Source organism: Silvimonas sp. JCM 19000, assembly GCF_054652575.1.
The window spans coordinates 1-56,827 of record NZ_BAAIHC010000002.1 but is presented as its reverse complement, the minus strand read 5'-3'; the positions used below and the strand labels follow the sequence as shown (position 1 = coordinate 56,827).

General features: G+C 59.9%; 52 protein-coding genes and 3 tRNA genes (1 of these 55 cut by a window edge). 24 read left to right on the top strand and 31 right to left on the bottom strand.

Annotation, left to right across the window (positions count from 1 at the left end):
• On the bottom strand, positions 1-495 hold the 5' portion of the coding sequence (locus tag ACYQ1A_RS02580) for a LysR substrate-binding domain-containing protein (RefSeq protein WP_499359976.1). 411 nt of this gene lie to the left of the window's left edge; 495 of the gene's 906 nt are visible here — the first part of the coding sequence; its start codon is at positions 493-495; its stop codon lies beyond the left edge, outside the window.
• Positions 496-598: 103 nt separating this feature from the next.
• Between ACYQ1A_RS02580 and ACYQ1A_RS02575 the strand changes: the two genes are divergently transcribed.
• The 4 genes from ACYQ1A_RS02575 to ACYQ1A_RS02560 all read left to right on the top strand — a co-directional run bounded on the left by ACYQ1A_RS02575 (position 599) and on the right by ACYQ1A_RS02560 (position 2,242).
• Positions 599-937, top strand: a complete 339-nt coding sequence (locus ACYQ1A_RS02575; protein ID WP_499359974.1) for a carboxymuconolactone decarboxylase family protein — start codon at positions 599-601, stop codon at positions 935-937.
• Between the two features lie 14 nt (positions 938-951).
• Positions 952-1,338, top strand: coding sequence for a tautomerase family protein (locus ACYQ1A_RS02570; protein WP_499359973.1), 387 nt, complete (start codon positions 952-954; stop codon positions 1,336-1,338).
• A gap of 2 nt (positions 1,339-1,340) precedes the next feature.
• Positions 1,341-1,946 (top strand): DUF4865 family protein, encoded by a 606-nt coding sequence (locus ACYQ1A_RS02565; protein ID WP_499359971.1) that lies wholly within the window; start codon positions 1,341-1,343, stop codon positions 1,944-1,946.
• A gap of 116 nt (positions 1,947-2,062) precedes the next feature.
• Positions 2,063-2,242 carry a hypothetical protein gene (locus tag ACYQ1A_RS02560; protein ID WP_499359969.1) on the top strand — a complete coding sequence of 60 codons (180 nt, stop codon included), beginning with the start codon at positions 2,063-2,065 and terminating at the stop codon, positions 2,240-2,242.
• Between the two features lie 71 nt (positions 2,243-2,313).
• On the opposite strand, the gene ACYQ1A_RS02555 is transcribed toward ACYQ1A_RS02560, so the two are convergent.
• Together ACYQ1A_RS02555 and aptA are read right to left on the bottom strand one after the other, a co-directional pair.
• On the bottom strand, positions 2,314-3,810 hold the full coding sequence (locus tag ACYQ1A_RS02555; protein WP_499360343.1) for a CoA-acylating methylmalonate-semialdehyde dehydrogenase: 1,497 nt from the start codon (positions 3,808-3,810) through the stop codon (positions 2,314-2,316).
• Between the two features lie 42 nt (positions 3,811-3,852).
• Positions 3,853-5,196, bottom strand: a complete 1,344-nt coding sequence (gene aptA, locus ACYQ1A_RS02550) for an omega-aminotransferase AptA (RefSeq protein WP_499359968.1) — start codon at positions 5,194-5,196, stop codon at positions 3,853-3,855.
• Positions 5,197-5,385: 189 nt separating this feature from the next.
• On the opposite strand from aptA, the gene ACYQ1A_RS02545 reads away from it, so the two are divergent.
• Entirely contained in the window at positions 5,386-6,783 is a 1,398-nt protein-coding gene (locus tag ACYQ1A_RS02545) for an aminotransferase-like domain-containing protein (protein ID WP_499359967.1), read from the top strand.
• 52 nt (positions 6,784-6,835) lie between these two features.
• On the opposite strand, the gene ACYQ1A_RS02540 is transcribed toward ACYQ1A_RS02545, so the two are convergent.
• Positions 6,836-7,174, bottom strand: a complete 339-nt coding sequence (locus ACYQ1A_RS02540) for a DUF2185 domain-containing protein (RefSeq protein WP_499359965.1) — start codon at positions 7,172-7,174, stop codon at positions 6,836-6,838.
• Between the two features lie 166 nt (positions 7,175-7,340).
• Here ACYQ1A_RS02540 and ACYQ1A_RS02535 point away from each other — a divergent pair, with 166 nt between their 5' ends.
• From ACYQ1A_RS02535 to ACYQ1A_RS02515, 5 genes are all read left to right on the top strand, one after another.
• Complete coding sequence (locus ACYQ1A_RS02535) at positions 7,341-8,111, top strand: substrate-binding periplasmic protein (RefSeq protein ID WP_499359963.1); 771 nt, start codon at positions 7,341-7,343, stop codon at positions 8,109-8,111.
• Positions 8,112-8,335: 224 nt separating this feature from the next.
• Positions 8,336-9,229: a 2-dehydro-3-deoxygalactonokinase gene (locus ACYQ1A_RS02530; RefSeq protein WP_499359962.1), complete on the top strand. Its 894-nt coding sequence runs from the start codon at positions 8,336-8,338 to the stop codon at positions 9,227-9,229.
• Entirely contained in the window at positions 9,219-9,836 is a 618-nt protein-coding gene (locus tag ACYQ1A_RS02525; RefSeq protein ID WP_499359960.1) for a 2-dehydro-3-deoxy-6-phosphogalactonate aldolase, read from the top strand. The genes ACYQ1A_RS02530 and ACYQ1A_RS02525 overlap by 11 nt, the downstream gene beginning before the upstream one ends.
• Positions 9,833-10,981 (top strand): galactonate dehydratase, encoded by a 1,149-nt coding sequence (gene dgoD / locus ACYQ1A_RS02520; RefSeq protein WP_499359958.1) that lies wholly within the window; start codon positions 9,833-9,835, stop codon positions 10,979-10,981. Before ACYQ1A_RS02525 ends, dgoD begins: the two co-directional genes overlap by 4 nt.
• A gap of 199 nt (positions 10,982-11,180) precedes the next feature.
• Positions 11,181-12,503, top strand: a complete 1,323-nt coding sequence (locus ACYQ1A_RS02515) for an MFS transporter (RefSeq protein WP_499359956.1) — start codon at positions 11,181-11,183, stop codon at positions 12,501-12,503.
• 2 nt (positions 12,504-12,505) lie between these two features.
• Here ACYQ1A_RS02515 and ACYQ1A_RS02510 read toward each other — a convergent pair whose 3' ends face one another.
• Positions 12,506-13,213, bottom strand: coding sequence for a PAS domain-containing protein (locus tag ACYQ1A_RS02510; protein WP_499359955.1), 708 nt, complete (start codon positions 13,211-13,213; stop codon positions 12,506-12,508).
• Positions 13,213-15,396, bottom strand: coding sequence for a glycogen debranching protein GlgX (gene glgX, locus ACYQ1A_RS02505; RefSeq protein WP_499359953.1), 2,184 nt, complete (start codon positions 15,394-15,396; stop codon positions 13,213-13,215). Before glgX ends, ACYQ1A_RS02510 begins: the two co-directional genes overlap by 1 nt.
• A 238-nt stretch (positions 15,397-15,634) precedes the next feature.
• Here glgX and ACYQ1A_RS02500 point away from each other — a divergent pair, with 238 nt between their 5' ends.
• From ACYQ1A_RS02500 to ACYQ1A_RS02485, 4 genes are all read left to right on the top strand, one after another.
• A complete protein-coding gene (locus tag ACYQ1A_RS02500; protein WP_499359950.1) occupies positions 15,635-16,189 on the top strand; it encodes a DUF4142 domain-containing protein in 555 nt (184 codons plus the stop codon).
• 32 nt (positions 16,190-16,221) lie between these two features.
• Positions 16,222-17,157 carry a UTP--glucose-1-phosphate uridylyltransferase GalU gene (gene galU / locus ACYQ1A_RS02495; RefSeq protein ID WP_499359948.1) on the top strand — a complete coding sequence of 312 codons (936 nt, stop codon included), beginning with the start codon at positions 16,222-16,224 and terminating at the stop codon, positions 17,155-17,157.
• Between the two features lie 242 nt (positions 17,158-17,399).
• Positions 17,400-17,564: a DUF1328 family protein gene (locus ACYQ1A_RS02490; protein ID WP_083458852.1), complete on the top strand. Its 165-nt coding sequence runs from the start codon at positions 17,400-17,402 to the stop codon at positions 17,562-17,564.
• Between the two features lie 135 nt (positions 17,565-17,699).
• Complete coding sequence (locus tag ACYQ1A_RS02485; RefSeq protein WP_053937138.1) at positions 17,700-18,347, top strand: response regulator; 648 nt, start codon at positions 17,700-17,702, stop codon at positions 18,345-18,347.
• Here ACYQ1A_RS02485 and ACYQ1A_RS02480 read toward each other — a convergent pair.
• The 4 genes from ACYQ1A_RS02480 to ACYQ1A_RS02465 all read right to left on the bottom strand — a co-directional run bounded on the left by ACYQ1A_RS02480 (position 18,340) and on the right by ACYQ1A_RS02465 (position 23,219).
• Positions 18,340-19,497 (bottom strand): cation diffusion facilitator family transporter, encoded by a 1,158-nt coding sequence (locus tag ACYQ1A_RS02480; protein ID WP_499359944.1) that lies wholly within the window; start codon positions 19,495-19,497, stop codon positions 18,340-18,342. The two genes, ACYQ1A_RS02485 and ACYQ1A_RS02480, sit on opposite strands and share 8 nt — an antisense overlap.
• A gap of 1 nt (position 19,498) precedes the next feature.
• Complete coding sequence (locus tag ACYQ1A_RS02475) at positions 19,499-20,818, bottom strand: ABC transporter ATP-binding protein (RefSeq protein WP_499359943.1); 1,320 nt, start codon at positions 20,816-20,818, stop codon at positions 19,499-19,501.
• A gap of 69 nt (positions 20,819-20,887) precedes the next feature.
• Positions 20,888-22,621, bottom strand: a complete 1,734-nt coding sequence (locus ACYQ1A_RS02470; RefSeq protein WP_499359941.1) for an ABC transporter permease — start codon at positions 22,619-22,621, stop codon at positions 20,888-20,890.
• Positions 22,622-22,664: 43 nt separating this feature from the next.
• Positions 22,665-23,219 (bottom strand): DUF4337 domain-containing protein, encoded by a 555-nt coding sequence (locus tag ACYQ1A_RS02465; RefSeq protein WP_062223224.1) that lies wholly within the window; start codon positions 23,217-23,219, stop codon positions 22,665-22,667.
• A gap of 356 nt (positions 23,220-23,575) precedes the next feature.
• On the opposite strand from ACYQ1A_RS02465, the gene ACYQ1A_RS02460 reads away from it, so the two are divergent.
• Entirely contained in the window at positions 23,576-24,067 is a 492-nt protein-coding gene (locus ACYQ1A_RS02460; protein ID WP_499359938.1) for a hypothetical protein, read from the top strand.
• Between the two features lie 35 nt (positions 24,068-24,102).
• Positions 24,103-24,549, top strand: coding sequence for a c-type cytochrome (locus ACYQ1A_RS02455; RefSeq protein ID WP_499359936.1), 447 nt, complete (start codon positions 24,103-24,105; stop codon positions 24,547-24,549).
• 477 nt (positions 24,550-25,026) lie between these two features.
• On the opposite strand, the gene ACYQ1A_RS02450 is transcribed toward ACYQ1A_RS02455, so the two are convergent.
• The 6 genes from ACYQ1A_RS02450 to ACYQ1A_RS02425 all read right to left on the bottom strand — a co-directional run bounded on the left by ACYQ1A_RS02450 (position 25,027) and on the right by ACYQ1A_RS02425 (position 28,900).
• Positions 25,027-25,102, bottom strand: a tRNA-Glu gene (locus ACYQ1A_RS02450).
• A 45-nt stretch (positions 25,103-25,147) separates the two neighbouring features.
• Positions 25,148-25,224, bottom strand: a tRNA-Arg gene (locus tag ACYQ1A_RS02445).
• A gap of 62 nt (positions 25,225-25,286) precedes the next feature.
• Positions 25,287-25,380, bottom strand: a tRNA-Ser gene (locus ACYQ1A_RS02440).
• A 303-nt stretch (positions 25,381-25,683) separates the two neighbouring features.
• Positions 25,684-26,910, bottom strand: coding sequence for an aspartate kinase (locus ACYQ1A_RS02435; protein ID WP_499359934.1), 1,227 nt, complete (start codon positions 26,908-26,910; stop codon positions 25,684-25,686).
• A gap of 183 nt (positions 26,911-27,093) precedes the next feature.
• On the bottom strand, positions 27,094-28,164 hold the full coding sequence (alr, locus tag ACYQ1A_RS02430; RefSeq protein WP_499359932.1) for an alanine racemase: 1,071 nt from the start codon (positions 28,162-28,164) through the stop codon (positions 27,094-27,096).
• Positions 28,165-28,222: 58 nt separating this feature from the next.
• Complete coding sequence (locus ACYQ1A_RS02425; protein WP_499359930.1) at positions 28,223-28,900, bottom strand: DedA family protein; 678 nt, start codon at positions 28,898-28,900, stop codon at positions 28,223-28,225.
• A gap of 402 nt (positions 28,901-29,302) precedes the next feature.
• Between ACYQ1A_RS02425 and lplT the strand changes: the two genes are divergently transcribed.
• From lplT to maeA, 5 genes are all read left to right on the top strand, one after another.
• Positions 29,303-30,595 carry a lysophospholipid transporter LplT gene (gene lplT / locus ACYQ1A_RS02420; protein WP_499359928.1) on the top strand — a complete coding sequence of 431 codons (1,293 nt, stop codon included), beginning with the start codon at positions 29,303-29,305 and terminating at the stop codon, positions 30,593-30,595.
• On the top strand, positions 30,588-31,730 hold the full coding sequence (locus ACYQ1A_RS02415; protein WP_499359926.1) for an efflux RND transporter periplasmic adaptor subunit: 1,143 nt from the start codon (positions 30,588-30,590) through the stop codon (positions 31,728-31,730). Before lplT ends, ACYQ1A_RS02415 begins: the two co-directional genes overlap by 8 nt.
• A gap of 58 nt (positions 31,731-31,788) precedes the next feature.
• Positions 31,789-34,905, top strand: a complete 3,117-nt coding sequence (locus ACYQ1A_RS02410) for an efflux RND transporter permease subunit (protein ID WP_499359925.1) — start codon at positions 31,789-31,791, stop codon at positions 34,903-34,905.
• 320 nt (positions 34,906-35,225) lie between these two features.
• A complete protein-coding gene (locus tag ACYQ1A_RS02405) occupies positions 35,226-35,825 on the top strand; it encodes a bactofilin family protein (protein WP_499359923.1) in 600 nt (199 codons plus the stop codon).
• A gap of 183 nt (positions 35,826-36,008) precedes the next feature.
• On the top strand, positions 36,009-37,703 hold the full coding sequence (gene maeA, locus ACYQ1A_RS02400; RefSeq protein WP_499359921.1) for an oxaloacetate-decarboxylating malate dehydrogenase: 1,695 nt from the start codon (positions 36,009-36,011) through the stop codon (positions 37,701-37,703).
• 144 nt (positions 37,704-37,847) lie between these two features.
• On the opposite strand, the gene malQ is transcribed toward maeA, so the two are convergent.
• The 4 genes from malQ to ACYQ1A_RS02380 form a co-directional block, all read right to left on the bottom strand.
• A complete protein-coding gene (gene malQ, locus ACYQ1A_RS02395; RefSeq protein WP_499359919.1) occupies positions 37,848-39,974 on the bottom strand; it encodes a 4-alpha-glucanotransferase in 2,127 nt (708 codons plus the stop codon).
• Positions 39,975-40,179: 205 nt separating this feature from the next.
• Positions 40,180-41,502, bottom strand: coding sequence for a cation:proton antiporter (locus ACYQ1A_RS02390; protein WP_499359917.1), 1,323 nt, complete (start codon positions 41,500-41,502; stop codon positions 40,180-40,182).
• A 23-nt stretch (positions 41,503-41,525) separates the two neighbouring features.
• A complete protein-coding gene (locus tag ACYQ1A_RS02385) occupies positions 41,526-42,524 on the bottom strand; it encodes a hypothetical protein (protein WP_499359916.1) in 999 nt (332 codons plus the stop codon).
• A 104-nt stretch (positions 42,525-42,628) separates the two neighbouring features.
• Positions 42,629-42,775 (bottom strand): hypothetical protein, encoded by a 147-nt coding sequence (locus tag ACYQ1A_RS02380; RefSeq protein ID WP_499359914.1) that lies wholly within the window; start codon positions 42,773-42,775, stop codon positions 42,629-42,631.
• A gap of 348 nt (positions 42,776-43,123) precedes the next feature.
• On the opposite strand from ACYQ1A_RS02380, the gene ACYQ1A_RS02375 reads away from it, so the two are divergent.
• On the top strand, positions 43,124-43,672 hold the full coding sequence (locus ACYQ1A_RS02375) for an NADPH-dependent FMN reductase (RefSeq protein WP_499359912.1): 549 nt from the start codon (positions 43,124-43,126) through the stop codon (positions 43,670-43,672).
• Between the two features lie 154 nt (positions 43,673-43,826).
• Here ACYQ1A_RS02375 and ACYQ1A_RS02370 read toward each other — a convergent pair whose 3' ends face one another.
• The 11 genes from ACYQ1A_RS02370 to ACYQ1A_RS02320 form a co-directional block, all read right to left on the bottom strand.
• Positions 43,827-44,933 carry a flagellar basal body P-ring protein FlgI gene (locus ACYQ1A_RS02370; RefSeq protein WP_499359911.1) on the bottom strand — a complete coding sequence of 369 codons (1,107 nt, stop codon included), beginning with the start codon at positions 44,931-44,933 and terminating at the stop codon, positions 43,827-43,829.
• A gap of 13 nt (positions 44,934-44,946) precedes the next feature.
• Positions 44,947-45,633, bottom strand: a complete 687-nt coding sequence (locus ACYQ1A_RS02365; protein WP_499359910.1) for a flagellar basal body L-ring protein FlgH — start codon at positions 45,631-45,633, stop codon at positions 44,947-44,949.
• A gap of 22 nt (positions 45,634-45,655) precedes the next feature.
• Positions 45,656-46,441, bottom strand: a complete 786-nt coding sequence (gene flgG, locus ACYQ1A_RS02360) for a flagellar basal-body rod protein FlgG (protein ID WP_499359909.1) — start codon at positions 46,439-46,441, stop codon at positions 45,656-45,658.
• Positions 46,442-46,501: 60 nt separating this feature from the next.
• On the bottom strand, positions 46,502-47,239 hold the full coding sequence (gene flgF, locus ACYQ1A_RS02355) for a flagellar basal-body rod protein FlgF (RefSeq protein WP_062223956.1): 738 nt from the start codon (positions 47,237-47,239) through the stop codon (positions 46,502-46,504).
• A gap of 43 nt (positions 47,240-47,282) precedes the next feature.
• Entirely contained in the window at positions 47,283-48,605 is a 1,323-nt protein-coding gene (gene flgE / locus ACYQ1A_RS02350; RefSeq protein WP_499359907.1) for a flagellar hook protein FlgE, read from the bottom strand.
• A 100-nt stretch (positions 48,606-48,705) separates the two neighbouring features.
• Positions 48,706-49,446, bottom strand: coding sequence for a flagellar hook assembly protein FlgD (locus ACYQ1A_RS02345; protein WP_499359906.1), 741 nt, complete (start codon positions 49,444-49,446; stop codon positions 48,706-48,708).
• Between the two features lie 23 nt (positions 49,447-49,469).
• The gene (flgC, locus tag ACYQ1A_RS02340; protein ID WP_062223945.1) at positions 49,470-49,883 is read right to left on the bottom strand and encodes a flagellar basal body rod protein FlgC; all 414 of its coding nucleotides are present in this window, start codon (positions 49,881-49,883) and stop codon (positions 49,470-49,472) included.
• A 13-nt stretch (positions 49,884-49,896) separates the two neighbouring features.
• On the bottom strand, positions 49,897-50,310 hold the full coding sequence (gene flgB, locus ACYQ1A_RS02335) for a flagellar basal body rod protein FlgB (RefSeq protein WP_062223943.1): 414 nt from the start codon (positions 50,308-50,310) through the stop codon (positions 49,897-49,899).
• A 655-nt stretch (positions 50,311-50,965) separates the two neighbouring features.
• Positions 50,966-52,018: an NAD(P)-dependent alcohol dehydrogenase gene (locus ACYQ1A_RS02330; RefSeq protein WP_499359905.1), complete on the bottom strand. Its 1,053-nt coding sequence runs from the start codon at positions 52,016-52,018 to the stop codon at positions 50,966-50,968.
• A 191-nt stretch (positions 52,019-52,209) separates the two neighbouring features.
• Complete coding sequence (locus ACYQ1A_RS02325; protein WP_499359904.1) at positions 52,210-53,880, bottom strand: methyl-accepting chemotaxis protein; 1,671 nt, start codon at positions 53,878-53,880, stop codon at positions 52,210-52,212.
• 167 nt (positions 53,881-54,047) lie between these two features.
• Positions 54,048-54,521, bottom strand: coding sequence for a WbuC family cupin fold metalloprotein (locus ACYQ1A_RS02320; RefSeq protein ID WP_499359903.1), 474 nt, complete (start codon positions 54,519-54,521; stop codon positions 54,048-54,050).
• A 230-nt stretch (positions 54,522-54,751) separates the two neighbouring features.
• On the opposite strand from ACYQ1A_RS02320, the gene ACYQ1A_RS02315 reads away from it, so the two are divergent.
• Together ACYQ1A_RS02315 and ACYQ1A_RS02310 are read left to right on the top strand one after the other, a co-directional pair.
• Positions 54,752-55,843: a hypothetical protein gene (locus ACYQ1A_RS02315; RefSeq protein WP_062224940.1), complete on the top strand. Its 1,092-nt coding sequence runs from the start codon at positions 54,752-54,754 to the stop codon at positions 55,841-55,843.
• Between the two features lie 14 nt (positions 55,844-55,857).
• Positions 55,858-56,175, top strand: a complete 318-nt coding sequence (locus ACYQ1A_RS02310) for a (2Fe-2S) ferredoxin domain-containing protein (protein WP_499359901.1) — start codon at positions 55,858-55,860, stop codon at positions 56,173-56,175.
• Positions 56,176-56,827: the final 652 nt, after the last annotated feature.

Genomic DNA, 56,827 nt, shown 5'->3' with positions numbered 1-56,827 from the left:
CCATTGCGCCAACTGATCCAGCCATGGCGACGAGATGCCGCCTTGCCACGCCAGGGCCAGGTCCAGTTGGCCGCCTTGCACCTGTTGCAGCAAGGTGGCGTTGCGCGCCACTTGCGCCTCAATCCGCACGGCGGGATGCGCCCGGGCAAAGCGCCCCAGCACTTCCGGCAACAACTGCTCACCAAAATCTTCCTGCAAACCAATCCGCACCACCCCTTCAACCTGCCCCGCCCGCAATGCAGCGACGGCCTCATCGTTAAGCGCCAGCAAGCGCCTGGCGTAGGCCAGTAACATTTCGCCCGCGTCAGTGGGCACCACATTGCGGCCCGATTTGCGCAACAGCGCCACGCCCGCCTGATCTTCCAGCTTCTTCAGTTGCGCGCTCACCGCCGAGGTGGAGCGGCCCAAGGTATCGGCGGCACGGGCAAAACTGCCGAGCTCGATGCCAGCAACAAAGGTACGCAGATTCTCGATATCGAAGTGCGGGTGGGCCATGGCCATCATCCTGAAACGTTGGATTATTCATCCATATCTTTCAAATTTTCAGGATGGATTGGACGCGTTAAGGTGGCGCCATGTCAACTCGCAGGAGGTTTCCATGGCAAGCATGCAAGGCATGGGCCGCGTCGGCTTCGGCCAGATTGCGCCGTATTTTGCCGATGTCACCGACACGGTTTTGTTTGGTGAGGTCTGGCAGCGGCCCGAGCTGTCGCCGCGCGATCGCAGCCTGATCACGGTTGCTGCACTGGTCGCGCTGTATCGCAATGAGCAACTGCCGTTTCATCTGCAGCGCGCCTTGCAGCATGGCGTGACGCAGGCCGAACTGGTTGAAGTCATTACTCATCTGGCCTTCTATTCCGGCTGGCCCACCGCGGCGTCGGCCCTGGCTGCGCTGCAGGCGTTGCCGGCCGCCAGCGCCCCCACCGTCACGCCATAAGGAGCGGCAGCACCATGCCATTTGCCCATATCCATTTGAATGCCGGACAGCCACCCGCGTGGTTGGATGCCATCTCGACGCAATTGCAGATCGCGCTGGAAAGCAGTTTTGAAGTACCGCCGCATGACCTGTTCCAGGCATTCCAGCAGCATCAAGCCGGCGAATTCCGCTACGACCCCACTTATCTGGGCGGGCCGCGCTCCGCGCAATTTGTGCTGATCCATTTATTTACCGGGCGCGTTCGCAGCAGCGCGGTCAAGCAGGCGTTTTTTGCCCGATTAACCGCCTTGCTGGGCGTATCACCCGGCATTGCACCGGAAAACATCATGATCGTGCTCAACGATGCCCCGATGAGTAACTGGTCGTTCAGCCACGGCGTTTCTGCCGCGCCGGAGGGCTGATCATGCTGGCGATGCAATATCGTTTTACGCTCCCCGCCGATTACGACATGAGCATCATCGAACAGCGCATCCGCGCCAAAGGCCCGCTGCTGGATGATTTCGACGGCTTGATCCTGAAGGCCTGGCTCAGCAGCCGTCGCGACGACCATGCCCTGCCCGCCAGCGAAAACAGTTACGCGCCGTTTTATCTGTGGCAAGACAGTGCGGCCATGTTGCGCTTTGTCAGCGGCGCTGGCTTCAAAGCGCTGACGCGGGACTTTGGCTGGCCGGTGATCCAGACCTGGGCGGTCATCGGCCACTGGTTTGCGCCAGATGTGCATGCGGCAGGCGTCGCCGAACGCTGTTTGAGTCCGATTGCACCGTATACCGACCTCGCAGAATTGCATGCCCCGCCCGCTGCGGCAGCCGGTTTGCTCGGCTGGATAAATGGTTTCGATCCGATGACATGGCAGCAGGTAAAATTCACACTCTGGCGCAGCGCGGTGCACGCGTCTGATGGCGCAAATCACGCACCACGTTGGCGAGTTGGCCACCTCTCCAGCCCAGCATTGGTGCGGCTTGCAGCCGAGTCACCGTTTGCCGTTCAGCGTGACCAACGGCCTAGGTAATGCAGCCTAAGTAGAACGCTGTATGTAATATTGCTACATGGTTTTTACCGTAGTTTCTTTAGTTTAACTACACGTTTATGATCGCCACATACCCAATCCGCAACAGGCTGACGATCATGATCACGCAACTTCGTACTACTGAGCCCGCTCCGGTCGTGCGCGTCGCCGGCTGGCAGATTCTGGTGATGCTGCTGATGATCGCCGGCGTCGGTTTTTCTTTTTATAAAGCAGGCACCGGCAGCGATTACTACAGCGAGGCCGCCGCCTCAGCACCGGCGCAAGTGGCGAGCAAATAAGCGCAGCGCATACAGACATAAAAAAAACGGGCAGATCATGATGATCTGCCCATTTTTTTTATGCCGCGACCTTACTTCATGGTCGGCATCACAAACTCGGCACCAGTCGCAATCTGGTCTGGCCAGCGTTCGGTTACCGTCTTCAGCCGGGTGTAAAAGCGCACGCCCTCCGGACCATGCATATGATGGTCGCCAAACAGCGAGGCTTTCCAGCCGCCAAAGCTATGGAAGGCCATAGGCACCGGGATTGGCACATTAACCCCCACCATGCCGATCTGCACATGGCTGGCAAAATGCCGCGCGGTGGCGCCATCGCGGGTAAAAATGGCCGCGCCATTGCCGAATTCATGCGCGTTAACCAGATGCAGCGCGGTGGCGTAATCGGGCGCGCGCGTCATCGCCAGCACCGGGCCAAAAATCTCTTCGCGATAGATTTTCATCTCAGGCGTGACATGGTCGAACAAACTGCCGCCCAGAAAGAAGCCGCTCTCATGCCCGGCCACTTGCAGGCCACGGCCATCCACCACCAGCATTGCGCCTTCGGCCACGCCGCTATCGATATAGCCACGCACCTTGTCGCGATGCGGGGCGCTGATCAGCGGACCCATTTCGGCCTGGCTATCCAGCGAATACGACACGCGTAATGTGCTCAGGCGTGCCACCAGTTTTTCGCGCAGGGCATCCGCTGTGGCCTCGCCCACCGGCACCACCACCGAAATAGCCATGCAACGCTCACCCGCCGCGCCATAAGCCGCGCCCATCAAGGCATCGGCGGCCTGGTCCAGATCGGCATCGGGCATCACCACCATATGATTCTTGGCGCCACCCAGCGCCTGCACGCGTTTGCCGTTGGCGGTGCCGCGCTGATAGATATAACGCGCAATCGGGGTTGAGCCGACAAAGCTCAGCGCCTGAATATCGGGATGGTCGAGCAAGGCGTCGACCGCCACCTTGTCGCCTTGCACCACATTGAAGACACCATCGGGCAAACCAGCCTGTTTGAGCCATTGCGCCAGCAACAACGACGCCCCCGGCACGCGTTCGGATGGCTTGAGCACAAAGCAGTTACCGCTGGCCAGCGCCACCGGGAACATCCACAGCGGCACCATGGCGGGGAAATTGAACGGCGTGACCCCGGCCACCACGCCCAGCGGCTGGCGCAAGGAATAGCTGTCGACCGCGGTGCCCACGTTTTCGGTCATCTCGCTTTTGAGCAAAGACGGAATGCCGGTGGCGAACTCCACCACCTCCAGCCCGCGCTGGATTTCACCAACCGCATCGGCCAGCACTTTGCCGTGCTCGGTGGCGATCAGATGCGCCAGGGTATCGATGTTGTCTTCCACAATCTGGCGAAAGCGGAACATCACACGGGCGCGGCGCAGCGGCGGCGTGGCGGCCCAGGCCGGAAAGGCGGCTTTGGCGCTGGCGACGGCGGCGGCCACTTCTTCGCTGCTGGCCAGGCTAACGCGGCCGCTGACTTTGCCTTCGGCCGGGCAAAACACTTCGCCAAAACGATCGGATAGTCCAGCGACGGCCTGGCCGTTAATCCAGTGGCCAGCCAGCGTCAGTTGTTGCAAATCTTGATTGGAAGTCATGCTTTTGCCTTGGGCTCAGGTATTGGGAACGCTGCGGATCAGGTGGCGCAGGCATTCGGTCATGGTTTCAATTTCAGTGGGCGTAGCAATAAACGGCGGGCCCATTGCCACGGTATCGCCCGTAACGCGGAACAAATGCCCTTGTTGCAAACCCGCCTCAAACACGCGATAGCCGCGCAAGCCCGGCTGGCCGGCAATGGGCGCCAGATCAACCGCTGCGGCCAGGCCCATATTGCGGATATCGGTAACGCTGGCTTCGTCGCCCAAGGCATGCACGGCGTTTTCCAGCACGGGTTCCAGCTCGCGCGCATGTTGCAGATGGCCTTCCGACTCGATCAGATCAAGCACGGTATTGCCCACGGCGGTTGCCAGCGGGTGGCCGGAATAGGTATAGCCGTGCATGAATTCGACTGCGTGCGCCGGTCCGGTCATAAACGCCTGGTAGATTTCCGGACGCACAATCACGCCACCCAAGGGCACGACACCGTTAGTAATGGTTTTGGCAAAGCAGATCATGTCGGGCGTAACGCCAAAGCGCGAAGCGGCAAACCAGTCGCCAAGCCGGCCAAAGCCGCAAATCACTTCATCAAAAATCAGCAGGATGCCGTGGCGCGTGCAGATATCGCGCAGACGCTGCAAATAACCTTCGGGCGGGGCCAGCACGCCAGTGGAACCCGCCATCGGCTCGACAATCACGGCGGCAATCGACGAGGCATCATGCAAAGCCACCAGCCGTTCCAGCTCGTCCGCCAGATGCGCGCCCCATTTGGGCTGACCGCGGCTGAATGCCATCTCCGACAGATTATGGGTATGCGGCAAATGGTCGACGCCATTGAGCATCAGCGGTGCAAACATCTTGCGGTTGGCCACCATGCCACCGACCGAGACCCCGCCAAACCCCACGCCGTGATAGCCGCGTTCGCGCCCGATCATGCGAAAGCGCGTGGCTTCGCCACGTAGACGGTGATAGCCGACTGCAATCTTGAGCGCGGTATCGATCGATTCCGAGCCCGAATTGGTAAAGAACACGTGCTCCAGACCAGCCGGGGCCCGTTCAGCGATGCGCTCGGCCAGGCGTAAGGTCTGCGGATTGGAAAACTGGAAACCGGTGCCGTAATCCAGCGTTTCGGCCTGACGTTTAAGCGTTTCTACAATTGCCGGATGGGCATGCCCCAGCGGCGTGCACCATAAGCCAGACAAGCAATCGAACAGCGTCTGGCCCGCTGCATTCTGGTAATACGCGCCTTTGCCCGAGACCAGCGTGCGCTGCGTCGGGTCCGTTTTAAACGCGCGGTTGCCGGTAAACGGCAACCAGGCGGCGTCGGCGGTGATAACGGGGGTGTCGTGCGTGGTGCCCATGCGCTGCTCCTGTCGAATGTTTGCCAGACTAAAACCGATGCCCGCCATTGCCTATATACAGTCCGCCGGTTAAGCGCTGGCGCTGTGCATATCAAAGCGGCAATACAGTTGCGATGCCACGGCCAGATTGCTGGAGCGGGATGCAATCTGGCAGAGTAGGCAACATTAATCTGTATATAAACAATTGCCATGACCGAATCGCTTGCGCTACGCCTCGACCCCGACCACGCCCTCCCCCTGGTCAGCCAGTTGCACGATGCCCTGGCGCGCCGCATAGACAGTGGCGCGCTGCGCCCCGGCACCCGCTTGCCCTCGGTGCGCACGTTGGCACGCGAATGCGCCATCAGCACGCTGACCGCTACCAACGCCTATAACCGGCTGGTGGCGTCCGGCCATGTCGAAGCGCGCCGCGCCAGCGGTTACTTTGTGCTCGCGCGCGCGCGCAAACGCAACGCGGCCCCGACTGCTGGTCCACGCGCACAGGACGCCTTGCTGCTGTTACAGCGCGTCTATGGCGACGACAGCCTGACGCTGCAAGCGGGTAGCGGCTGGCTGCCGGAACACCTGGTGTTTGCCGATGGCATCAAACACGGCCTGGCCACGCTGGCCCGCCGCCAACCCAGCGCCTTTACCCGTTACGGCCACGCTTATGGCTTTGTGCCCTTGCGCCAGCAAATCCAGACCCGGCTGGCGGCACGCGAAATCGAAGCCGCCGAACAACAAATCGTACTGACCCATGGCGCCAGCCACGCCCTCGATTTACTCGCGCGGGCCTTGTTGCAAAGCGGCGATACTGTGCTGGTGGACGATCCCGGCTATTGCAATCTACTGCCCGGATTACGCGCGCTTGGGGTCAATATCATCGGCGTGCCATTTACCGCGCAAGGCCCGGACCCGGTGGCGCTGGAGCAAATCGCCCTGCAGCACCAGCCCAAGGTGTTCTTTACCAATAGCAATCTGCAAAATCCAACCGGCGCCTGCTGCAGTCCGGCCACCGCGCATCGCTTGCTGCAGTTGGCGGAAAAACATGATTTCCATATCGTCGAAGACGACATCTTTGCTGAATTGCACCCCGGTACTGCGCACAGCATCGCCAGCCTGGACCAATTGCGACGGGTGATCCACGTCGGCAGTTTTTCCAAAACCATCTCGCCAGCCTTACGCGTCGGCTTTGTGGCTTGCGAAGCCGGACTGGCCGAGCGACTGGTTTCGCTCAAGATGGCGCAAGGGCTAACCACGTCTGAAATCAACGAGCAACTGGTGCAGGTGATTCTGAGCGAAGGCATGCTGCGCGGTCATCTCAGCCGCGTGCGCACCCGGCTGGCGGCGGCACAACAACAGGTTAGCGAAGCCTTGCTGGCGGCCGGATATGGCCTGCTGCATCGGCCGGTAGGCGGCATGTTTTTATGGGCGGGCGTACCCGCAGGCGTAACAGTCCATCGCCTGGTGGAACAGGCCGCGGCCGAGGGCATCTTGCTGGCACCGGGCTATTTGTTCCGGCCCGATCTGCGCGCCGAAGCCGCCTTGCGCATCAATGTGGCGCACGCCGACCACGCGGCGTTCTATCGCTTTCTGCAGCGCAAATAAAAACAGGCCCGCGCATGCGCCGGCCTGTTCTGCTTGCTCTATCTATATATGTTTATTCGCCCGCTTCGTCGCTGGCGTCATAAAACTCGCCTTCGACCTTATCAAACGCCGCGCCCACGGGCGCATCAATCAACGGCACGATGCTCTGATCGTAATTTGCCAGCACGTTCAAATCGAGCAGGCTGAAATTCTTTGGATTATCGATATATTTATCGTCTTCATCGCCAGCAAAAAAACGCCAGCCGCTGTCCTGCTCGTCTTCAGGTTCTTCGCGCACCATATAACCGACCGGTGCGCCGTCGACCACAATCTTGTCGGTGGTCACACAGAGGCCGCGCCCGCTGGCCAGATCGGCCAGTTCTTTATGATTGAGCTTGTAGTGTTTTTGCATGATGGGCTCCTGCGCGTTGTTCTGGAAACTGCAGCATACCGGAGCGCTGGCAAGGGCTAAAGGCCCGGCTTTGTTGTATTCCCGACGCCAAGGCGTACACCCCATTGCGTTTGCGCTGGCCTTCACCGATATTCGCCTGACAACAAGCGGCGGCAAGGAAAGCAAGATGAGGGGATGGGGCGGCCTGCTGCATCGGGCGCTGGTGGGCTGTTTTTTGCTGGCCAATGCAACGGTCTGGGCAGCGCCAGCCAGTGCGCCCACACACGTTTTGATCGGGGCCGAAGACGACTGGTATCCCTATTCCGGACGGGTGGATGGCGCGGCGCGCGGCATGGCCGAAGACATCGTCCAGTCGGCCTTTGCCGCATCCGGCGTGCAGGCACAATTTGTGTCACTGCCTTACGCCCGCTGCATCCGCATGGTCCGTGCCGGCGAACTGGTCGGCTGTTTTGATACATCGCGCACTGCGCTCAACGAAAACGAATATCTGTGGCCGCAACATCCGCTCTTTACCAGCCGCGCCCTGATCTATGCCCGCGCCAGCCGTACCGCGCCGCGTAGCCTGAGCGTGGCCGACCTGCTCGGCAAGCGCGTGGCCATCACCAATGGCTACGAATACGGCACTGAATTCGACAGCAATAACGACATCCGCAAAGAGGTCACCTCACAGAGCATTATGGGATTACGCATGCTGTTGCTCGATCGCGTGGAATACGCACTGGCTTTCGAGAAAGTCGCGCAATATTTATTGCAAACCCATGCCGACGAGCTGGCTGGCAAGGTCGAACCGGTCGGGCTGGCGGCCCAGACTTCGGTGTATTGCGTGTTCAGCCGCGCCCATCCGGACGGCGGTTTTTTTCTGCAGAAATTCAACGACGGCATGGCCCGTATCTTCGCCAACGGCGAGTACAAACTGATCGAAACGCGCTGGCGCTAGCGCAAAAACTGCCGCAAGACGATCTACACATTTGTTGATCAAAGTCGGGTTGCGCTCCGATTAGCCCGCACTACGATGCCCTCCGTATCGCCAGCACCGCTCACTGCGCTGGCGCGAAATTACGGAGGCGCCATGCGCAAAAACACAACCGCACCCGCACTGCACCGCTCCGTCCCTACGCTTATCGCGGCAGCTTCTGCCCGGCTGGATGCGGGGGACGTTTTGTGAAACACAGCTACATTGCCGTCGACTGGGGCTCCACAAATCTGCGCGCCTGGCGGGTTCAGGACGGCGTCTGCATCGACCATCTGCAATCCGCCTGCGGCATCACCCGCCTGGGCGGCGCCACACCCCATGCGGTGTTCCAGCGGGTGCTGTCGCCCTGGTTGCATCTGCAAGCCCTGCCCGTGGTCATGGCGGGCATGGTAGGCAGCAACGCGGGCTGGATCGAAGCACCCTATCTGCCCTGCCCGGCCAGCCTTGATGCGTTGGCTGGCCAGTTGCAGCCCGTGACCGAGGCCTGGCCGGTCAAAGCCTGGATCGTGCCAGGACTGAGCGTCAACCGGCACGAAAATCACAACGTTATGCGCGGCGAAGAAACCCAGTTGCTGGGTGCCTATCGCGAGCGGCCCGCGCCGTATTACGTGCTGCCAGGCACCCATAGCAAGTGGGCGCAACTGGATGGCGCCAGGGTGCTGGATTTCCGCACCGTCATGACCGGCGAGCTACACCATCTGCTGTTGTCGCAATCCTTGATCGGCGCAGGTTTACCCGCGCAGCGCGCCGCGCCGGAGTGGTTCCAGCGCGGACTGCAAAGCGGGCTGACTGATCGCAATATCCTGCGCGCCCTGTTCGAAACGCGCGGCGCCCGTGTGCTGGGGCAACTGCCGCCCACTGCCGTCGGCGAATGGCTGTCCGGCCTGCTGATCGGCAATGAAGTCGGCGGCATGCTGGCGCAATGGGCAATTCCGGCCGGTGCCTGCATCAGCGTGATCGGCAATCGCAATCTCAATACCCGTTATCTGCAAGCCTTTGCCCTGGCGGGTATCGACGCCCATGCGCTTGATGGAGACATCGCTTTTCAGAACGGCATCCGGAGTCTGCTGCATGAACAATAAAACGCCCTTGCCGCTGATTGCGATCTTGCGCGGCATTACCCCGCTCGAAGCGCCGGCACATATCGCCGCCCTGATCGATGCCGGCTTCAGCCTGATCGAAATTCCACTTAATTCGCCCGACTGGCCCAGCAGCATCGGCCAGGCGGTGCGCCAGTTTGGCCAGCACGCGCAAATCGGCGCCGGTACGGTGTTGCAGCCGGAACAGGTTGACCAGTTGCTGCAACTGGGCGCGCGCTTGATCGTCACCCCCAACACCAACCCCACGGTTATTGCCCGCGCGGTCGCGCACAAATTGCAGGTGTACGCGGGCTGCGCCACCGCCACCGAGGCGTTTGCCGCGCTGGCGGCGGGCGCGCAAGCGCTAAAGATTTTTCCTTCCAGCGCCTTTGGCCCCGCCTATATCAAGGCGCTTAAAGCCGTGCTGCCCGCCGAGGTGCCGGTTTATGCCGTCGGCGGCATCACACCGGGCAATCTTGCCGATTATCTCGCCGCCGGCTGCGTGGGTGCGGGCTTGGGCGGCGATCTGTATCGCGCGGGCCAGAGCGTCGCGCGCACCACCGAACTGGCCCGCCAATTTGTGGCCGCTTACCGGAGTACCCAGGCATGAAAATCACACGCTTAAGCACCTATCGGCTGGCTCCCCGCTGGATGTTTCTCAAGATTGAAACCGACGCGGGCATCACCGGCTGGGGCGAACCCGTTATCGAGGGCCGCGCCCGTACCGTCGAAGCGGCGGTACACGAATTGGGCGATGTCCTGATCGGCCAGGACCCGCATCGCATCAACGACCTGTGGCAGACCATGTATCGCGGGGCGTTCTATCGCGGCGGCCCCATCCTGATGAGCGCCATCGCCGGCATCGACGAAGCATTGTGGGACATCAAAGGCAAGGCGCTGGGGGTGCCGGTGTACCAGCTGCTGGGTGGCCTGGTCCGTGACCGTATCAAGGCCTATAGCTGGGTGGGCGGCGACCGCCCCGCGGACGTGATTGCGGGCATCAAGACCTTGCAGGCGACGGGCTTTGATACCTTCAAGCTCAACGGCTGCGAAGAAATGGGGATTATTGATAACAGCCGCAAGGTCGACGCTGCCGTGGCGGTGGTAGCGGAGATCCGCGCCGCCTTTGGCAACACCATCGAGTTCGGCCTTGATTTTCATGGGCGCGTCAGCGCGCCGATGGCGCGCGTGCTGATCAAACAACTGGAGCCGTACCGGCCCCTGTTTATCGAAGAACCAGTACTGGCTGAACAAGCCGAGTACTACCCACGTCTGCAAGCTGCCACGCATATCCCCATCGCCGCGGGTGAACGCATGTTCTCGCGCTTCGACTTCAAACGCGTGCTGGCCGACGGCGGCCTCGGCATCGTGCAGCCCGATCTTTCGCACGCGGGCGGTCTGACCGAGTGCCACAAGATTGCCGCCATGGCCGAAGCCTACGATGTGGCACTGGCTCCGCATTGCCCGCTGGGGCCGATTGCACTGGCATCGTGCCTGCATCTGGACTTCGTCGCGCGGAATGCAGTGCTGCAGGAGCAAAGCATGGGCATCCATTACAACAAAGGTGCCGAGCTGCTTGATTACGTGCTTAACCCGGAGGACTTCAGCATGGCCGAGGGTCACTTCCGCCCGCCCACCAGGCCCGGACTCGGCGTGGTCGTCAACGAGGAATTGGTGATCGAACGCAGCCGCTGCGCGCCCGATTGGCGCAATCCGCTATGGCGCTATCCCGACGGCGCAGTGGCCGAATGGTAGTTACGCGCCGCGCGTAACAGCGCGCTGATTGCGCGTGCGGTCCGGCGCACGTCGAAACCCCGTTAGCAGCGGCCCCGCGCCCGCGGGCTGCCGTTGCCGACACCCCGTTTTACCCTGGCAACACCATAAAAATCATGGGCGACGCGCTCGCGAGGCGCCGTTACGCCCCTGTCAATCGCACTCTCATGGAAAGTCGTATATGCAAACCCCTGATCTGGCAACACCGCTGCCCGCCGCCGTGGCAGCACAGAAACCCACGCGCCGTCGCTATCTGACACTGCTGATGATCTTTGTCACCGTGGTCATTTGCTACGTGGACCGTGCCAACCTCGCCGTGGCCTCGGCACATATCCAGAAGGAATTCGGCATCAGCCGCACGCAGATGGGCTATATCTTTTCGGCCTTTGCCTGGACTTATACGGCCTTCCAGATTCCGGGCGGCTGGTTTCTGGATCGGGTCGGCTCCAGGCTCACCTACTTTATTGCCGTGATGGGCTGGTCTATCGCCACCTTGTTTCAGGGCATGGCCGGCGGCCTTGCCTCGCTGATCGGGCTACGCGCACTCACCGGCCTGTTTGAAGCGCCCGCCTTCCCCACCAATAACCGCATGGTCACCAGCTGGTTTCCGGAGCAGGAACGCGCTTCGGCGGTGGGCTTTTACACCTCGGGCCAGTTTGTCGGGTTGGCGTTTCTGACGCCGCTGCTGATCTGGGTACAGGAATCACTGAGCTGGCACTGGGTGTTTATCCTTACCGGCGGCATCGGCATGCTGTGGGCGCTGGTGTGGCACTTTGTGTATCAGCCCCCGCGTAAAGCCCGTGGCATAAACCAGGCGGAGCTGGACCATATCGCTGCCGGTGGCGGCATGATCGATGGCGACGCGCCATCAACGCAGAAATCGCGCGGCGTGGTCACGGCGGCGGACTGGAAAATGATTTTTAACCGCAAGTTGATCGGCGTTTATGTCGGCCAGTTTGCCATCGCGTCCACGCTGTGGTTCTTTCTGACCTGGTTCCCCAGCTATCTGACTCAGGAAAAACATGTCAGCGCATTGACCGCGGGCTTTATGACCACGGTGCCTTTCCTTGCCGCCTTTGTCGGGGTGCTGCTGTCGGGCTATGCCGCGGACCGTATGGTGCGCGCGGGCAAGTCCATCGGTTTTGCGCGCAAGACGCCGATCATTTGCGGCTTGTTGCTGTCGACGTGCATCATCGGCGCCAATTACACCGATGACCCGCTCTGGATCATGACGTTGATGGCCATCGCCTTCTTCGGTAATGGCTTTGCCTCGATCACGTGGTCGCTGGTTTCATCGCTGGCACCGGTGCGGCTGATCGGCCTGACCGGGGGCGTGTTCAATTTTGCCGGCGGCCTCGGCGGCATTACGGTGCCGCTGGTGATTGGCTATATCGCTCAGGATTACGGCTTTGCTCCAGCACTGATCTACATCTCGCTGGTGGCACTGGTCGGCGCCCTGTCGTACATCTTTCTGGTGGGAGACGTACGCCGGGTCGGCGAATAAGTTCAGGCCGGTCTGCTCTGGCGGCGCGCGTGTTGCGCCGCCGCCTGCAACTGGCCCGACAAGGCACCCGCCTGCTCCACCGCCATCCGCACCGCTTGCAGATGATGCTGCGCCTTGCTGCCCGGCACCGGCGTCTTCTGCAGCGAGCGGGTCAGCAAGCTAAGCTGGCCCAGCATTACCTGCAACAGATTATTGAAGTCATGCGCGGCTTCGCTGCTGATATGGCCATCGCCGCCGGCGTCACGGGCATGGCGCAGCGCTTCGGCGGCGGCGTGCCGTTGCGTGACGTCGCGCTGCGAGCCAAGGAAATAGCGCAGCTCTCCGTCCTGATCAAATACCGGCGAGATAAACAAGGCATTCCAGAACGGCGTGCCGTCTTTGCGGTAATTGAGTATTTCGACTGCAATTTCGCGCGGCCAGTCCAGCGCGTCCGTCAACTGCAAGACGATGTCGGCGCGCGTGCCCGGCCCTTGCAGAAAATTGCAGTTGCGGCCCACCACCTCGTCCACGCTGTAGCCGGTCAGATGCGCAAAAGCGGCATTGGCAAACACCAGGGGATGGCCTTCGCTGCGCGCGTCGGCCATCACCATCGGAATACGCGTCTTTTGCAACACGGCATAAAACACGTCGCCTTCCCCGTACGCCGCAAACTGGCGCAAAGCGTCGGCATGCGGCGCGGGGCGGCGGGGAGCGGTGGGCTTGTTCAACATCAGGCCGATGCCTTGCCCAGTAGTTTTTGTTCCACCGACTGCGAGAAGCTTTCGGTATCGCCCTGCGCCTCGCGACGGAACAACACAAACGAGCGGCCGGTCACCTGGAATTGATCGCCACCATTAAAAGTCGGCAAAGATTCCGGCTCCGGATTATTGGTATCAATCAGGCAAGTCCATTGTTTGTCCGATTCAAAATCAGGCAATTTGAACTCGACCATATCGTGCCAGGCATTGAACACCAGCAACAAGGTGGTATCGGATGCTGGCTTCATGATGGCGCTGACGGCGGCGCGGCCATCGATCAGCATGCCAAAGCAACGCATATTGCCTTCGCCCCACTGTTCGCCAGTCAATTCTTCACCCGCGGGCGACAACCACGTCACATCTTTGGTCTTGAGCTCGTCATTCCATTCCGCAGTCAAAAAGCGACCACGGCGCAATACCGGAAACGACTGGCGCAGCAGAATCAGCTTTTTAACAAAGCGTTGCAAGGCCGCGCCCTTGTCATCAATGCCGGCCCAATTCAGCCAGCTGATTTCGTTATCCTGGCAATAGGCATTGTTATTCCCCCCTTGCGAATTGCCGAATTCATCGCCGGCCAACAGCATGGGGGTGCCCTGGCTAAGCAGCAGCGTTGCCAATAAATTGCGCTTTTGTCTTTCCCGCAGCGTGATGATGTTGGCGTCATCGGTGTCGCCTTCGGCACCACAATTCCACGAATGATTATTGGAACTGCCGTCCTGATTGTTTTCACCATTGGCTTCGTTGTGCTTGTCGTTATACGAAACCAGATCGTTCAAGGTAAAACCGTCGTGCGCGGTAATGAAGTTGACACTGGCCCACGGGCGGCGGCCACGTTGATTAAACAGATCGCCCGAGGCGGTCAGGCGCGTTGCCAGCTCCGGCGATTTGCCTTCGTCACCTTTCCAGAAGCTGCGCACGGTATCGCGAAAGCGGTCATTCCATTCGGCCCAACCCGGCGCAAAGCCGCCCACCTGATAGCCGCCAGGACCGCAATCCCACGGCTCGGCAATCAGTTTGACGCTGGACAGGATGGGATCCTGGCGACAGCTCTGCAAAAAGCCGCAGCTCTCGTCAAAGCCGTATTCTTCGCGACCAAGGATGGTGGCAAGGTCAAAGCGAAAGCCATCCACACCCATTTCGGTGGCCCAATACCGCAGGCTGTCCGTCACCATTTGCACCACACGCGGATGGCTCAAATTAACGGTATTGCCGGTGCCGGTATCGTTGATGTAATAGCGACGTTGATCCGGAATCAAGCGGTAATAGCTGGCGTTATCAATGCCTTTAAAACTCAGCGTCGGGCCGAGCTCATTGCCTTCGGCAGTGTGGTTGTACACCACATCCATAATCACTTCGAGACCGGCCTTGTGAAACTGCTTGACCATCTCTTTGAATTCGCTGATCGAATCGCTGGAAAAATAACGCGGATCGGCGGCAAAGAAGCCCAGGGTGTTATAGCCCCAGTAATTGGTCAGGCCACGGTCCAGCAAATAACTGTCATTCACAAAGGAATGGATCGGCAGCAATTCAACGCTGGTGACGCCCAGATCCTTGATGTATTTGATGACATCGGGCTGGGTCAAGGCCGCAAAAGAACCGCGCAGTTTCTCCGGCACTTTCTCGTTCATTTTGGTAAAGCCATGCACGTGCAATTCATAGAGCACGGTGTGTTCCCATGGCACACGTACGGCGCTTTCATGCGTCCATTCAAATTGCGAGTCGACCACCACGCATTTAGGCACAAACGGCGCGCTATCGCGTTCGTCAAAGCTCAGATCGGCATCGTCGTGGCCCAGGGTATAGCCGAATACTTCGGGCGCCCATTTCAGTTCGCCGATATGGCGGCGCGCGTACGGGTCGAGCAGCAATTTATTGTGGTTAAAGCGGTGGCCGTTTTCCGGGTCGTACGGGCCATATACGCGATAACCGTAAACCAGGCCCGGGCCTACGTCGGGTAGATAACCGTGCCAGACTTCATCGGTAAATTCGGGCAGTTCAATGCGCTCGATTTCCTTGCTGCCGGTTTCATCGAATATGCAGAGTTCGACCTTGGTGGCGTGGGCCGAGAACAGCGCAAAGTTGACGCCTTTGCCATCCCAGGTGGCGCCACGAGGGCCGGGATTGCCTTCGGTCATGCGGGTGCTTGAGGTCACCATTGTTGAGCCTGCGGGGGTGGTTATGAGATTGAGCGCAACTGTGCGGCAAGCCCCGCATTGCAACAATTGTGCGCAAGAGGAAACGACTATAGGAATGCGCCTACTTGGCACCCAGGCTGTAGTCGGCGGCCCGACACGGATCGTCTGTTTGTGACTACGCCAGCTTGCGCGGCTGTTTGACGGCGGCAAAGAAGGCTGACGCCTAGCATGGTTCCATCATTAAAAAGGAGTGATGGCCATGAAACTTGCACTCGAAGCCGCTGTGCTCGCCGCCGTCATTGGCCTGGGCGCGGTGGAGATCGCACATACCGCCGACCCCGCCTCCGCCACTCAGGCCGCCAATCCGTCCGTGGCCGCCCCGGATATCAAATTTATGGAGCTGGCCGCACGCTACGCCAACGCCGATATCCAGCTGGCACAGATCGCGCAAACCCAGGCCAATATTCCTGAAGTCAAAGCCTTTGCGCAGCAGATCATTACGCTGCAGCAAGCGCATTTGCAGGCGCTGGACAAGCTGGCCAAAAACAAGGGCATTGTGCTGCCCAGCGAACCGGATGCGGAGGCATTGACGCTGGCCAAACATCTAAAGACGCAAAAGAGCCCGATGTTTGAGCACGATTATCTAAGCCTGGGCGTTGCCAAGAAAAAGCTCGATGCGCAAACGCTGTATCTGGATGAAACCGAGCACGGCAAAGATGCCGATATCAAAGCCATTGCACAAAGCTCGATGCCGATACTGGATGACCAGTTATCCATGGCGCGCAAACTGCTGGCCAACTCGCGCAGCGAATAACAACCCATCTATCAGCACGGAGGAGTTTGATCATGCCTGCGCAGCCCGTACGCAAAGCAGTGTTTCCGGTGGCCGGTTTTGGCACACGGTTTTTGCCGATGACCAAAGCATCGCCCAAAGAAATGCTGCCCATCGTCGATAAACCGCTGATCCAGTACGCGGTAGAAGAAGCCGCCGCCGCGGGCATTACGCAAATGATTTTTGTGACCGGGCGCGGTAAACGCAATATCGAAGACCACTTTGATAAAGCGTATGAGCTGGAAGCCGAGCTGGCCGCGCATGGCAAAGATGAATTGCTCAAACAAATCCAGTCTGTCATTCCGGACAACCTGAGCTTTACCTATACCCGCCAGGTGGAACAACGCGGCCTGGGCCATGCGGTGTTATGTGCGCAGCCGCTGGTGGGCAATGAGCCATTTGTGGTTATTCTGGCCGATGATTTAATCGATGCTGAAACACCGGCTATCCGCCAATTACTGGATGTCTATGAGGAATATTCCTGCAGCGTAATTGGCATGCAATCCGTACCGGCAGAAGATACCAAACAATACGGCATCATTTCGGGTTCAGAATTAGGCCCACGTTTATATAGTCTGGATGGCATTGTTGAAAAACCTGATCCAGCTGATGCGCCTTCCAATTTTGGCGTTGTAGGCCGATACGTATTTACGCCGGATATATTTGAGGTATTGGCGCAGACTGCGCCGGGCAAAGGCGATGAAATCCAGCTGACCGATGCCATCGAAACCTTGCGCAGCCAGGGCAAACCCATCCGTGCTTATGCCTTTGAAGGTGAACGCTACGACTGCGGCAGCAAACTGGGCTATCTGTGCGCCACTGTGGACTACGGTCTGCGCCATCCCGATCTGGGCGCGGCCTTCGCGCGCTATCTGGGAGTAAACCTGCCGTACACGCCACATCGAGTCAAAGTGGATGACCCGGGCGCGGACGGCACGCCGATTATCTAGCATATGCAAAGGCGGGATTAGACCCGCCTTTTTTGTATTATTTTCTTCAATATTATTGATTGATGTTTTTGTCGGACAAATCCGCTTTATGTCCCGTAAAGATGACGAAAACTGTAGGACGCAGCCGACCGCTTAATCAGCCCTGAATCAATGGGTTTTTAACGGCTAATGTTTAGAATGCAAAGCGTGGAGTCCGGAAACAATATTGGACAACCTTAATCCAGTACCAGGAGGAAATGATCATGCTTCACTATGCCGTCGTATTCTTTATTATCGCCATTATTGCTGCCGTATTCGGCTTCGGTGGAATTGCAGCAGGCGCCGCAGATATTGCTCGTATTCTGTTCTTCTTGTTCCTGGTTATTTTCCTCGTCAGCGTTGTGCTGGGCTTTATGCGAGGGTGGTAACGAGGTCGCAGTGAGATAACCGCCAGGCGCGAGTGCCCTAACTGGCACGGCCCCTGGCGGTTTTCTATTGTTTAGCAACAAGCGCCGTCGCCTGGCCTGCCCATCCGGCCGGGTTGGACTAAGTACAGGGAAGTCATGACCGCTCCAGATCACGTTCGCATCCTGGTTGCCGATAGTCATCCTATCGTGCGCCTGGGCGTTGCCGACTCTATCCACACCGAGCCCGACCTTAAGGTCACCGGTGAGGCTGCCAGTGGCGACGAAGTGATTTCTTTGCTGCGCAAGCATCAATATGACGTGATCTTGCTGGACATTGCCATGCCGGGCAAAAACGGACTGGATACCCTGCACGCCATCCGCCAGATCGAACCGGCCCCCGCCGTGCTGATCTTTAGCGAATACCCGGAAAGCCTTTACGCCATCAGCATGCTACGGGCCGGCGCCAAAGGTTTTATCAGCAAGTCAGATCCGCCAGCCGCATTAACCGGCGCCATCCGCCGCGTGGCTTCGGGTAACCATTATCTGAGCGATGCCACGCTCAACCAGTTGGTGAGCCAGGTGACCTTATCCAGCGACCGACCTATGCACGAAACGCTGTCCGCGCGTGAATTCCAGATTTTTTATCGCATTGCTATCGGGCAAGATCCGATGCAGATTGCCAAAGAACTTAATCTTTCGGCCAAGACGGTCAGCAGTTATCGCAGCGGCATTCTGCAAAAAATGGGCTTTGGCTCTAATGCCGACCTGATCCGTTATGCGATCCGCGTCGGCATCGTCAAATAAGCGCAGCCGCTTGCCACAGCGTCAGCTTGACCGGACAACGCAAAGCACCGGATAACTGCTGCTCGATGCTGGCCGTGGCCGGAATCTGCAGGCCCGCAGCCAGGCGCAATTCCAGTTCCAGCGTGCCGTTGATGTAATGCAGCACCACTTGCCAGCCACCCTGCTCCACGTCCCCCAGCAAACCACTGAGCGCCGCCACCACATCGCGGCGGGTGGGCAATGGCACATCGGCCGGCGAGTCCATTTCGCGCGGGTCGATATGCACCTGCACATCCAGCACATCAAACTGCGCGAGCACTGCGCGCCGCGCCAACACCGCCACGTGATGGCCCTCGCTGACACTGATGTGGGCGTCGACTTCCAGATGTACATCCACCAGCGCCGAATCGCCCATCTTGCGCGTGCGCAGATCATGCGCATTGAGCACGCCCGGCGTGTTTTCCAGCACTTTGCGTATCGCATCGACCTGCGGCGGGGGCAGCGCGCGGTCCATCAGATCGTTGAGGGCATCCCAACCAAAGGTCCAGCCCATGCGCCCCACCAGCACGCCAACAATGATCGCCGCCAGCGGATCGAGCACCGGAAAACCAAGCAGATTGCCGATCACACCCAGCGCCACCACCAATGAAGACGCCGCGTCCGAGCGGGCGTGCCATGCATTGGCCATCAGCATGCTGGAATTGACGCGTTTGGCCTCGCGCATCATGTAACGGAACAGGCCCTCTTTGGCGACGATGGCCGCCACCGCCACCCAGAGGGCGACGGCATGTACTTGCGGGATATGGCTGGGGTCCTGAATACGTTCCACCGCGCGGAACAACATCACACCAGCCACGCTCAGCAACAACACGCCCAGCGCCAGCGATGCGGCGTTTTCAAAGCGGGCGTGGCCATATTGATGGTCGGCGTCGGCGGCTTTGTGGCTGTGTTTGTTGGCAAACAGCACCACAAAATCCGAAAGCAGATCCGACAAGGAATGCAGACCGTCCGCGATCAAACCTTGCGAATGCGCCAGCACGCCGGTGACCAGCTGGCCTATGGTCAAACAGATATTCACCCACACGCTCACCCAGCTGGAACGCGAGGCAATGGCCTGGCGTTGTTCGCTACTGAGCGAGGGGGTATCGCGGTTTAGATCGACGCGTGACAAATCAGCTTTCTGCCTCTTCGGATTCGGGTTCGTCTTCTTCCGGCAAGCGGATCAGACCGGTGTGGAAACCATATTCATAGACTTCGCCATAGCGGCCCCATTCGATGGCCACCTTGAGCACGCGTTCGGCTTCGTCGGCATCCATAGACTCGCGCAGCATGCGCAAGAACGGCTCTTCTGGCAACTCGCCCGAATCACTGCTATCAAGGCTATGGCGGATATGGGCCGCCAGGGGCACGTGTGCCAACAGTTGCGTACCAAAGATTTGCTGGCGCTCGGTATTTTCGGCCTGCACATAACGCTGGCCCAGCGGCGTGGTTGCAATATCGCCATGCGCCACCTGCGCCAGCCCGAGCAAATGCAGCGCATCGGTCAGCGGCAGCAATTCATCGTCGGTCAGCTCGGTTTCTTCACCCAGAGCCGGCAAATCAGCACGGCCATTGAATGGCGGCTCGGACAACATTTCCAGCAAGCTTTCCATACGGCTGACGTCGGCTTCCGGCAAACGATAGGCCAGATGCAGATCGCTGGTGCCCTCGGTGGTTTTGCCGGCACGGGTACGCGCCGTCATCAGGGCGTACACCTCGTCGATCAGGCTGCGCACTTCTACGCTTTCCGGATTGCGCGGACGCGGCAACGAGATGCGTAGTTCGGCGCGCACGCGGCCCGGATCGCTGGCGAAAATAAGCACGCGATCGGCCATCAACACGGCTTCTTCGATATTGTGCGAGACCACCAGAATGCCGCGCATCGGCGTTTGTTTGCTCTCCCACAACTCCAGCATGTCGTCGCGCAATTGCTCGCCGGTCAACACATCGAGCGCAGAAAACGCTTCGTCCATCAGCAGGATATCGGGCTCCACCACCAACGCCCGGGCTATGCCGACGCGTTGGCGCATGCCGCCCGATAATTCACGCGGCAAAGCGCCGTTAAAGCCGGACAAGCCGATCAGCTCAATCGCTTTTTCGGCGCGTTCTTCGCGCTCGGCTTGCGGCACGCCGCGGGCTTCCAGCCCCAGTTCAACGTTCTGTTGCACGGTAAGCCACGGAAACAAGGCAAACGACTGAAACACCATCGATACGCCGCGCGTAGGGCCATAGATAGGCTGGCCGCGATAATGCACCGAGCCTTCATCGGCCGGTATCAGCCCGGCCATCAGCCGCAGCAGCGTGGACTTGCCGGAGCCAGACTGGCCGAGCAAAGCGACGATCTCGCCTTCGGCCAGGGTGAAATCAACGTCCTCCAGTACCGCGCGCTGGGTGCCGTCGGCCGAACGGAACGATTTGCCGACGCCTTTCAATTCAATCAATGCATTTGCCATTCTGGTTCTCCCGCCTGCTGCGGTGTATTCGTTATGCTTGCGCCCTGATTTTGCTGCGTCCGCATGCGCTCAGAAATGCATGCGCTCTTCGGCCAGCTTGTACAAGCGGCGCCAGACAAAGTGGTTCAAACCCATCACAAACACGCACATCACGCCGATGCCGAGTGCAATGCGCGGAAAATCACCCACCGCTGTCATATGCGCGATATAGCTGCCCAGGCCGTGCGCTTCCAGCGTGGTATTGCCCCAGGTCACGTACTCCGACACGATGCTGGCGTTCCACGAGCCGCCACTGGCCGTAATGGCCCCGGTCACAAAGCTGGGAAAGACAGCGGGCAACATATAGCGCTTCCACTTCAGCCAGCCCGTCAGGCCGAGGTTGCGCGCGGCATAGCGCAGTTCAGTCGGGATATTGGACGCGCCGGCAATCACGTTGAACAGGATGTACCACTGCGTGCCCAGGATAATCAGCGGCGACAACCAGATGTCTGGATGCAGATTGAATTTGACGATAACCACAACCGCCAGCGGAAAAGTCAGGTTGGCCGGAAACGCCGCCAGAAACTGCGCCACCGCCTGCAAGCGATCGGCCCAGCGCGGGTTCATGCCTATCCACACCCCCACCGGCACCCACACGGCCGCAGCTAGCGCAATCAGCACCATCACCCGCAGCAGCGTGTAGAAGCCAAGCAAAAACACATGCCCGACTTCGGCCAGCCCGACCTCGCTCAGGATAAAGTGCGACAGCCGATAGATTGCGAACAGCGTCAGCGCGGCCACCACGGCATCCCAGACGCGCTCGGCCGTGCTGTTATGCGTGCGCTGGCGCGACATGATCGAGGTGCCGTCGTGTTTTTTGCGGAAATACACAAAGCTGCGGTCGATGACCGAAAAGCCGCGCAGCATCATGGTTTGCATGCGGTCGGTACGGCGCAACCAGGTCAGCAACCACGAAGACTGCCCGCCGGTGCTACCGGTTTCTTCAAAGCGGAATTTGTCGGCCCAGGCTAACAGTGGCCGGAAGAACAACTGGTCGTACAGCAGGATGCCGATCAGCATGGCCAGTATCGCCCAACCGATGGCACCAAGATCACGCGCCTCGATCGCGGCGGAAATATAAGAACCGATGCCCGGCAGTTTGATGTTCTGGTTGGAGACCGAAATGGCTTCGGAGGCCACCACAAAAAACCAACCGCCGGACATGGACATCATCATGTTCCACAGCAGCCCCGGCATGGCATAGGGCATTTCCAGACGCCAGAAGCGATGCCAGCCAGACAGCTGGAAGATGCGTGAAGCTTCTTGCAGTTCGGCGGGCACGGTACGAAAGGATTGGTACAGGCTGAACGCCATATTCCACGCTTGCGAACAGAAAATGGCAAAGATCGATGCGCACTCGACGCCCAGCAGATTGCCGGGAAACAAAGCAATGAAACCGGTGATCGTGATCGACAAAAAGCCCAGCACCGGAATCGACTGCAAAATGTCGAGCATCGGAATCAGGACTTTCTCCGCCGCGCGCACCTTGGCCGCCAGCGCAGCAAACACGCAGGCAAACACCAGCGAGAAGCCAAGCGCAATAAACATGCGCAGCATGGTGCGCAGCAGGTAATACGGCAGCCAGATCGGGTCGAGCGTAATCGGCAACTGGGTGCCGACCTGATACGGCGTGGTCATCTGGCTGGCGCCATAGCCCAGCAGAATCAGCGCGCTGAGTACCAGTGGCAGCAGCGCCCAATCCCATCGGTTGCCGGTGTCGACTACACGGCGCGGCAAAAACTGGAAGCGGTCCAGGTTCATCATTGTTGTTCTCTTTATTGCAAGCGGACCCGCGCCGCAGCGGCGTTCAGGTTAGAACCGCGATAATCCAGTCGGGATGCAAGGGCAGGCTGGCAAACGCCGCCACCACAAAAGCGGCCCCGGTCGCACCAAACACCCAGCTTACCGCCATCAACCAGCGCAAATGCGTCAAGGCGGTGACACCCGCCATGGCAATGGCGATGCTCAACAGGGCATCGGCCAGATCAAACTGGTCATCCCGATAGTTTAGTTTGTCGTAGAGCGCATCTTGCGCCTGCGCGGTGTGGCGTAATTGCGGCACTTCTTTATCGTAGTGCGCCATCTGGCCAGCCAACGTTGCGCGCGCGTGCTGTGCAGGCGCGGCGGACGAAAGCGCCGATATTAGCAGATCGGTGTTTTCAAGCTGATGACGTTTAAGCCGGGTCGACTGATATTCGTTCCAGGTATCCAGCGCCTGCATCTTGGCCTGCTGCATCGCCTGCACAATATTGTCGTCCTTGATTTTGGCCATACCCATAATCACCGACAGGATTAAAACAGTCAGACCCACCCACTGGTTCAGCCTGCGCTCGCCGCTTTCTACCGATACATCCACATCCATTGCCTTAGCTGCCTGTCTGATGGTCAGCACCACTCAACGCCGTAAGCATCCTCCGGTTTACCTGACGCACACAAATAATCCGGGCGATCACAGCGGGGATGTTTATAGGGCATGCCCGCAATCCGCCGATTGGTAATAAGTCTTGTCATCGGGGCATTAACACGGCGCGTTGTTCAGGTGCATTTCCCTGATCGTTCTTATCCGGCAGGCTGGCCCTCTCTCCCGGCCTGGCCGGCTTTTATGCCGCGCAGACTCCGGAAAAAGACCGAGCAGAGGCCGAATAAATCAAGGCGCGTCAGGCCGACGCCAGCCGCTACAGCTAGAATCAGATTTTGTCGTCGCCAGGTCCGTCTTCCGTGCCCTACTCCCGTCGCCCTACCTGGTTTAGCTTGCCGCTGGCATTGCTGATCGAGCTGCAAGCCTGGCTTTGGACGCACGTGCGCCCACTGGTGGAAGCGTTTTTAACTTTGCCGGTATGGCGGCGTCTGAGTTTGTGGTCATTTGCATGGTTATCGCGCCGGCCACCATGGCAGGCGATGCTTGTGGTCAGCGCCTTGTTTATCGCGTTTGAACCCCCCAAGGTGCTGGCGTATTACTGGATGGCCCGGCACCACTGGATTAGCGGTGGGCTGCTGTATAGTGCGACCAAACTGCTGGAAGCCGGCCTGGTGGCAGTCATCGAGCGCGCTTGCCGACCTGCCTTGCGTAAGGTGCCGTTATACCGGCGTATTTATATATTGATTGCCCGCGCCCGCCGCTGGGCGCGCAACCGATCCCGCCCCTGGCGCATGCGGTTACGCAAATGGCGGCGGCGCATGTTGCGGCTGGCCCGGCCGCCGCGACACTGATACACCTTTTCATCTCATAAACAGAAATGTATTCAATGACCGCTCGAATTGTTAGTTTGCTGGTGTGTGTAGCCCTACTCTCCGCCTGTAGTCACGAAGACCCGAATTCGCCGGTGTACAAGCGCAAACAGGTTTTTAAACAAATGCTGCATACCAGCCAGGAAATGCGCGACATGTTGCGCGGCGAATCCGACTGGAAAGCCGATAAATTCTCGGCCGACGCCGAGCAATTGCAGATCCTGGCGCATCAGCCCTGGCAGTGGTTTACCGAGCTGGGCAAAGACGACAGCAAGACGGCCGCCAAAGCGGGCGCCATCAACCTGAACCGCGCCGACTTCGACCGCGACGCCAAAAATCTGCAAGACGCCGTGGACCAGCTCAAACTAAAAGCCGCCACCCGCGACCCCGCGCAAATCCGCCCCGCTTTCGACGCCGTAGAAAACCGCTGCACCGAATGCCATAAGCAGTTCCGCGATTTTTAAACTGCCGCGTGCGTGAACACTGAGCCGGACTTGATGCTGTCATGTCCGGCTTTGTTTTTGGGGGGCGTACGGGCCTGGCGTTGCTGCTCGGTTAGTTGGGCAAACTGCGCGTGCTAAAACGAGACCGGTTTTGATTGGCTTTTGTTAGCTGGATGTTGCGGGCAGAATGTGCGGCTTTGTTGGCTTGGTGCAGGAAGGACGGTATGCAGGAAGACCATGCCGCACTCGGCACTCGACAAGGGCCAACGGTTTTGAGATGGCGAGCGAAGCAAGCCGCAACAGCGAAGCGCATTGCGTAAATGCCAGCAAGTAAGCAGCAATCGATTCAACAGCGGGGAAGTTCAGCGATGGTGAGGGCGTAGCGAGCGGTCGCAGGTTGAAGGCCGCCGGAACGGAGCAACCGGAGTGGCCATGCGGGCCATGAGGATTGCGAGTACCGCCGGACTTCAAGATGCGTCCGCGCAGTAGCCAACAGTGTGGCGTCCCCACGGGGATTCGAACCCCGGTTATCGCCGTGAAAGGGCGGTGTCCTAGGCCTCTAGACGATGGGGACGAGGCGATATTGCATCAAGCAATATGGACAACAGCAAAAGAATGATGGTGCACCCGGAGCGATTCGAACGCCCGACCCTCTGGTTCGTAGCCAGATACTCTATCCAACTGAGCTACGGGTGCACTGTCATTTGCTGCTTTACTACTTCTTACTACACTTGCGAACCGCCTGCGAGTAAGTCCGCTGGCGGAGACGGAGGGATTCGAACCCTCGATACAGGTTTAAGCCCGTATGCTTCCTTAGCAGGGAAGTGATTTCAGCCACTCATCCACGTCTCCGTCAAGGGAAGCGGGATAATACCGTGCAACCCCCAGGCCGTCAACAAAACGAATCAATTAATCCCGATAAAAACGGCAATCGCTTGATTGCTAAAGAAAAACAATTCCACAGAAATTATCGCCACGCTATTCAATCAAGTGCACCGCTGCGATCAATAACCGCATCAAACATTGCAATTAAATGAATAGGCCATGGCCAATGAGGCAAAAACTGCTTTAAACCGCCTGTTAAAAAACAAACAGCCCCTTGTGGCCACGGTAATTAACCGTGCCACAAAGGGCTGTTTTTATTGATCGCAGCGCTTAAGCAGCCTGATCCAGACCAAATGCCTTGTGCAGCACGCGTACGGCCAGTTCCAGGTACTTCTCGTCCACAATGACCGAAATCTTGATTTCGGAGGTCGAGATCATCTGGATATTGATGCCCTCTTCCGCCAGCGTGCGGAACATGGTCGAGGCCACGCCCACATGGCTACGCATGCCCACGCCGACGATCGAGATCTTGCAGATCTTGTCGTCGCCCGACACGCTCTTGGCGCCGATATGGTTCTGTACGCCTTCCAGCACTTTGATCGTGCGCGGCAGATCGTTCTTGGGCACGGTAAAGCTGAAATCGGTAGTGCCGTCCTGACCCACGTTCTGGATGATCATGTCGACGTCGATCAGGGCATCGGCAACCGGGCCCAGAATCTGATAAGCAATACCGGGTTTGTCCGGCACACCGATCACGTTGATACGCGCTTCGTCACGGTTGAATGCGATGCCGGAAACGACGGGTTTTTCCATGTTGCTGTCATCCTCGAAGGTAATCAGCGTGCCCTCGCCTTCATCCTGGAAGGACGACAACACGCGCAATTTAACGTTGTACTTGCCGGCAAACTCAACAGAACGAATCTGCAAAACCTTGGAACCCAGGCTGGCCATTTCCAGCATTTCTTCAAAGGTAATGGTCTTGAGCTTGCGGGCTTCGGGCACCACACGCGGGTCGGTGGTGTAGACGCCGTCGACGTCGGTATAAATCTGGCATTCGTCGGCACGCAGCGCTGCGGCCAGCGCCACGCCCGTGGTATCCGAACCACCACGACCCAAAGTCGTGATATTGCCTTCCGCATCCACGCCCTGGAAACCTGCGACGATCACGACGCGGCCGGCATTCAGGTCGGCGCGCATGTTTTCGTCGTCTATCGACTGGATACGGGCTTTGGTAAATGCACTGTCGGTCAGGATCTTGACCTGGCCGCCGGTATAAGAACGCGCCTCAAGGCCGAGTTCTTTAAGTGCCATGGCCAGCAGGCCAATAGTCACTTGTTCGCCAGTGGACACAATCACATCCAGCTCACGCGGATCAGGGTTGGCCTGAATCTCTTTGGCCAGGGCAATCAAGCGATTGGTTTCGCCGCTCATGGCGGACAACACGACCACCAGATCGTGTCCTTGCGCTTTAAATTTGGCGACGCGCTTCGCCACATTTTTGATGCGCTCCGGCGAGCCGACCGAAGTGCCACCGTATTTCTGGACAATCAATGCCATGATGCAACCTGCTGGTTGATGAATACGAAGTTGTAAATTATTTGATAAAGCGGGTCATTCTAAAGAACAACCCTTGCTTTTTCGAGCCTTGCCCAAATGGGCCCATGCCAGACATTGCCATCGCCATGGCGAAGCACGCAAGTCCGGTTTTTGTTTTAAACGCGGCGGCAGGATCGCTGCAGCTCATGCATCCACAAACGGTACGCGGGTGGTAACCGCGCACATTAATTCATAACCCAAGGTGCCCGCCGCATGGGCGACGGCATCAATGGGCTGGTTTTGTCCCCACAATTCAACTTTGCTGCCTATGCGCGCAGCGGGTACGGCGCTCAGATCAACCGTCAGCATATCCATCGAAACCCGCCCGACCAGCCGCGTTGCTACACCATCGACGGTCACCGGTGTCCCGGTCGGGGCCACGCGTGGATAACCATCGGCGTAACCGCAAGCGACCACGCCTATGCGCATGGCACGATCTGCAGTAAAGGTCGCGCCATAACCCACCTGATCACCGGGCTGCAGATCCTGGATTGCAATCAGTTCGGACTGCAGCGTCATTGCCGCTTGCAGACCGAGATCTTGCGCGCTGCGCTGCGCGAATGGCGATGAACCATATAACACGATGCCGGGGCGGTTCCACTGCGCGTGGGTTTGCGGGTAGGCCAGGGTGGCGGCGGAATTGGCCAGTGACTGCGGCAAAGCCAGCCCTTCGGTTGCGGCTTTGAAACGCGCCAATTGTTGGTCGATGCCCTTCTCGGGTTCGTCGGCAGTGGCGAAATGCTGCATCACCGTCACGCTGGCCACATTGGCGCAACGCTGCAGCCGCGCGGCAAGCTCACGCGCCTGGCTAGCCGGAAAACCGAGACGGTTCATGCCGGTATTGAGCTTGAGAAAGATATTAAGGGGCCGTGCCAGCCGGGATTGCTCCAGCCATTGCAGATGCGTGGGCTGGTGAATGGCGACACTGAAATCATGCTGCGCAGCGGCGATCAATTCTGCCTGGCTGAACACCCCCTCCAGCAGCAGCACCGGTTGTACATGACCCCAGTCACGCAAGGCCACCGCGCGATCAAATTCAAGAATGCCGAAACCGTCCGCGTTATATAACGCTGCGGCCGCGCGTTGCAGGCCATGCCCATAGGCATTGGCCTTGACCACAGCAAACGTTTTGCTGGCAGGCGCAAGCTGGCGTGTCAGTTGATAGTTGTGTTGCAGCGCGGCGCGGTGGATTAACGCCTGGATCGGGCGAGTCATGGTGTGGGGTCAGGTTAGGTGGCAGTACACAGCATTGAGCCGCATTGTGGCACGTTGGTCACTTGGAGTTTTCACCGACCTTGTCGCACAGCAATTTTTTGCCGGGTTCGGCGGGGCCGTGATGCGGATGGTGATGCGCGCGGCGATGGCGCAAGTACCAGATCAGGCTAAAGGTGGCGAGGCCTGCCAGCAGGAACCACATGCCGGTCTGGCCTTTTTCGATGGCACGCTGCAGCCACTCGCGGTTATACGCGCCGTAATAGCCCAGATAGACCCAGATCGGCACGCTGATAAAAGCGGCCAGGCCATCTGCCAGCAAAAAGCGCCAGAACGGCACGCAGCGCGACATGCCCGCAGAAAGATAAATCGGTGTACGCAAGCCAGGCAGAAAGCGCGCTACAAACAAAACGCGATAGCCATAGCGGCGGAATTTGTCCTGTACTGCGGCGTAGCGTTGCGGCGTCATCACATGCGCCACCCAGCGCCATTTCAGCGCTTTCTCGCCAAAGTAACGCCCGATAAAGAACATCAGGGCATCGCCACATAACACCCCAGCCATGCCGACGAAGAACATGGTGTGCTCATTGGCAAAGCCCATGCCGGCGATAATGCCGCCGGCAACCAGGGTAATGTCTTCGGGGATAGGAACGCCAAAGCCGCAGACCACCAGCACGGCAAATACAGCGGCGTAGCCGTAATCAGTAAATACAGGAAGAAGGTATTGCAGAATATCCATCAGAGATAGCCAAACCACCCAGCGTTGCCATAAGGGCGTCTGTTACGCGATGTATTGCGCGGCAGACTTTGTATCCATCTTGTTGCCAGCCAGCGGTTGGTGCGGGGTCTTCCCGTGCCAGGATTTTGCCATCATAGCATGCATCCCCAGGCCCACCACCAGCCTGCGCTGATGATTAGGGCATTGATGTAACAATTGCTCCCATCAAACAGTCCGCCCACGGCTACCGGTTTTTATCGGCCTGGCCGGTACAAACATGATATAAACCGGGCGTCATGGCCGCCCCGCGCGGGCATGGTTCACAACTATTTTCTATAAAAATCGCAGGTTCTGGCTTCGGCGCTGCAACCTCTAAGCCCGATGCCTCTCGAACTACCGACTTCCAGACAGGCTTGGCACGGCATGGATCGTGGTTTTTTCATTATTTTAGGCGCGCAGTTTTTATCGGCATTGGCTGATAACGCCCTGTTTATCGCCGCGCTGGCGCTGCTGCGCGAGCAGAGCGCGCCCGAATGGCATTTATCGATGCTGCTCTGGTCGTTCACCGTTTCTTATGTCGTACTGGCCCCGTTTGCCGGTTCCTTTGCTGATTCCATGCACAAGGGCCGCGCCATGATGATCTGCAACGGCATCAAGATGCTGGGTTGTATCGGCATGTTGTGCGGAGCGCCGCCCATTGTGGCGTACGCGCTGGTCGGCTTTGGCGCTGCGGCTTATTCGCCCGCCAAATATGGTTTGATTACCGAATACCTGCCGCACGAAAAGCTGGTCGAAGCCAATGGCTGGCTGGAAGGTGCCACCGTAGGCGCCATTATTTTTGGCACCGTGCTGGGCGGCGTACTGGTGGGGGATCGTGCCAGCGATTGGTACGATCAATTTGCCGCCAGCGATTTCATGTCTCCCGCGCAATTTGCCATGTGCGCCATCATCGGTTTGTATCTGTGTGCCGCCTGGCTCAACGTCTACATTCCGCGCCTTAAAGTCCATCTCAAACCACTGCATCTCGACCCCATTTTTCTGATCAAGGAATTCTGGTGGTGTGCGCGTCGTTTGTGGCGGGACCCTCAGGGCCAACTGTCGCTCGGCGTGACCACCTTGTTCTGGGGCGCTGGCGCCACCATGCGGCTGGTGGTGCTCAGTTGGGCGATTATCTGGCTGAACTACAGCATGGAACACGCCACCCGCCTGATAGCTGTGGTGGCTTTTGGCACCGCCTTCGGCGCGATCCTGGCGGGCCGGTTTGTCGCGCTGAAAAATGCATTCTCAGTATTGCCCGCGGGCATTCTGATGGGCGTCTCGGTAATGAGCATGCTGTTTGTGCACAGCCCCCTGGTGGCCGCCATCCTGATGTTTATCGTCGGCGCCTTGTCGGGCTGGTTTGTGGTACCGCTTAACGCCATGCTGCAGCACCGCGGCCATATGCTGATGGGTGCGGGCCATTCCATCGCGGTACAAAACTTCAACGAAAACATCGGCATTCTGGTGATGGTGGGTATTCATGCCTTGCTGGTGCGGTTTTTGAGCGGCCCGATTCCGCCGCATGCCACGGCGCTGGTTCGCGATCAATTCGCTGTCAGCGGAATGCCACCCATGCACGTTATCATCGTCGGCTTTGGGCTGTTTGTAGCCCTTGTGATGGTTTGGATTACGCTGCGATTCCGTCGTGGCGTCCGCGACGGGATCATGCATGACTAATAACGATAAGAAGATGCGCCGCAAGGTGCTGCTGCCTGCCACAGCGATTGCCGTAGCGCTGGCATTGGCGGCCTGTTCAGAAAAGCCGGCCGAAGCGCCAAAGCAAAGTGCGATACCGGTCACGGCGGCCACCGTCGCCAGATCGGATATTCCGCTGCATTTGTCCGCCCAGGGCCATATCGTGCCGGTAACCCAGGTGGATGTGCGGCCGCAAGTCACTTCCACTATCCGCAGCGTTGATTTCAAGGAAGGCCAGCAGGTTGAAGCCGGCCAGTTGTTGTTTACGCTGGATGCGCGCGAAGACCAGACCACCGTGGCGCATAACCAGGCGCTGATTGAAAAAACCCGATCTGATCTGGCCAAAGCGCAGCAAGATCTGGAACGCAACCAGGCGCTGGCCAAGGCCGGTTTTGTTTCACCCAGCGCCATCGACACCAGCCGCAATGCGGTGGATAGCCTGAAGGCGCAACTGGCTGCGGCCAATTCCGATCTGGACACCAGCCACGTTAAAGTGTCGTACAGCCGCATTGTGGCACCGTTTGCCGGGCGCGCTGGTTCGACCAATGTGCATCCTGGCAGTCTGGTACAGCCCGCCAGCACCTTGCCGCTGGTGACGCTGATGCAGATTGACCCCATCGACGCCGAATTCACCCTGCCAGAAAAAGACCTGCAACCCGTGGTCGCCGCGCAAAAGAACGGCGTATTGCCGGTGCAGATTCGCTTGCCCGGTGGCGGCAAGCGTAGCGGCAAGCTGATCTTTATCGATAACACGGTCGACCCGACGTCGGGCACGATCCGCATGAAGGCCGAATTCGATAACAAAGACCACGCTCTGTGGCCCGGCTTGTATGCCCAGGTCGAACTGGATGCGGGCGCGCTGCAAGGTGCGCTCAGTCTGCCAGTTGATGCCATCCTCACCGGCCCCGAGCAACGCTTTGTGTATCTGATCAAGCCGGACAACAGCGTGGCCTCCGCACCAGTCAAACTTGAGCGCGTGATTGGCGATACCGCCGTGGTGAGCGGCCTGCAAGCCGGTGCGCACGTGGTGCGCGAAGGTGGGCAGAATCTGCGCCCCGGCAACAAGGTCAAGGTTCAAGCCAGCGGTGTCAAAGCCGCCGAAGACGCCAACAGCTAATCAGCCTGGCGCCGCGTGAGCCGCCCGGCGGCCGCGCGCGCCTGCCTCCGAGGTCATCGTGAATATCTCGACATTCAGTATTCAACGCCCGGTAGCCACGCTATTGCTGTGGATCGCCGTGGTGGTTACCGGTATCGCGGCGTGGTTCAGCCTGCCGATTTCTGCCCTGCCCCGTTACGACTCGCCCGTTATCAGCGTTACCGGCCAATTGCCCGGCGCCAGCCCCGAAACCATGGCCACCTCGGTGGCGCGGCCGCTGGAAAAAGAGTTTTCCACCATTCCCGGCTTGCTGGTCATGACCAGCTCCAGTCTCACCGGCAATTTGTCGATGACGCTGGAATTCGACCCCAGCCGTAGCATCGACGCGGCCTCGGTCGATGTGCAGTCCGCGCTGTTTCGCGCGTCCAAAAACCTGCCGGTGGATATGACCACGCCGCCCGCGTATCGCAAGGTCAATCCGGCCGATGCGCCGATTCTGTTTGTTGGCATCAACTCGCCGTCGATGAGTCTGTCGGATCTGGATGACTACGCCGAGAATCTGTTGTCGCCCGCCATCTCCACCATCAATGGCGTGGCGCAGGTCAACATCCTTGGGCAAAAGCGTTATGCGGTGCGGGTAGAGGCCGATCCGGATCGTTTATCCGCGCACGATATGAGCCTGGCCGAGCTGGGCACCGCGCTAAAAAACGCCAACGCCAATTCGCCGGTGGGCGAGCTGGATGGCCATCGCCAGATGTTGCTGCTGGAAGCCAACAAGCAGCTCAAGAACGCCGCGCAGTTCTCGCAAATCATCATCGCCACGCGTAACGGTCTGCCGGTGCGACTGGGCGATGTCGCCACCGTGCAAGACAGCGTGGAAAACATCAACGCCGGTAGCTGGATTAATGGCGAGCGCTCGATTGTGTTGTCAATCCAGCGCCAGCCCGACGCCAATACTGTGGCCGTGGTCGATGCCATCAAGTCGCAACTGCCGCATTTGCGCTCGCAGATGCCCAGCTCGGTGAATGTGACGGTGCTGAACGATCGCTCGATCTCGATCCGCGATGCGATCCGCGACGTCAACTACACCATGTTGCTGACCATCTTTCTGGTGGTGCTGGTCATTCTGCTGTTCTTGCGCCGCGCCACCGCCACGCTGATTCCGTCGGTGAGTCTGCCGGTGTCGCTGATCGCCACTTTTGCCTTGATGAAGGCGCTTAACTTCAGCCTCGACAACATCTCGCTGATGGGCCTGACCATCGCGGTCGGCATTGTGGTGGATGACGCCATCGTGGTGCTGGAAAACATCGTGCGCCACGTCGAAGAAGGCGTCGCACCGATGCAGGCCGCCATCGACGGCGCCAAAGAAGTCGGCTTTACCGTGATTTCGATTTCGATTTCGCTGATCGCCGTATTTATCCCGATCTTTTTTATGCCCGGCACCATAGGCTTGCTGTTCCACGAATTTGCCGTGGTGGTGTCGCTGGCCATCGTCGCCTCGGCCTGCGCCGCGCTGACGCTGATCCCGCTGCTGGCATCGCGTTTTATCAAACACGAAGACGCCGAAGAAGCCGCCCGCAAAGCCCCCGCCTGGAGCCGTGGCTTTGAAGCGTTGTTTGACCGCACGCTGAAAGGCTACGACCGCACCTTGCATTGGGTGGTTAACGGCCATCGCTGGATTGCGCTGCTGGCGGCCCTGGCCACGCTGATCATTACCATCTGGCTGTATCAGATCAGCCCCAAGGGTTTCTTCCCCGAGGAAGACATCGGTCAGGTGCAGGTGACGACCGAGGCGGCGCAGGACATCTCGTACGACGGCCTGGCGCGGCTGCAGGATATGGCGGCCAAACGACTGCAAGCCGATCCGGCCGTGGCCACCTTGCTGTCCAGCCTGGGCAGCTCGCCCAATAACCCGTCGGCCAATAACACCGGCCGCATGTTTATCAACCTGAAAGCGCGCGATCAACGTGCGCCGATGGCGCAAGTGCTGCAAACCATGCGGCGGGAAGTAGCCGATATCCCCGGCATTGCGCTGTATTTTTCGCCAGTGCAGAACTTGCGTACCGGCGGCCGCAGCAGCAAGAGCCGCTATCAATACACGCTGCAGGCGGTGCACCCGGAAGAGCTGGATCACTGGTCCGACCAGTTGCTGGCCGCGTTGCGCGCCGCGCCTTCGCTGAAAGATGTGAACACCGATGCACTGAAGAACGGTTTGCAGGCGCATCTGGTAGTTGATCGCGACAAGGCCAATCAGTTGGGCGTGGATATGCAGTCACTACGCGACACGCTGTACAACGCGTTTGGCACGCATCAGGTCTCGACCTTGTATTTGCCGCAAGACAGCTATGAAGTGATCCTCGAAATTGGCCAGGAAAACCGTTACGACGAATCCGGCCTCGACAAGCTGAAAGTGCGCAGCAGCACTGGCGCATTGGTGCCGCTGCTGGCCTTGGGCCATATCGAACGCACCAAGGTCAATAGCGCGGTTAACCACCAGGGCCAGCTGCCCGCGGTGACCATCTCGTTTAACCTGACCGCAGGCGCATCACTGTCCGATGCCGCCACCGCCATCGATAACGCGCGCGCAAAAATCGGTATGCCGGATTATGTGTCCGGTGATTTCCAGGGCGACGCGGCGGTGTACAAGCAGTCGCAAGGCAGCCAGATCTGGCTGATCCTGATCGCCATTGCCGTCATCTACGTGGTGCTGGGCGTGCTGTATGAATCGTGGATCCATCCGGTGACGATTCTGGCGGGCATACCCTCGGCATCGGTGGGCGCGCTGCTGGCCTTGCGCGTGTGCAATCTGGAGCTGACCTTTATTGCCATGGTCGGCATCTTGCTGCTGGTGGGTATCGTCAAAAAGAACGCCATCATGATGATCGACTTTGCGCTGGAGGCGCAGCGCCACCAAGGGCTGTCGGCCAGTGATGCGATCTTGCAGGCGTGCCAACTACGCTTTCGCCCGATCATGATGACCACCTTTGCCGCGATGATGGGCGCGCTGCCGATTGCGCTGGGCATCGGCGCGGGCGCCGAACTGCGCCAACCCATGGGCGTGGCGATTGTGGGTGGCTTGCTGATTTCGCAGCTGATTACGCTGTACGTAACGCCGGTGCTGTTTTTGACCTTTGACGGCCTGGCCAGCAAACGCCGCGCCAAACATGAGGCCAAGACCCCGCCTGCGCATGCGTGATACCGGGTTGGCGGGGCCTAGCGCCCCGAAATGTGCGTTGCCCCCCTTGGGGGTAACGCACCCCACGCATCATTCTTTCAAGACAGCGCTGTCGTTAATTCGGGACAGCGTTTTTTGTTTTTAAAACAACCACATAAAGCGATCAGCTCAAGTGCTTGTTGCCGTAGGGCGACGCTTTTGTGCCGCCCATGCCCGACCGGCGGCAAGCTCACCGCGCAAGCCCTTGAAAACACTCAGCTTTGGCAAACTGGCACGCCCCTTGCAATAAGGTGGATAGACGCGGCACACACGGCAGGTCGCGCGTAATCCAAGGAGTACCCATGTTTTCCAAGCAAAGCCCAATTCTCAAGACCCCCGGCAACAGCATCAGCGAGCGCCACGGCGTACGCACCGGCAGCCCGGGCGTCTATCCGGCCCCGCCGCTCAGCGCTGAACCGTTTGCGGCCGAGGCCAGCGCCAGCAGTGCCACATCCAGCCCGGCTGCGGCTGCCAGCGTGGCCGAATCTCCCGTCACCGAAACCCGTGCCAGCACGGCTGAAGTCAGCGGCAGCCGTTTGATCGTTGGCCCGGACGTCAAACTGAAAGGCGCCGAGATCCTCGATTGCGACACGCTGGTGGTGGAAGGCCGCGTGGAAGCCACCATGGATAGCCGCGTCATCCGCATTGCCGAAGGCGGCTCGTTCAGTGGCAAGGTCGGCATTGATGTCGCCGAAATCTACGGCGTGTTTGAAGGCGAACTGACCGCACGCGATCAGTTGATCATCCACGCCACCGGCCGCGTCAAAGGCAAGATCCGCTACGGCAAATTGCTGATCGAATCCGGCGGTGCCATCTCGGGCGAAATCGAAACCCTGAGCGAAGCGCGTTTTAACGATGAGCGCATCAGCAACGTCAAACCTTTACTCAGCGCTGCTGGCTAAACCAGCGCGGCGCAGCACTCTCGTTCAACCGTTTTTGTGTTGTCCAGCACGCTTCCCGGATAAGCCCGCCCCAGGCTTATCCGTTTTTTTTGCCTGCCGTTTGATCATTATCAAAATGTGCATTCCGGCTTACTAATACCCTGCCCAGTTCATCGCCAGGGCAGTACGCCCGCAAGGAGTGCCATGAACAATCCCGCCGCCCCCTTCTCCGCCCACGCCCATGACACCATCGAAACCGCGCTGGCCGGCTATCAATTGCTGGCCGACCCCCTGCTGAACAAAGGCACGGCGTTCTCCGAAGCCGAGCGCAGCGAATTCGATCTGCACGGCTTGTTACCCCCGCACATTGCCACGCTGCAAGAGCAGGTTACCCGCCGCATAGAAGCATTACGCGCCATGCCGGATCACGTCAGCCGCCAGGTGTTTCTGCGCGAAATCCAGGACAGCAACGAAGCGCTGTTCTACGCCATCCTGACCAGCGATCTGGAGGAATGGCTGCCGGTGGTGCACGTGCCCACGGTGGCGCACGCCAGCCGCCATTTCAGCCGCCACTACCGCCGTCCACGCGGCTTGTTTCTGGGCTACCCGCAACGTGCGCAAATGGCCCGCATGTTGTCGCAACCGCACCTGGACCAGATTGAAACCATCGTCATCAGCGACGGCGAGCACGTGGCCGGCTTCGGCGACCAGGGCGCCAATGCCATGGCCATGTCGATCGGTGCGGCGTCGCTGCACAGCGCTTGCGCCGGGCTTGATCCCGCCACCGTGCTACCCATCCTGCTTGATCTGGGCACCGACAATCCGGCCTGTCTGGAAGACCCGCTGTACGTGGGCTGGCGCCATGCCCGCGTGCGCGGCGCGGCGCGTGAAGCCCTGATTGATGATCTGATCGACACGGTGCGCGAACGCTGGCCGCATGTGGTGGTGCAGTGGGAAAACCTGGCCCATGCCGACGCCCGCCGCGTGCTGGCGCGTCGCCGCGGTGATCTATGCATGTTCAGCAACAACATCCAGGGCACGGCCGTGGTGGCGCTGGCTACCATTTTGAGTGCGTTGCAAGCTTTGCAAGCCGGGCTGAGTGGCCAGCGCATCGTCATCTTTGGCGCAGGCGCGGCCGGGACCGGCATCGCGCGTTTGCTGGTGGTCAGCCTGATGCAACAAGGGCTGACATCGGACCAGGCGCATGCCCGTATCTGGATGATCGATCGCGATGGCCTGCTGCTGGGCGACCCGAGCAATCCGTTTGCGCGCGCCGCCAGCGAATGGCCGGACTATCGCATCGGCACGCCAATTACGCTGCAGCAAGTGATCGACGCAGTGCACCCGTCCGTGCTGATTGGCACATCCGGTCAGGCTGGTGCATTTGATGAAGCTTGCGTGCGCAGCATGGCCGCACAGTGCGAGCGTCCGGTGATCCTGCCCTTGTCCAATCCGGGCAGCCATTGTGAAGCCATCCCCAGTGACTTGCTGGCATGGACCGACGGCAAAGCACTGGTGGGCACCGGCAGCCCGTTTGCGCCAGTGGGACATGACGGCCAGCAGCATGTGATTACGCAAAGCAATAATGCCTACGCTTTCCCCGGCCTGGCACTGGGGGCTGTGGCGGTCAAGGCGTCGGCCCTTTCGGACGGGATGTTGTTGGCGGCGGCCCAAGCCCTTGCCGAACTGCGCCCGGCTGGCGGCAGCGACCATGGTCTGCTGCCCCCAATCAACACCTTGCGTGAAGTGGCGCGGCGGGTGGCGGTGGCAGTGGGCGAACAGGCCATTGTGGACGGTCTGGCGCAGGACGATGGCACCCCGGTGGCCTTGCGGGTGCAACGCAAGATCTGGGCCCCGCATTACCGCGCCATGCGTCGCGTTTACCCCGTCGTCGCATAACCACGCATGGGGTAGTCTAGACCCACCTATCAAAGCCGCAGGTCAAGCTCAGCGCGCCTGGCGGGCCACTTTGATGGGCGGGTTTGGCCCCACCCTATGCGTTGCTGCGGCTTAGCCACACTGGTGTGCGGCCCGGGCTGCGTTTTACGCCTTGTTCAGCCAGCCTAGAATGCGCTGCTGCACGCTGGCGTCATCAAACACATGCTCCACCGGCACCGGTAGCCGGATGCGCCAGTTCGGATATTCATCGATCGTGCCCGGCAGGTTCTGTTCTTCTTCCAGCGCCAGCAAATCTTCCAGCGGCGCCAATGCCAACGGGCTGGGGGTGGCGGCCACGGCGGTGAGCGCGGCGTCGACCAGAGCGCGGCCGTCTTCCGGAATGGGCGTGCCTTCCGGCCCTGCGCCAAAGCCGGTGCCTGCCGCGTGCAGCATCTGCGCCATTTGCTGCCGTTCCCGCTCCCGCTCAGCCTGGGCGGCGGGCAGATCGGTGATCAAACCCGCTTGCAAGCGCGCATCCAGATCGCGGCCATGCCACCAACCCGCCAGCGGCGCCATATCGTGCGTGGACGACACCGCCACCGCGTTATGTCGCCATTGGGACGGGGGGATGAATTGATTGTCCCAACGCTGAAACAGCAAAGGCTGCAGGCCAGGCACACCGACTGCGGCCAGCGCCTGGCGTAACTCATCTTCCACCGTACCCAGATCCTCACCGATGACCACACAGCGCTGCCGCGCCGATTCCAGCGCCACCAGCCGTGCCAGATCGGGCAAGGGCATGCGCAGATAAACGCCCTCGCCCGCCGGCGCACCATCCGGCACCAGCCACAAGCGCCCCAGGCCAGCGGCGTGATCGATGCGGATGGCACTGGCGTGCATATTGGCGCGCAACAATTCGACAAAAGCGCCAAAGCCGTGCTCGCGCAGTTTGATGGGCGACAGCGTGGTCAGGCCCCAGCTCTGCCCCTGCATGTTGTAGTCATCCGGCGGCGCGCCCAGCGACACCCCATGCAACATATCGTGCTGACGGCTCCAGGCGTGGCTGCCCGCCGGATCAGAACCCACCGCCAGATCAACCATCAGCCCCAGCGGCATGCTGCTGGCCGCGTCGCGCGCGGCCCGGTATTGCGTTAGCGCCAGCCATTGCATAAACAGATGCAGCTGCACCAGCCGCGCTTGCTCGGCCACAAAGGTCAGCACGCCCGGATGATTCAGGTCGCGCAAATGCGCCGGCCAGTTTTTCCAGTGATGCATGGCCGGATCGCCCGTCTGTACCAGCAGGGTGTGCTGGATGGCCTCGTACCAGGCGTGATGCAACAGCGCCAGCGGCGGCGCGGCTTCAAAGCGCAGAAATTCTTGCCACAGGGGGCGTTCGGGCGCGCTGCTGGCGCGCTCGAACAGGGCCTGCGCCAGGGCGCGTTTGGCGACGGCGGCGCGGGGCCAGTCCAGTTGCTCACGCGCCTGCAGCGCGTTGAGTTCATTCTGCAGTTCCGGCGTCAGCGCCGCCGCAAACAAATCGGCGCCGAAGCCCGCTTCCAGATCCACATATAAATCGTTAAAAGCCAGCCGGCTGGAGGGTGAGTACGGGCTGAACTGGCCGGGCTGGCTGGCAAACATTGCATGCAAGGGGCTGAGCAAGACGCCATGCAGACCGACCTTGCTGGCTTGCTCGGCCAGGGTGCCCAGCGCGGTATAAGTGCCGAGGCCACCCTGAGTGCCGCGCTCGGCGCGCAAACCATACAGCTGGGCTGCGGTGGCGCGTAGCTGCCGCCGATCCAGCCCGACCACGCGCTGCGCGTCCGGCACGGTCCAGCAACGCTCGGGTGCGACGGCCAGCGTGTAGTGGCGCTCGCCGATATGCAGTTGGTGATAGCCCGGCGTCGACGGCATCAGCTCGGTGATGATGTGACCGTCCGGGCCGTGCTGCAGCGTGCCGCCGAGGGCGCCCGCGCCTTCCAGCTCGATCAGGTAATTCTGTCCGGCATCAAACGCGCTACCGGGCAACACCAGCGGCTGCGCCACGGTGGCGGTAAACCAGGGGTTGGTGGCACGCTCGGCCTGGTCACGCAGTGCGCGCGCCGTATCGGCGGCTTGTTCCGCAGTGGCGCACGGCAGGCCAAGACGGCCAAACACATTCCGCAGTACGTCGGCATCGGGCGTATGTATCCGGCCGAGAATGTCTTGCCAGCGCATTTGTATGCCAGCGGCGAGTGCGAGTTGTTCGAGTCCGGCGTCTGGCGCCTGGGGCGAGTGGGAAAAAAATGAATCCATCGGGCAGCCCCTTAAGCATTTGCTGGAATGCTAACGAGTGTGAGCCAGTTCTCACCATCCGCCATCCGCCCCGTGGCGCGCAGGAATCGACCGACAGCTTTGTAGTCCATGGGGTGGAACCCAGCAGCCTGGTCCGGCCCCACCACGCAAGCTGGTGCCAGCGTCACGGCCCGCCAGCATGGGCTGTGCGCGCGGACAAACCACGCTATTGCGCGCGTCCGGCCATATTCCTGCGGTTCTGGTAACGCTCGTACAACCACGCCAGCGGCGTGGCCGACAGTCCATGCGCCACGATGGAGATCGCGACGATGGTGAGTATGATGCCCGCCATACGATCCCCCAGCGGCCCGGGCAGCCCGGCGTTGATGGCATAGCTGACGTAAAACAAGGAGCTGACGCCACGGATGCCAAACCACTCGATCAAACGGGCCTGCACCGGTCGCACGCTGGTGCCGATCAGGCCGAGGTACACCGAAACTGGCCGCACCACCACAAACAACATAAAGGCCGGCAACAGCGCGGGCCACGACCAGAAGCCAGCACTGAGCAAACAGCCAATCAAGAACACCATGGCAAATTCAGCCATGTGTTCCAGTTGTTCATTAAAGACCAGAACCTTTAGCGCCAGCCACGCCGGGGCTTTTTCCGGATGGCTGGCGGCATCGGCTTCGTTGCCGACCTCGACCGCGCCCACTGCTTCTTCCGGGCCACGGCCGCTGCTATGCCGATGTTCAATGCGGCGCAAGGCCACGCCCGCGGCAAATACGGCCAGAAAGCCGTTGCACACGCAGAGCTGCGCCAGGCCATAGGCCATAAAAATGGTGCCGAGCGCGACGAACTCATCCAGCCCCATCGCCGCGCGCCGCAAGCGCAAATAGGGGATGCCGTGTCCTACCAGCGTTCCCAGCAGCAAGCCAACCCCCACGCCACCGAGCATGCCCCAGACCACGTCCATACCAAACCACGTCCACAAGCCGGGATTTTTGCCGGGCAATAAAAACGTCAGCGCCAGCACCACAAACGGCATCGCTACACCGTCGTTCATACCGGCTTCACCGGTCAGGCTGAAGCGCACCGCGTCTTTGTCACCCGGGTTCTGCACGGTTACTTCCGATGCCAGGGCTGGATCAGTCGGCGCCAGCATCGCGCCCAGCAGCAATGCGGAGGCCAGGTCCATGCCCAAGGCAAACACGCACACCAGCGTCATCAGCCCGATCGACAACACCAGCGTCGGCAAGGCCAGTCGCAAGGCGATGCGCCAACGCGGATCGGTAAAGGGCAGACGTAATTTAAGACCGGCAGAAAACAGCGACAGAATCAGCGCCACTTCGCAGGCCAGCTGCAACATATGGGCGTGATGTGAGGGATGGAGCCGGATCAGGTTGAATCCGGCCGGGCCCGCCGCAAGGCCGAGCACAAGATACAAAGTGGCAGTACTGATCGGCAGCCGCTTGAGCGTGCTGCCGATCACCACCATAAACAATAGCGACCCGCCGATCAGCAGCCACCAGACGGTTAACGATTCCATAAGGTGGCTTTAGCTCGGTTGTATCAAAGTCGGGGATCGGTACGCACGCTGGACGCATGCAGCCTGTCGTCAACCACAGGCTCCGCCAGCGTGCCGCTGGCATTGCGCGCAGTCACCGGATCATTCACCACCACGCGATCCGGCGTAGCCGGGCCGTGGGTGCGGCGGATGGTGATCTCCGCTTCCGGGCGCACACCGGCAATCCCGCCCAGCAAACCCGCCAGGGCCCCGATCAGCAAGCCAAATGCGCCCCACAGCGAGGCCTGGGCCGCCGCTTTGGATGCAGTTTGTGCGGCTTGTTGTACTTGCTGGCGTGCCTGGGTCAACTGGCCTTCCCAGCGGCTGACTTGTTGATCGGCCTGCGTCGGGGTCTGGCCGGTGCGTTGCGACAGCGTTTGCACCAGTTGCGCCCGGTCAGTGGCATACGCTTCCGAACCGGCCTCGTCGGCCAGCAGACGCGCAGCAGCAGCGCGGACTTGCTCATCGCTGACTGCGGCTTTGGCGGCCTGGGCATCGCTGGATGCGCCATTGCTACCCAGCAAGCCCTGCACCTGGCGTTGGACAAAGGCCGGGGTATCGCTCTGGCTGGCACCGGCGGCGGCAGCGGTCACACCTACGCCCACGCTATGCGCCACGGCGCCTAGCGTCGACACAAACAAAAACGCGCCCAGCAAGGTGGTGATGGCCCAGACCAGCACGCCATGCAAAGCGCCATCCTGTTTCTGCAAAGTGCCGGACAGACGCGCCGCGGTCCAGCCGCCGAGCACCAGCGAAATCACGCTGGACACGGTCCACCACAAAATCGAGCCAAGGCCCGCGCCATTCAGGCTATCGCCGTTGCGCGCTGCCATATTCAGCAAAGAAAATCCGATACCCGCGCCGAGCAAACTAAAGAACAACTGCACGGCCAAGGCGACCGCCACCCCAGCCAGCGCGGCGCCCCAACGCGTGCGCTTGAGCGCGCCGCCCTCGGCATCCACCATCACCGGCTCGGTCGCTACATCCAGCGTGATATGACTCATGATTTGTGTCTCCGGGTGCGGCGCGACGGTGTAATCCACGGCGCGCCAGATACGCAATACGCCCGGCTGTTTACAGCGCGGGCGTGGTGCGAGGCTTCATCGGCTTAGAGATGAAACAGAAAATAGACCAGCAGCAAAACGGTAAACGGAACGCCCAGCAGCCATGCCAGAAAGTACTTGCCCATGATGATTCTCCCTGCGGTGAGTTCGGTGACATCGCCCTGTTGCAATGTCTTATCCAGTGATTGCATCGTAGGCTGGGCGCGGGTTTGCGCCTGTCAGTGCGCGCGCGCGATTCTGGTGCGGGCAGTCCCGATTCGCCGGTAGGTGCAGTCCCACATGGGGCCGACTGCGGCGGGCAATCTCGCATCCCGGCGGTACTCGTGATCCTCACGTACACACGGTACGCTCCGGTCACTGCGTTCCGGCGGTATGCAAGCTTGCCGCACCGCAGCCGCCCCAGTGCATTGCGGTCATCGTCTGTTAACCGGGCTGATCGAACTTGCAACCCGTCCTGGAACCATGCCGGGGCGCGATCGCGCTAGCTGATGTTCTAGACTGAGGGCTGTTCCGCTTTAGCCCCTCACAGGAGAAAACGTATGGCCCATCAAGTGGCAATTCTGGTCGGCAGCCTGCGCAAGGCGTCGTTTAATCGCAAGACCGCACATGCGCTGATTGATCTGGCACCGCCGTCTTTGCAATTGCAGATTCTGGAGATCGGCGAGCTGCCCTTGTACAACGAGGATATCGACGGCGACGAGCCGCCCGCGCCGTGGGTGACGTTTCGCGAGAAGTTGCACGCGGCCGAAGCCGTGCTGTTTATCACGCCGGAATACAACCGCTCGGTGCCGGGCGCGCTGAAGAATGCGATTGATGTGGGTTCACGCCCGTATGGCAAGAGCGGCTTCAGCGGCAAACCGGGCGGCGTGATCAGTGTGTCGCCGGGCGCGATTGGCGGCTTTGGCGCCAACCATCATCTGCGCCAGTCGCTGGTGTTTCTGGATGTGCTGGTGCTGCAACAACCCGAGGCCTATCTGGGCGGCGCGGGGCAGATGTTTGATGAGAATGATCAGCCCACCGAACGTACCGAGCAGTTCTTGCGCAAGTACGTGGAAGCGTTCGAGGGCTGGGTAAAACGCTTCAAATAGGGTGGGTCATGACCCACCAGTCAAAGGCATATCCACAAGCGTTGCGCCTGGCATGCCACTTTGAATGGTGGGTCAATAACTATCAATCAAAGCGGTATCTCGAGACATGTGGCTCGGTTACGCGGCTTTGGATGGTGGGTCTAGACCCACCCTATTAGATGATTTGCAAGTCGGCTTTGAGGCTGCCTGCGGCTTTCATCGCTTGCAGTATCGCCAGCAAATCCTGCGGCGTCGCGCCGACAGCATTGAGCGCGCGCACCACGTCGCGCAAGTTGGATGCCTTGGGCAGCCGCACGATCGGGCCTTTGTCGGCATCAATCTGGATATCCGCATTGGTATTGCGTGCGGTGCGGCCGCCCGACAGCGGCGGCGGTTGTACCACGGTGTTGATGGCGTTGATGGTCACGGTCAGATTGCCGTGCGAAATTGCGCATGGGTCCACCGTCACCGCCTGGTTCATCACCACCGAACCGGTGCGCGCGTTGATGATCACGCGGGCGGCAACATCGGCCGGGGTGACATCCAGCGTTTCCAGCTTGCTCAAAAAAGTGACGCGCTGGTTGGTGTCTTCCGGCGCGCGAATCTGGATCACGCGGCCGTCCATGGCGGACGCCACCGGGCCAAACGCGCTATTGATTGCGGTAACCACATGGTTGGCGACGGTAAAGTTGGTCTCCAGCAATTCCAGCTGCACAAAATCACCCTGCCCCACGCCGCCGGGCACCGCGCGTTCCACCGTGGCCCCGCCGGGAATACGCCCGGTGGCCAACTGGTTGATGGTGGTACTTGAGCCACCGGCCGAAGCACCCGCCCCTGCCACCAGCACATTGCCCTGCGCCATGGCGTAAATCTGGTTATCCACGCCCTTTAACGGCGTCATCACCAAGGTACCGCCGCGCAAGGATTTGGCGTTACCTATCGACGACACAGTGATATCGAGCGGTTGTCCCGGCCGGGCAAAGGCCGGCAGTGCGGCGGTAACGGTGACGGCCGCCACGTTCTTGAGCTGCAGATTGCCGCCGCTGGGCACTTGCACGCCCAGGTTGTTGAGCATGTTGGTGACCGATTGCACGGTAAACGGCGTTTGCGTGGTCTGGTCACCGCTGCCGTCCAGACCCACCACCAGGCCATAACCAATCAACTGGTTGGGGCGCACGCCGGCAAAGGTGGCGATATCCCTGATCTTGTCCGCACGTGCGGTCATGGCCGTCATGCTGAACAACAGGGCCAGCATGACGCTGCCGATACGCAAAAGCCGCATGATGATTCAATCCTTAGAACGGGCTGACGCTCTGGAACAAACGCTGCATCCAGCCCATGGTATTAGCGTCGGCTATCGTGCCCACGCCCACTTGTTCAATCCGGGCATCGCCCACTTTGGTCGAGGCGATGGTGTTGCCCGCGGCGATATCGGTCGGATTTACCACCCCCGTCAAACGCAAAGTGTTGACGTGGCCGCCGATGCCGATCTGCTTCTCACCACCAATCTGCAAATTGCCGTTGGACAGCACATCCGTCACCGACACCGTGATCGCGCCGGTAAAGGTATTGGTGTTGTTGGCCTGGCCGGTGCCGGTGAACTTGTTATCGCCCGAGGTGGTGGCGGTGCCGCTGCTCAGGAAAGTACGCAAGAAGCCCGGAATGATGGGCAAAGAGCCGGTGCCGGTCAGGCTCAGGCTGCCATTGCGTTCGCTGGCGGTATTGACCTTGTTGGCCGCGTTGAGGTTTTCCGAAATCGTAATCGTGAGCAAGTCACCGATATGCCGCGCCACGCGTTCTTCAAACAACTGGCGCGAATTGGCCGACTGGAAAATAGCGCCCTGATTGTAATTGGCCTGCAGCCCCGGTTCCGGGCGCACGGTAGTGGGCGCGGTGATGATCGTGGTGGTCGGCGCCGACGAGCACGCGGCCAGCACGGCGGCGGTACTGGCCAACAGGCCAAAGCGGACGATGGCGTTCATGATCTTTCCTCTACGACGGCAATTACAACTGCGTGAGCTTCTGCAACATCTGGTCCGACGTCTGCACCGAGCGGCTGTTGATTTCATAAGCGCGCTGCGCCTGGATCATGTTGACCAGTTCTTCGGTGACGTTAACGTTGGAGGTTTCGATATACCCCTGGTTGATGGCACCCAGGCCGTTGGTGCCGGGCGTGCCCACCGTCGGCGCGCCGGAGGCATTGGTTTCCAGATACAGGTTGTCGCCGATGGCTTGCAGACCGGGGTCGTTGATAAATGTGGCCAGCTGTATGGTGCCCAGCGTCACCGGCGCATTCGAGGCGTTATTGACCACGGCCGTCACCGTGCCATCTTTGGCAATCGACAACGACGTGGTGCCGGCTGGCACTTGCAGCGCGGGTTGCAAGGCCAGGCCGTTTGCGGTCACCACATTGCCCTGGTTATCCAGCTGGAACGAACCATCACGCGTATAGGCGGTGGTGCCATCCGATTGCGCAATCTGGAAGAAACCCGCGCCGTTAATGGCGATATCGAGCTGGCCTTCGGTCAGCTGCAAGTTACCTTGCTGGAAAATCCGCGCCGTCGCCACCGGGCGCACACCGGTACCCAGTTGCAGGCCGGTGGGCGATTGCGAAGTCTGGCTGGTGGCCGCGCCGGGCTGGCGCAGGTTTTGATACAGCAGATCTTCAAAAATCGGACGTTCGCGTTTGTAACCGGTGGTGGCCACGTTGGCGAGGTTATGCGAGATCACGTCGACGTTGGTCTGCATGGCATCCATGCCCGTCTTGGCGATCCACAGTGAACGCATCATGGTGCGGTTTCCTCGTTGGCGATTGTTGGTTTCGTTGTTGTTATGTCAGATCAGCGCGGCTTAGCTGCTGAACTGGATCAGCGTCGCGGCCGAGCGCGCGTTGGTGTCTTCGTTCTGGATCATCTGCACTTGCAGGTCGTAATGGCGTTGCGCGCTGATCATGTTGACCAGTTCGGACACCGCATTGACGTTGCTGTTTTCCAGCGACGAGCCCTGCACTTTGACGTTGGCATCAGCCTGCGCCGTCTGGCCATCGCGCTGGCGGAACAAGCCATCGCTGCCCTTGGCCAGCAGATTGGTGGCCGGGTTGACCAGCTTGAGCTGGCCCAGGTCTATGGTGTTGGCCGGGTTGTCACGCGGTACGCCGGTAACGGTGCCGTCCGCAGCAAAAGACACATTGGTGTTTTCCGGCACGGTGATCGGGCCGTTGGTGCCCAGCACGGTCAGGCCGTTGCGCGTTTTGAGCAAACCGGCCGCGTCGATCTCGAAGCCGCCGTTGCGCGTGTAGGCCTCGCCGGTGCTGGTCTGCACGGTAAACCAGCCGTCACCGTCGATTGCCGCATCCAGATCGCGCCCGGTGAACTGCTCCGAACCGGGGGTGAAATCCTGGCCGGTGGTTTGCGCCACCACAAAGGCGCGCGTCGGCTCGCCGCCGCCCAACACCGGCACGGCACGAAACGCATCCAGATCGGCCCGAAAACCTGGCGTCGACACGTTAGCCAGATTGTTCGAGACGGTGGCTTGCCGGTTCATGGCCTGTTTGGCCCCGGTCATAGACACATAAATAAGCCGATCCATGCGTTGCGTTTGCCTGTATCTGTGCTGCGGGTTAGTGCGTTAATTACGCCAGGTTAACGATGGTTTGCAGGATGGTGTCCTGCGCCTTGATCGTCTGGGCATTGGCCTGGTAGTTACGCTGCGCGGTAATCAGATTGACCAGTTCATTGGTCAGATCGACGTTGGAATCTTCCACCGCCGACGATTGCAGCGAACCCAGGTTACCGGTGTTGGGGTCGCCAATAATCGGCTGGCCCGAGGCAAAGGTCGAAGACCAGCGGTTGTCACCCAGCGGCTGCAGGCCCTGATTGTTTTCAAACGACGCCAGCACGATCTGGCCGATGTTCTTGGTCTGGCCGTTGGAGTAGTTACCCACCACCACGCCATCCGAACCAATCGACAAACCGGTGATGGTGCCGTCGGCGTAGCCGTCCTGTGTTAGTGCGGTGACGTCAAACGGGCTACCGAATTGCGTGCTCTTGGGGAAGGTGACGGCAAAGGTAAACGGGCTGGTGGCGCCGTTGGGGGCGGTCAGCGTGGTCGAAAAGGTAAAGCCCGACACGTTGCTGGCGGCGGTGCCGGTCAAGGGATCAGTCGGCACGGTGGTCGCGTCCAGCGCGCCGTTGCCGGTAAACATCAGATAACCATTGGTGCCGCCGGCGCCGGTCGGGGTGGGGGTACCACCGTCAAACGAGGTTTGCACTTCCCACTGGTTGGCCGCCACTTTGGTGAAATAAAACGACAGGTTGTGCGACACGCCTTGCGCATCGTAAACCGTGGCGGTGGTGGTGCTGGTATAGGTGGCCGGGTCGCTAATCGACAGCGGGCCCACGCCGGTGGGCGATGCTGCCCGGCTGATCACCGGCGATGAGGCATTCAGGTTGGTGGTCAGCGACAAACCGGCGTTGGCCGTGCCCGAGCCGCCGGTGGCGCGTGCGCCGATATTGCCGACAGTGACTTGCAACGGTTGCGGCGTGCCGCCTTTGATCAAGGCGCCGGTGGTGGCGCTGACGGGCCAGCCGGTCAGGTATTGGCCGTTGTTGACGATAAAGCCGGTGTTATCCAGTTGGAACTGGCCATTACGCGAATACGAAATCGAACCGGCCGCGCTTTGCATCCGGAAAAACCCGTTGCCGGTAATCGCAACATCCAGCGGGTTGCTGGTGGTCTCGACGTTACCCTGGCCGTATTGCTGCGCGATGTCCTTGATGCGGGTACCGATACCGGCCACGTTGGACGACGACGCAAAGGTCGAGGCATAGATATCGGCGAACTCAGCGCGCGATTCCTTGAAGCCAACCGTGTTGGCGTTGGCGATGTTGTTGCCGACGACGTCCAGGTTTTTGGACGATGCATTCAGACCGCTAAGACCTTGCTGGAAACCCATGGTGTTCTCCTGAATCCAGTACGTGGGCCGCGCTGGATTTGCCCTCCCCGGGCATCAAATCAATCAGTATTTAAAGGCCGTGTTTTATGGGTTGGTGCAATCAGGACGAGGTTGAGCTGGTGCTCGAACTGCTCGACGGGATTGCCGCGATCTGTTTGATGTCGCTGAGATTAACCTTGCTGCCGTCACCCAGCGTGACCTGGATGCCGCTGGAACCGAGTACCACGCTGGTGGCTTGCTGCCAGCCATCCACGGGCAGACTGTTGCTGGTGCCGCTGGCATCCGTGCCTTTGGCCACCAGTTTGTATTCGCCCTTGGCCACCTTGTTGCCGTTGGCGTCGGTGCCGTCCCATTCGATGTCGTTCATCTGGCCGGCGGTCGGCGTGCTGGTGAAGGTATCCACCACCGAACCGCTGCTGTTGACCACTTGCACCGTCATGCTTTGCGTACCGGTCGGCACATCCACCGAAGCGGAAACCGGATTGGTGCCATCAAAGGTAAACGAGCTGGTGGTCGGTGCCAGTACCGCTTTGCCGATCAGGCTGGCCGCTTGCAGCGACTGTGCCGAAGAACTGGAGGTGAGCAGCGACTGCAGATTGGCATTCACTTGCGCCAGGCTGGTCACCGTGCTGATCTGGGCCAGTTGCGAGGTGGTCTGCGCGCTATCCATCGGGTTGGTCGGATCCTGGTTCTGCAATTGCGTCACCAGCAATTTAAGAAACTGGTTTTGCTGGTCAGTGGCGGCCTGCGCTGCGGCCGAACCACTGGCTCCCGACGAAGTGGCGCTGGTGCTGTTCAGGCTGCTGAAGTCAAACGACTTGTTGCTCACGGAACTGGTCATGATGCATGTCTCCCGGACAAGACTTAAGCCGTACCCAGTTGCAACGTGCGTTGCACCAGCGTTTTGGCGGTATTCATTACGTCGGCATTGGTCTGATAGGCCCGCGAAGCCGACAACATATTGGTCATTTCTTCCACCACATTCACATTGGGCATGGCCACGTAACCGTTGCCGTCTGCCAGCGGATTGTGCGGATCGTATTGCAGGCGTGGCGGCGCTTGATCTTCCACCACATCGCGCACTTTGACGCCCACCCCGGCGCCGTTTTCGCTGCCGATGGCCGAAGCCTGAAACACCACTTGTTTGGCGCGATACGGCTGGCCGTTGGAGCTGGTCACCGAATCGGCGTTAGCCATATTGCTGGCCACCACGTTCAGGCGCATCGACTGCGCGGTCATGGCCGAAGCGGCGATATCAAAAGTGCGAAACATGCCCATGAGTTACACCCCGTTATTGCGACGACAAAGCGGCGCGATAGCTGGAAATTGCGTTTTGCATAAACGTGATCGACGCTTCGGACCGCAGCGTGTTGTCGGCGAAGTCACGCATTTCTACGTTCATGTCGACGGTGTTGCCATCGATCGACGGTTGGGTTTCGGTGCGGTATTTCAGCGTCGGCGCAAACGGGTCGATCTTGTTGGCCGGTTGCAGATGGCGCGCATCGGTTGTAGCCAGCGGGGCAGTGCTTTTGCCGCTGCTGGCGACAGCCGACTGGTAGGCGCTCTGGAAATCAAAATCGCGCGCTTTGTAGTTGGGGGTATCGGAGTTGGCGATATTGCTGGCGAGCACGTCCTGGCGGTAGCCGCGCAGTTTCATTGCGGTGGCTTGTTTGTCCAGGTATTGATCCATCATGCCGACGGCCATCGTGTTGCTCCTTTACGTTTGTGCGTAGAGAAGCATGAAGCATGCCAGGAATTATCTTATTGATAATCTTAGGAAAATTCTTTGTTTGGGGTGGCGGCAAGCGGGGGTCGGCAAGATTTGCCGGTGGTAGGTGGCAAGAACTCGCCATTGCGGCGGGTGGTTTTTTTTGGGGGGTAGTGTTGCAGCGGCTGTTGACGACCCTTAACCGCTTAGCCTGCGGCGCATTTTAGATACCCGGGGGTGCCCGGGAGCACGTCACTTTTCTTTGCTTCGCCAAAGAAAAGTAACCAAAAGAAAGGCGACCCTCCGCGCGATAAAGCTGCGCAGAAGGGATAAGGTCAAAAGCCGAAACTAACCGTCTGCATAACCGGGTTTTGCAGCTGCCGCTCCGCGGACGCGAGGCTCAGTCGGCGCCGCTGCGCGTCGCCTACCTTCGCCCGCTCAGGAAATGGTTGGGGTTTTGCACGCGGGGTTGCCTCGTTGCTGCGCAACATCGGGTGGGCGTGGCGGCTGAGTCGTGACAGTGAACGGCTGCACCGCGTGCTGATCGCGTCGTTTTTGCAAACCATGCCGTCTCATAGGGTGGGTCTAGACCCACCACCCAAAGCCATCAAGAGGTGCGTTGCTATCTGCCCCACCCAAAGCTGCCCCAGCATCACCCCAACGACGCAATATCAATCACAAAGCGATAGCGCACATCGCTCTTCAACATGCGGTCGTATGCGGTGTTGACGTCCTGGATATTGATCATCTCGACATCACACGTAATGCCTTTGTCGGCGCAGTAGTCCAGCATCTCCTGGGTTTCAGCGATGCCGCCGATTAACGAGCCACCCACCGAGATGCGTTTGCGCACCAGTGCGCCTGCGGCGAGGGGTGGGTCGATTGGTTCGAGCAGGCCTACCAGCACCAGTTGGCCATCCAGTTTTAACGTCGCCAGATAGGGGTTCAGATCGTGCTGATGCGGCACTGTGTCGAGGATGAAGTCGAACTGGCCGGCCACGGCTTTCATCTGGTCGGCGTCGGTGGAAATGACCACATGTTCCGCCCCCAGCCGGCGCGCTTCTTGTTCCTTGCCGGGCGAGCGCGAGAACAGCGTTACGTCCGCGCCCATGGCGTGGGCAAACTTGAGCGCCATATGCCCTAGCCCGCCTAGACCCACTACCGCAACTTTCTGACCGGGGCCCACCTTCCAGTGCTTGAGCGGCGAATAGGTGGTGATGCCGGCGCAGAGCAAAGGCGCGGCGGACTTGGGGTCGAGCGCGGCGGGGATGTGCAGCACGAATTTGTCACGCGCGACGATGCTTTGCGAATAACCGCCATAGGTGGGCGATTTGTCCTGGCGATCCAGCGAGTTGTAGGTCAGCGTGCTGCCTTCCAGACAGTATTGCTCCAGCCCCTGCTGGCATGGCGCGCAGTGTTGGCACGAATCAACCATGCAGCCCACCCCCACCAGATCACCCGCTTTGAATCCGCTCACCTCGCTGCCCACGGCTTTAACACGGCCGATGATCTCGTGGCCGGGCACCACGGGATAACGCGCATTGCCCCATTCGTTGCGGGCCACATGCAGATCGGTGTGGCAGACGCCGCAATACAGGATCTCGATATCGACGTCGTTGGCGCGTAGGTCACGGCGGTTAAAGCTGAACGGTGCAACGGGGGACGTGGCGGATTGCGCGGCGTAACCGCGAATATTCAAAGCCATGGCAGCAAACTCCTGAACCGGGGATGGCGAACATGATCGGGGCAAACCGCCAGCCGGGCGTCCGCCAAAGGACGGAGCGCCGGGCCGGTGGCCAGCCCTGTTTATAGATCAAGGCCTCGGTAGAGCCCTGCGGCGGCGCGCGAGTTCAGGTGGGCGCGCTGCTTGTGTCTGATTTCTAAATACCGGCGCGCTCAGTCCAGCAATTGCTGGAAATCCACCGCCATCATCACGCCGCCCCAATGCCGCCCGTTAACCCGGATCGGCATCGACACCAGGCCAAAGATATCGCCCACGTCGCGCACATAGGCCTGCATCATCACCGGTGCGGTGTCTTGCGCGCTTTGCTTCAGCATCGCGTTATCGCCGTAAAAGCGCTTGTCGCGACCGAAGGCGCGATTGCGTTCCACATCTGCGCCATGCGCCTGGCAATACTTGCTGACATGGGTGGGTGCGTAAACATGATCGGCCGCGCACATCACGGTCAGATCGGCGCCGGGCACGTTGGCGGTGTACTGGTCCAGCAGCGGGCGGAAGGTCTGGGCAAATGCGCCGTCGTAACTGGTGTGATATTGCGGCGGGTTGCTGCCGGCAATGGGCGTGTATTGCGTATCGAACAGATTGACGCCGCTGGCCGCCATGGCACTCAGGCGTTGCTCGAAATCAGTTTGCGCCGCTTGCAACTGGTTCAGCACGCGGTCGTAACGATAATCGCCGAGGCGGAAGGTGCTGATCGCCTTCATCGCATGTTCGGTGGCGGTATCCAGCTCGCCCATGGTGGCGGTGGCGCTGGTGGCACGGCCAGCCATTTCGCCGCTGTGCGCATGCATGGTGGACACGCTGGCGTGCACATGCTGATGGCCGCTGCGCATTTCTTCGATCGCAACACGAATCTCACCCACTTCGCGCTGCACTTTGGCCGCGCCGTCGACAAAGCCTTGCAACTGGCCGTTGGCCACATCCAGGCTGTCGGCCGCTTGTTCGATGCTGGTGTAGATCTGTTGCGCCGCGCTGGCGGTGCGTTCGGACTGGCCGCTGATGCTGGCGATCACCTGATTCACGCTGTCGGTCAGGCCATGGGTGCGTTCGGCCAGCTTGCGCACTTCGTCGGCCACCACGGCAAAACCACGCCCCTGCTCGCCCGCACGCGCCGCTTCGATGGCGGCATTCAGCGCCAGCAAATTGGTCTGGTCCGAAATCTCTTTGATCTGGGTGACGCTATTGGCGATGGTCTGGGTGGCGTTGACCAGCGCGTCGAGGTTATCGGTGAACTCGTGCATCACTTGCGCCACCTGGCGCGCGGTGCTGTTGGCCGCGCCAACATCGCGTTGCGTATGTTGCGCGGCATCGGTCAGATCGTTGGCGTAGCCGGAAATCACTTCAATGCTGCCATGCACATTGTCGACCGCTGCGCCCGCTTCGCTGACGCCGCTCAAAATCGATTCGGACAGGCGCTCTTGCTCTTGCGTACCCGCATGGATATCGCGAATCACCTTGCCGACGCGGGCTGATTGCATCGACACACGCACCTGATCCAGCCGGACTGCATGCAGGATATGCGCCAGATGGGCGCGCGCTTTATTAAAGGAAATGGCGGTATTGGCAAACGGGCCGCGCTCGGTCAGCTGCCATGCCAGGTCGCGCGCACGTTCGTCTTCGAGTGAAACCACTTCCAGGCGAAAGCGGATGATATCGGCCTTGACCAGCGATAGCGCACCTACGGCACCCACCGTAACCAGTATGGATACGCCAAACATGGTCCACGCCAGTCCGGGCGCGTAATGCCCCAAAAACAGTGCGGTGATGCCAGCGACGGTGTTGTGCGCCAGAAAGATGCCAATAAAGGCGATGAAAAGCTTGTTCATTACTGACCTCGGGGACGAGGGGCAGTATCCGCACCGCCCCTTAAAAACGAGGGCTCAGTATAAGGGACGGCGGCAAGCGCAATCGCGTTTGAAATGCCGCAGTTTGTGACGTGTTGGCATCGGCACAACACTTGCTGGAATGCGGGTTTCGCGATGTATCGCGTGTGTCAGAAATGGCTAAGCATAAAGGCCAGATAATCCTGCCAGCCCGCTTCACCTTCGCGCGGTGCCCAGTGGCCCCGTTCCGTCTCGGCCAGCGGCGCCCATGGCCCTTGTTTACTCTCGAAAAAAACCGAATCGGCGGCCAGCGCGACGATGCTGTGGAATACCCCGGTAGGGATATTGATACCACTGTTTTCACCACCCGCCTGCAACATACAGGCTTGTACGACCTTACCCGCCTCGTCAAAAATCAAACAGCCGAATTTGCCGCTCAGCACGATGATGCTCTCGTCCTTGCCCGCGTCGTGGTGGCAATGCGGCTGTACATAAGTACCGGGCTGCAGCGCGTTCAGCATGCGATGGCACGGCGACTCGTTGGTCGGATGAAAATTGAGATTCTTGCGCAAGCGCGGGCTGGCGGCAGCCCCGGCAGCGACATCGGCCAGCATGGCCTGATTGATCAGTTCGACGCGAGACATCAGCGGGTCCTCCGGACGAAAAAAAACCCGGGGGAGTTATGCCCCGGGTCCACCAACAACATCTACAAAGGAGAAACTATCAAGACGCAAAGCTGCATCCCAACAGGCTTTCAAATCTATCCAAATACCTGGATGGTGTCAAACGGTTACATGCATTTGCTGAGGGCGGCGTCAAGCGGCGTACTGGATAGAAACAGCGTATTATTTTGTCTTTTTATTGCGGCCAGCCCATGACACTGCCAGACCCCCGACTGTATCCGCGCGTCAATCCCAACAATCCGCTGATCCGCACGCTGATGTCGCTGCTGACCGAGCATGACGCCGCCCAGGTGATTGCCAAGCGCAAAACCCTGCATACGCAACTGGCCGAAGTGCTGGCCACGCAAGACCATGCCGCGCTCAATGCCGCGTTGACGCAAGCGCCGTCGCATTACGCTTACAGTGTGTTGTGGGAAGCACTACGGCAAGTGGTGGAACAGGCTGATCCTTACAGCGCCCAAACGGCCGTTTTGTTTGCGATTCCGCTAATTCTGGTGGCAGGCATCAAGGGCCAGGCGCAACTGCCGGGCAAGCTTGGCGATATCGACGCCATCCGCACCCTGCTGGAACAGCACGACGTAATCGCCGCCGATGCCGATGTGTATTTGTCGGCGCGGCTGGCGCACCCCGAACAGATGGCCAGCGTCAATCCCGCGCAACTGGCTTTATGGCGCGATCAACTGCAATACGCCAGCGGTGGCCTGCCCACGGCGCTGGAAGAAGCGCCGGTGCAGTTCAAGGATGAAGGCGTGTTCGCGCGCTTTATTATCGGCATTGCCATCCAGCGCAAAGACGCGCCGCCCGCCGTCAAACTCAATGCCCGCATCGGCGCATGGGGGGTGCCGCTGGCGCAGGAAATCGGTCGCCAGCTGCAAACCAATGGCGTGACGTTGTTTACCATTCCGCGCGCACCACAAAGCTGGCTGGCCGCGCAGGAATCGGCGCGTATGACCCAGAACGAGACCCGGCTGCAAGTGGCCACCAGCAATGCCTTGCGCAGCATCCGCAGCAACGGCCGCACGCCGGTGGTGGTGATGGCGGCGCATGATTCGGCCGAAATCCGCATTACTTTTGCCGCCCGGGAAGACAGCGAACGCTGGGAAGGCTTTGTCTGGCCGCTGGCGCCGCTGGACGACACCGCGCAAATCCTCGCTTTTGCCCAGGAATTGTTTGCCGAGTGCCATGTCGATGAAGTTCACGTCATCGACGCGGTGCAGCCCGATCGCGTGGGTGAACTACCCTTCTTTGTGACGGCGCACATTCCGCCGGTCGCGCATCACTGAAATCTGGAGCCAGCATGAGCGAACAGTTTTTCAAGCATCACGTGTTTTTCTGCACCAACCAGCGTGGCCCGGGTGAGACTTCCTGTAATGATTGCGGCGCTTCTGCCTTGCAGGCTTATGCCAAGGACAAGGTCAAAGCGCTAAAATTGCCGCGCGGCGAGGGCGGTGTACGTATCAACAAGGCTGGCTGCCTTGATCGTTGCGACGAGGGGCCGGTGCTGGTGATTTATCCGCAAGGCACGTGGTATCGCTATGTGGATCAGGAAGATATCGACGAGATTATTGAGCGACATCTGGTCAAAGATGAGGTTGTGGAGCGGTTGAAGATTTGACGGCAGGGAGGCTTGGCCTGCAGCGCATTTTGATGCTTGGGGTGGCTTGGTTTTTTGCGGGTGGGTTGGTCCGGCTTTGCCGGGTCTGAAACCTTTAACCGCTTAGCCTGCGGCGCATTTTTGATACCCGGGGGTGCCCGGGAGCACGTCACTTTTCTTTGCTTCGCCAAAGAAGAAGTAACCAAAAGAAAGGCGACCCCACTCGCGAATCCTTCGCTCGCCAGGGGGCCCGCAGGTCAAAAGCCGAAACGGACCGTCTGTTACTTCGATGGCCCAGCTGCCGCTCCGCGGACGCGACGCTCAGTCGGAGCCCCTTCGGGTCTCCTACCTTCGCGCGCTCAGGAGATGGCGCTGGTTTGCCAGGCGTGCTGGCCTCGTTGCCTTCGGCAACATCCGGTGGGCGTGGTGGCTGGGCCGTGACGATGATCCATAGGGTGGGTCGTGACCCACCAGCCAAAGCCATCGCTACATCACCGCGATTTGCACATCCCGCGCGGTCAACAACCTCAATAGGGGCTGCCCAGGTTTACGGCGGGTGACTTTGTCCGGCTTTGCCGGACCTGAAACCTTTTACCGCTTAGCCTGCGGCGCATTTTAGATACCCGGGGGTGCCCGGGAGCACGTCACTTTCTCCTACAGCCGAGAAAGTAAG

Excerpts from the sequence above, each read along its gene's own strand:
- ACYQ1A_RS02545 (WP_499359967.1), top strand. The coding sequence starts at position 5,386 with ATGACCGAATCGCTTGCGCTACGCCTCGACCCCGACCACGCCCTCCCC.
- ACYQ1A_RS02310 (WP_499359901.1), top strand. The coding sequence starts at position 55,858 with ATGAGCGAACAGTTTTTCAAGCATCACGTGTTTTTCTGCACCAACCAG.
- ACYQ1A_RS02315 (WP_062224940.1), top strand. The coding sequence starts at position 54,752 with ATGACACTGCCAGACCCCCGACTGTATCCGCGCGTCAATCCCAACAAT.
- flgG (WP_499359909.1), bottom strand. The coding sequence starts at position 46,441 with ATGATGCGTTCACTGTGGATCGCCAAGACGGGCATGGATGCCATGCAG.
- ACYQ1A_RS02515 (WP_499359956.1), top strand. The coding sequence starts at position 11,181 with ATGCAAACCCCTGATCTGGCAACACCGCTGCCCGCCGCCGTGGCAGCA.
- ACYQ1A_RS02525 (WP_499359960.1), top strand. The coding sequence starts at position 9,219 with ATGAACAATAAAACGCCCTTGCCGCTGATTGCGATCTTGCGCGGCATT.
- ACYQ1A_RS02405 (WP_499359923.1), top strand. The coding sequence starts at position 35,226 with ATGTTTTCCAAGCAAAGCCCAATTCTCAAGACCCCCGGCAACAGCATC.
- ACYQ1A_RS02540 (WP_499359965.1), bottom strand. The coding sequence starts at position 7,174 with ATGCAAAAACACTACAAGCTCAATCATAAAGAACTGGCCGATCTGGCC.
- ACYQ1A_RS02535 (WP_499359963.1), top strand. The coding sequence starts at position 7,341 with ATGAGGGGATGGGGCGGCCTGCTGCATCGGGCGCTGGTGGGCTGTTTT.
- flgC (WP_062223945.1), bottom strand. The coding sequence starts at position 49,883 with ATGGGCATGTTTCGCACTTTTGATATCGCCGCTTCGGCCATGACCGCG.
- ACYQ1A_RS02425 (WP_499359930.1), bottom strand. The coding sequence starts at position 28,900 with ATGGATATTCTGCAATACCTTCTTCCTGTATTTACTGATTACGGCTAC.
- ACYQ1A_RS02455 (WP_499359936.1), top strand. The coding sequence starts at position 24,103 with ATGACCGCTCGAATTGTTAGTTTGCTGGTGTGTGTAGCCCTACTCTCC.
- ACYQ1A_RS02485 (WP_053937138.1), top strand. The coding sequence starts at position 17,700 with ATGACCGCTCCAGATCACGTTCGCATCCTGGTTGCCGATAGTCATCCT.
- ACYQ1A_RS02565 (WP_499359971.1), top strand. The coding sequence starts at position 1,341 with ATGCTGGCGATGCAATATCGTTTTACGCTCCCCGCCGATTACGACATG.
- ACYQ1A_RS02575 (WP_499359974.1), top strand. The coding sequence starts at position 599 with ATGGCAAGCATGCAAGGCATGGGCCGCGTCGGCTTCGGCCAGATTGCG.
- ACYQ1A_RS02490 (WP_083458852.1), top strand. The coding sequence starts at position 17,400 with ATGCTTCACTATGCCGTCGTATTCTTTATTATCGCCATTATTGCTGCC.
- ACYQ1A_RS02320 (WP_499359903.1), bottom strand. The coding sequence starts at position 54,521 with ATGTCTCGCGTCGAACTGATCAATCAGGCCATGCTGGCCGATGTCGCT.
- malQ (WP_499359919.1), bottom strand. The coding sequence starts at position 39,974 with ATGGATTCATTTTTTTCCCACTCGCCCCAGGCGCCAGACGCCGGACTC.
- ACYQ1A_RS02375 (WP_499359912.1), top strand. The coding sequence starts at position 43,124 with ATGGCCCATCAAGTGGCAATTCTGGTCGGCAGCCTGCGCAAGGCGTCG.
- ACYQ1A_RS02380 (WP_499359914.1), bottom strand. The coding sequence starts at position 42,775 with ATGCAATCACTGGATAAGACATTGCAACAGGGCGATGTCACCGAACTC.
- aptA (WP_499359968.1), bottom strand. The coding sequence starts at position 5,196 with ATGGGCACCACGCACGACACCCCCGTTATCACCGCCGACGCCGCCTGG.
- ACYQ1A_RS02330 (WP_499359905.1), bottom strand. The coding sequence starts at position 52,018 with ATGGCTTTGAATATTCGCGGTTACGCCGCGCAATCCGCCACGTCCCCC.
- flgB (WP_062223943.1), bottom strand. The coding sequence starts at position 50,310 with ATGGCCGTCGGCATGATGGATCAATACCTGGACAAACAAGCCACCGCA.
- lplT (WP_499359928.1), top strand. The coding sequence starts at position 29,303 with ATGGATCGTGGTTTTTTCATTATTTTAGGCGCGCAGTTTTTATCGGCA.
- ACYQ1A_RS02500 (WP_499359950.1), top strand. The coding sequence starts at position 15,635 with ATGAAACTTGCACTCGAAGCCGCTGTGCTCGCCGCCGTCATTGGCCTG.
- ACYQ1A_RS02560 (WP_499359969.1), top strand. The coding sequence starts at position 2,063 with ATGATCACGCAACTTCGTACTACTGAGCCCGCTCCGGTCGTGCGCGTC.
- flgF (WP_062223956.1), bottom strand. The coding sequence starts at position 47,239 with ATGGATCGGCTTATTTATGTGTCTATGACCGGGGCCAAACAGGCCATG.
- ACYQ1A_RS02390 (WP_499359917.1), bottom strand. The coding sequence starts at position 41,502 with ATGGAATCGTTAACCGTCTGGTGGCTGCTGATCGGCGGGTCGCTATTG.
- ACYQ1A_RS02470 (WP_499359941.1), bottom strand. The coding sequence starts at position 22,621 with ATGATGAACCTGGACCGCTTCCAGTTTTTGCCGCGCCGTGTAGTCGAC.
- ACYQ1A_RS02475 (WP_499359943.1), bottom strand. The coding sequence starts at position 20,818 with ATGGCAAATGCATTGATTGAATTGAAAGGCGTCGGCAAATCGTTCCGT.
- ACYQ1A_RS02415 (WP_499359926.1), top strand. The coding sequence starts at position 30,588 with ATGACTAATAACGATAAGAAGATGCGCCGCAAGGTGCTGCTGCCTGCC.
- galU (WP_499359948.1), top strand. The coding sequence starts at position 16,222 with ATGCCTGCGCAGCCCGTACGCAAAGCAGTGTTTCCGGTGGCCGGTTTT.
- glgX (WP_499359953.1), bottom strand. The coding sequence starts at position 15,396 with ATGGTGACCTCAAGCACCCGCATGACCGAAGGCAATCCCGGCCCTCGT.
- maeA (WP_499359921.1), top strand. The coding sequence starts at position 36,009 with ATGAACAATCCCGCCGCCCCCTTCTCCGCCCACGCCCATGACACCATC.
- ACYQ1A_RS02570 (WP_499359973.1), top strand. The coding sequence starts at position 952 with ATGCCATTTGCCCATATCCATTTGAATGCCGGACAGCCACCCGCGTGG.
- ACYQ1A_RS02325 (WP_499359904.1), bottom strand. The coding sequence starts at position 53,880 with ATGAACAAGCTTTTCATCGCCTTTATTGGCATCTTTCTGGCGCACAAC.
- ACYQ1A_RS02465 (WP_062223224.1), bottom strand. The coding sequence starts at position 23,219 with ATGGATGTGGATGTATCGGTAGAAAGCGGCGAGCGCAGGCTGAACCAG.
- ACYQ1A_RS02385 (WP_499359916.1), bottom strand. The coding sequence starts at position 42,524 with ATGAGTCATATCACGCTGGATGTAGCGACCGAGCCGGTGATGGTGGAT.
- flgE (WP_499359907.1), bottom strand. The coding sequence starts at position 48,605 with ATGGGTTTCCAGCAAGGTCTTAGCGGTCTGAATGCATCGTCCAAAAAC.
- ACYQ1A_RS02510 (WP_499359955.1), bottom strand. The coding sequence starts at position 13,213 with ATGTTGAACAAGCCCACCGCTCCCCGCCGCCCCGCGCCGCATGCCGAC.
- ACYQ1A_RS02435 (WP_499359934.1), bottom strand. The coding sequence starts at position 26,910 with ATGGCATTGATTGTCCAGAAATACGGTGGCACTTCGGTCGGCTCGCCG.
- dgoD (WP_499359958.1), top strand. The coding sequence starts at position 9,833 with ATGAAAATCACACGCTTAAGCACCTATCGGCTGGCTCCCCGCTGGATG.
- ACYQ1A_RS02370 (WP_499359911.1), bottom strand. The coding sequence starts at position 44,933 with ATGCGGCTTTTGCGTATCGGCAGCGTCATGCTGGCCCTGTTGTTCAGC.
- alr (WP_499359932.1), bottom strand. The coding sequence starts at position 28,164 with ATGACTCGCCCGATCCAGGCGTTAATCCACCGCGCCGCGCTGCAACAC.
- ACYQ1A_RS02365 (WP_499359910.1), bottom strand. The coding sequence starts at position 45,633 with ATGAACGCCATCGTCCGCTTTGGCCTGTTGGCCAGTACCGCCGCCGTG.
- ACYQ1A_RS02345 (WP_499359906.1), bottom strand. The coding sequence starts at position 49,446 with ATGACCAGTTCCGTGAGCAACAAGTCGTTTGACTTCAGCAGCCTGAAC.